Origin of the sequence: Sulfitobacter sp. JL08, from assembly GCF_003352045.1 — a bacterium.
GTDB lineage: Bacteria > Pseudomonadota > Alphaproteobacteria > Rhodobacterales > Rhodobacteraceae > JL08.
The window spans coordinates 2,959,393-3,016,210 of the sequence record NZ_CP025815.1 but is presented as its reverse complement, the minus strand read 5'-3'; the positions used below and the strand labels follow the sequence as shown (position 1 = coordinate 3,016,210).

The window sequence follows — 56,818 nt, the reverse complement described above, 5'->3', positions numbered from 1 at the left end:
GATCACGATGATCAGCAGGATATCAACGCGCGCCTTGGGGAACATCAAAAGGTAGCCGCCCATGACACCCGCAATCGCGCCCGAGGCCCCCACCACAGGCACTGTGGAGTCTGTGCCCGACAGTATATGAACAGCGCCCGCACCCAAGCCGCAGACAACGTAGAATATGAAGAACGGGATATGGCCCATTTCGTCTTCCATGTTGTCGCCGAAAATCCATAAGAACAGCATATTACCGGCAAGGTGCATCCAGCTGCCGTGCAGGAACATCGAACTGAACAGCGTCATGGTATTTTCACCTTGCGCGACAAGGCCCGGGATCATCGCCCAGTTGATGTAGAACGCGTTGATCGCGCGCGCATCGTTCAGCAGGCCCGCATAGCTTAGAAAAATGCCGATGTTCAGCACCATCAGGGCATAGGTCACAAAGGGCACGCGCCCCGATGGATTATGATCGCGGATCGGAAACATGCGCGCACGCTGGTCATAAACTGCGCGGCGGTCAAGCCTTTGTTCTGGCGCAGGGAAACGTGATCCCGACGATCACCGGGATCACGTTGCGCGCGTCTAGGCGGCGCCCCCCAGCAGGGCGGTATTGCCACCGGCGGCTGTGGTGTCGACGCACACATGCCGTTCAGCGCGCACGCGTGCCAGATCGGGCAGGCCGGTGATCAGCGGGATGATTGGCCCGTCGCGTTTCGCCAACGCCTGTTCAATGGCGCGCGCCGTTGTGTCATCGCCCCACCACAAAACGCCGGAAATGCCGTAGAGAAACGTCAATGCCTGTGGTGCAAGCCGCCCGGTGGCCTTGACGGCGATACCGCCCAGGGCGTTGATTGCAGCCGCCTGTTTTTCCGCGACCGCATCGCCTGGCCCCATGCACAGCAAAGGCGCGCGCGCCGACGTGCTAAGGCGGTTTGATTCGCCCGTCGGCCCCGGCAAGGTCAGTGTTTCAATTGCGCGGTTTGTTGGGGTCGGAATGGTTAACGCTCCGATATCCATATCCGTCGTCCACGCGCCATCGCCGTTTTGCACATCCGGTGCGCCAAAGCGTGGCAGATAGTTTGGCCCGCCCGCTTTGGGGCCGGTGCCGGACAGACCCTCGCCGCCAAAGGGCTGGCTGCCCACAATGGCGCCGATCTGGTTGCGGTTGATATAGACGTTGCCTGCATGGATACGGTCAGACACGTGCTGCACACGGTCGTCGATGCGGGTTTGCAGGCCAAAGGTCAGGCCGTATCCGGTGGCGTTGATATCGTTGATGATCCGGTCCAGATCACCGGACCTGAAGGTCGCCAGATGCAGCACCGGACCGAATATTTCACGTTCCAGATCAGAGATACCGCTGACCCGGATCAGCGTAGGGGCAACGAAGGTTCCGCCGTCCGGCGTGGCCATTTCCTTGATCACGCGCCTGTCTGCGCGGGCTTTGGCGATATGTTCAAGAATGCCAGCCTGCGCGGCGGCATCGATCACGGGGCCGCTGTCCGTGCTCAGATCCCACGGATTGTCCAGCGTAAGTTCATCCATCGCGCCGGTCAGCATTTCCAGAAAGCTTTCGGCAATGTCTTCCTGAACATAAAGGCAGCGCAGGGCGGAACAGCGCTGGCCTGCGGATTGAAACGCGCTTTCGATCACGGCGGTTACGGCCTGTTCGGGCAGGGCGGTGCTGTCGACGATCATAGCGTTCAACCCGCCGGTTTCCGCGATAAGCGGCGTGCCGGGGGCCAGATTTTCAGCCATGGCAGCGCGGATACGCAGGGCTGTGGCGGTTGATCCGGTAAACGCAACGCCGTTGATCCGCGGATCAGAGGTAAGCGCGGCGCCCACATCGCCCGCACCGGGCAGAAGTTGCAGCGCGCTGCGCGGTACGCCCGCATCGTGCATCAGTGAAACCGCAAAATGCGCGATCAACGGGGTTTGTTCCGCCGGTTTGGCCAGCACCGCATTGCCTGCCGCCAGTGCCGCGCCGATCTGGCCAGAAAAAATCGCCAGCGGAAAGTTCCACGGCGAAATGCAGGTGAAAAGACCCGCCGCGGGAGTGGTGGGGGCATTGGCGCCGTAATAGCGCAGGAAATCCACTGCTTCGCGCAGTTCGGCCACGCAATCGGGCAGGGACTTGCCCGCCTCGCGCGCCAGCAGGGCAAACAGCGCGCCAAAGTTTTCTTCGTAAAGATCGGCGGCGCGGGCAAGGATTGCGCCGCGTTCTGCCGGGTCCGCTGCCCAGGGCTGTGCCGATGACAGGGCCGTTTCGATGTCTTTCGTGCTGGCGGCGGCCACTGTGCCGGGGCTGTCGCCATGATCTGACGGGTTCAGGATATCACGCGGTTTTTGCGGCTGCGCGTCTGCTGCCAATAGTGGTGCCGCCTTCCATGTCTGCGTTTTGAACGGCGCGCGGGCGGATTCGATGGCCGCCAGTGTCGGTGTGTGGGTCAGATCAAAGCCCTTGGAATTCGGGCGTTCGGGTTGATAAAGATCGGGGCCGGTGGGCACCGGATAGTTTTGCGCCCCCAACTGGTCAAAGGGGTCTGCGGCGACCACTTCGGGGGGAACGTTTTCGTCGACGATCTGGTTGACGAAAGAACTGTTTGCACCGTTTTCCAGCAGGCGGCGCACGAGATAGGCCAGCAAATCGCTGTGTGCGCCAACGGGTGCGTAAATGCGGCAGCGCGTTTCGTAGGTTGACAGAACAATATCATGCAATGCTTCACCCATGCCATGTAACCGCTGGAATTCAAACGTTTCCTTGTCATCGGCCATGTGCAGGATCGCGGCAACGGTATGGGCATTATGGGTGGCGAATTGCGGATAAATCCGGTCTGTCATGCCCAGCAATTTGCGGGCATTGGCGATATAGGACACATCTGTGGCCGCTTTTTGCGTGAAAACCGGAAACCCGTCGACGCCTTCGACCTGGGCGCGTTTGATTTCGGTATCCCAATACGCGCCTTTGACCAGACGGACCATGATCTTGCGATTGGTGCGGGTGGCCATATCATAAAGACTGTCGATCACGGCACCGGCGCGTGGGCCATAGGCCTGCACCACGATGCCGAATCCGTCCCACCCCGACAGGGCGGAATCACTCAGCACCGCTTCGATCACGTCCAGCGACAGGGACAGGCGGTCGGCCTCCTCTGCATCGATGTTAAGGCCCATGCCCGCCGATTTTGCCAGCAGCGCAAGGGAACGCAGGCGCGGCACCAGTTCGGCTATAACGCGCGTTTCCTGTGCTATTTCATAGCGCGGATGCAGGGCGGACAGTTTGACCGAAATGCCCGGATTGCTACGGATGTCGGTGTGGGTACAGGCCGTGGCAATGGCGGAAATTGCGCGGCTGTAACTCAGGTGATAGCGCTTGGCATCGCGTTCGGTACGCGCGGCTTCGCCCAGCATGTCATAGCTGTAGGTATAGCCTTTGGCTTCCATTTTGACGGCGCGTTCCATGGCCGATGTGATGCTTTCACCCAGCACGAACTGACGGCCCATTTCCTTCATCGCGCGCCCGACTGCGGTGCGGATTACCGGTTCGCCCAGACGTTTGACAGCGGCGCGTAAGTGTCCGACAGGGCCGGGTTTTTCATCCTGAAGCACACGACCCGTCAGCATCAGCGCCCATGTGGATGCGTTGACCAGCGACGATGTGGAATGACCCAGATGCTTGCCCCAGTCCGACGGGGCGATCTTGTCTTCGATCAGGGCATCGATCGTATCGGCATCCGGAACGCGTAACAGCGCTTCGGCCAGACACATCAGCGCCACACCTTCTTCGGTGCTCAGCCCGTATTCGGCCAGAAAAACCTCCATCAAACCGGGGGCGGAATGGCTGCGGATGCTGCGCACCAGTCCGGCGGCCTGCGTGCAGATTTCACTGCGGTCGCCTTGGCTCAGCGCTGCGGTCTTGATCAGCGCGTCAAGCACGGGGCCTTGTGCGGTGTATGTCAGGGTGTCCAACGCCATACGGCGGGAGTGTTCGGGCGCGCGGTTCATTTCAGTCTCCAGAAGTTTGCGCTAGTATATCGCAGGGTTCGAGGGCAGATTGGCTTAAGATAGGGCATGGGGGCATATTTTGTCCCGAAAATGGGGGGCTTTGCAATGCAATTGGACTTGGTTGATCTGGACCGGTTTGACCGGGCGATTGTACAGGTCTTATCGGGCGACGGACGCATGTCGATCACCGATCTGGCAACACGAATCGGGTTGTCGAAATCACCGACGCAGGCGCGGCTGCGCCGGCTGGAAGACGCGGGTATTATCATCGGGTACCGGGCGCTGGTCGATCCGATCCGGCTGGGGCTGGATCACGTTGCCTTTGTCGAAGTGCGCCTGAGCGATACACGTGAGGCGGCGCTGTCGGCGTTCAACGCGGCAGTGGCAAAGCTGCCCGAGGTGGAGCAGGCCCACATGATCGCGGGAAATTTCGATTATCTGCTGAAGGTGCGCACACGGTCCATGGCAGATTACCGTGCGGTTCTGGGTGAAAAGATATCCACCTTGCCGCATGTGGCGGGGACATCGACCTATGTGGCGATGCAGGCCGTGAAGGAAAACGGAATGGGCGAAATTGCGTGACCGCCGCGCGGCTTTGTGAAGCCCGCGGGGTTGACGCAAGGCCACGCTGCGCCAATTCTGACGTCATGAAGATACTGCTGACGTCCGCCCTGCTGTTTTCGCCGGTACTGGCTCTGGCCTGTCCGCCGGTTCCCGATACGTCCGAGCGTATGGCGGAACTGGTGGCGCAGGCCAATGCCGCCGAAACGGAAATGGCCGGAAGCGATATCGGCCGTGAAATGTGGGAAATCTGGGCGGATGCGCCGGATCAGCAGGCGCAGGCCATTCTGGACCGCGGCATGTCCAAGCGATCGGGCTATGATTTTCTGGGGGCCATCGCCGATTTTGAAACCCTGATCGAGTACTGCCCCGATTACGCCGAAGGCTATAACCAACGTGCGTTCGCCTATTTCCTGAGCGGTGCCTATGAAAAGGCGCTGGTCGATCTGGACCGCACGTTGGAATTGCGCCCCGATCACGTGGCCGCGCGGGCAGGGCGCGCGCTGAGCCTGATGCAGCTGGGCCGTCTGGAGGAGGCGCGCACCGATTTGCGCGCCGCACTGGAACTGAACCCGTGGTTGTCCGAACGTGCGCTGCTGGCCCCCGGTGGCCCGCTGGAACCGCCCGGCGACGATATCTGATTTTGCAGTCCTTGCACCGCTTTACACCGCGTCTTTAGCCGCTATTGTCCGCGCGCTGGCCCACGTGGTGGAATGGTAGACACAAGAGACTTAAAATCTCTGGGCCGAAAGGCCGTGCCGGTTCGAGTCCGGCCGTGGGTACCAGCGGACGGACTCCCGATACTGTTCAGGCAGACAGGTGCGTTTCCAGCCGCTAGTCCAGCGGCGCGCAACGAATGTTGAAGCGGTCTGCCAAGCGATCAAGGACTTTGCGACAATGCGCTATGTCGGTGTCCGCGCTGGATTTCATCCGGATCAGCCCGGCCATACGGCGTGGAAACGGGTACCAGCGATCAAGATCGAGGCCGCAACGATCAAGCAGCATCATCGGAAGGGTATTCACGGCAATCACCTGATTCATATAGGCCTGCGCAGCCGAGGCGCCGACCCAGGCGTTTCGATCCATACGGAACAGCGCCTCGTGATCCAGCGTATAAAATCCCTTGCCTTTCAGGTCTTTGCGATAAAGCAGATGTGTCAGGAAAAAACCGGCGACGCTGGTCAGGAAATGAAACCCGTCGCGAGCGCTGATGTTCAGAACAGTGCTGCCGGGGGAAAGACAGCGGGCGTTGGTTTCCATGTCGGCAGTCCTGAAAAAGCTGCCGGTGCAATTGACAAAGATGCTATCGGGTTCGACCGGCAGGCGTTCACCGCTTTGCAATTCCATCACAGGTCCGTCAGGGCCGTCGGTCACGTCAACCAGATAGCCGGGATACGTCTCACTCAGCCCCGCAGCGATCCGGATCTGTTCGTCTTCCGATTGCAGGCCATACAGAAAAACCCCGTTTGCAGTATCGGGATCGGTTGAATAGGTGCGGCGGAAATACGAGATGAGTTCTTCTTCGTTGTCGCCATCAAAGTTCAGTGCCATGTCGCGAAACAGGCGCGAGACCAGCTGGCCCGATGTCCAGCGTTTCAGGCCTGTCGGAATGTATCGTGTGCGGTTCAGGAAATTCGTGCCGCGCCCGTTGATCAGCGATACTTTGCGCTTGGGATCATCAGCCAGCGCCGCCAATACAGTGTCCATGCCGGTCTTGCCCCCGCCGACAACATAGACCGCCGCGCCGGGGTGGGCGGCAAGAATATCACGCAGGTCCTGGGGCACGATCGAGATGACGGAACTGGCGGACAAATCCAAAGGTTCGGCCATCCGGTAATTCAGGCCGGACGCGTGTATTGCCAGCATCGCATGAACCGTTGTCGTTTGCGCGGGCGTGTCGTTGGGGTGAAAGGTAATGCGCGCACGATAACCATTGTCAGTTGTGCCCGCATCACAGGCAATCACCGTCTGTTCAAAGCCGGTTTCCAGATTGACCGCGTCCGCAACGGGGCCAAGGGCACCCGCCAGATGGCGTTGTACTTCATCGCGCCCCGCAAGGTAATCGCGCGGTTTTTGCCAGTTCCATTTGATATCACCCACGGTGAACATCGGGTGAGGCTGGTGCAGGCGCACATAATCGTAAGCCGTGTTCCACATTCCGCCGGCACCCTGTTTCTGGTCAAGCAGCAGAACACGCGCGTTTTTTGGCAAATAGGCGGTCGCGGCAAACAGCGCATTCAGCCCCGCAATGCCTGCGCCGATCACGACAAGATCATATGTCGTGACAGGCGCGTCCTGTCCTGTCGCGGGTTGGGTGGCCTTCTGATCAAGCATGTGCATTCCCCCAAAAGCCCGATCACGGTAGCATTGATTGTCTTGTTTGCAGACCCTAAACTTTTTATTCGGCGCGGCGTGGTCCTTCCTTTGCGGGCGCAAATGCCGGCAGGGAGCGTGCAGTTTGCAAAAGAACATCCTTTTCATCATGTACGACCAGCTGCGCCATGACTATCTGGGATGTGCCGGCCATCCCACGATCAGGACGCCGCATATGGATACGCTGGCTGCGCGCGGGGTGCGGTTTTCCAACGCATATGTGCAATCGCCGGTTTGCGGAGCATCGCGCATGTCGACCTATACGGGGCGCTATGTGCATTCGCACGGGGCGGCCTATAACGGGTTTCCTTTGCGTGTGGGGGAAATGACATTGGGCGATCACCTGCGCAGTGCCGGTCTGGGCTGCTGGCTGATCGGCAAGACCCATATGAAGGCCGATGCTGCTGGCATGGCGCGTCTGGGGCTGACGCCGGACAGTGTGATCGGCGCGCGGCAGGCCGAATGCGGGTTTGACGTGTGGGAGCGCGATGACGGGTTATGGGCCAGCGGCCCGCACGGCCCCTATGATGACAAACGCAGCCCCTATAACGAATATCTGAAACACCAGGGATATGCAGGCGATAATCCGTGGGCCGATTTTGCCAATGCCGGTGCGAACGGGGACGATCTGGCCAGTGGCTGGTTCATGCAGAACGCCGCCAGACCGGCCAACATCAGGGAACAGGACAGTGAAACGCCCTGGCTGACGCGGCGCGCGATGGCGTTTCTGGATCAGGCGCAGGGGCCGTGGTGCGCGCATGTTTCCTTTATCAAGCCGCACTGGCCTTACATCGTGCCGGCGCCCTATCACGATATGTACACGCCGCAGGATGTGGTGCCCGCGCTGCGCGATGCGCGGGAAAAGGATAATCCGCATCCGGTTTATGGCGCGTTCATGGACAGCCGTGTGGGCCAAAGCTTTTCCCGCGACGAGGTGCGCGATGTGGTGATTCCCGCCTATATGGGGCTGATTACGCAATGTGATGACCAGTTGGGCGTGTTACTGGCCCATCTGAAGGCGACCGGGCAGGACAAGGATACCGTGATCGTTCTGACATCGGATCATGGCGATTATCTGGGCGATCACTGGATGGGGGAAAAGGATCTGTTTCACGATCCGTCCGTGCGGGTACCGCTGATTATTTGCGATCCATCGCCTGCGGCGGACGCAACGCGCGGAACGACCTGTGATGCACTGGTGGAATCGATTGATCTGGCGGCAACGTTCATTGATGTCGCGGGGGCACAGGTGCCGCGCCATATCGTCGAAGGCCGATCATTGCGCCCGTTTCTGAACGGTGAAACTGTCACGCAATGGCGCGAACATGTGATCAGCGAATATGATTATTCCAAATCCCCGATGCGGGCCGCGTTGGGAGTTTCGATCCGCAATGCGCGTCTGTTCATGGTGGCGGACAAGCGGTGGAAACTGATCCATGCCGAAGGCGGCTTTCGCCCGATGCTGTTTGACCGCAAAGAGGATCCGCAGGAATTTGTCGATCTGGGGGCAAGCGATGCACATCGCGATGTGATCGCGCAGATGTACGCGCATCTTGCAAACTGGGCGCGCCGCCCGTCCCAGCGGGTGACGATCAGCGATGCACAGATCGAAGCGGGCACCGGCACCGGCGACGAGGTGGGCATTCTGCTGGGGGCGTTTTCGCCGGAAGATGTCGCGCCGGATGTGGCAGCTGTCTATCAGGGCAAAATCCCCGACTAGGTGCGGATGCCTGCAAAGCGTTGTTGCCAGTCTTCGCGATCTTCATCGCTGATCTTGGCGAACAGAACCTCGGGCACGTCGAACGCGTGACCCGCTTGCAGGGCGGCCAACGCGGCATCGACATCTTCAGGCCAATCAAAATTGTCCAGCTTCATCGACGCCAGGATCGACGCGCTGGCATCAGGGATGAACGGGGCGCTGAGAGCCGCGTAAATCGGGATCAGGCAAAGCGCGAGGCGCGTTTGCGCGGCGGCCTGTTCGGGATCGGTTTTGAATGTGCTCCACGGTGCTGCAGCTTGCAGGTATTCGTTGCCCAGTGACCAGATCGCGCGCAATTCCTGCGCCGATTTGCGCACTTCCATCGCTTCCAAAAAGGTTTCGTAAGCGCGGATGCGGGTTGTCAGATCGGCAATCAGAGTTGTTTCGGCAGGGCCATAGCTGCCACCCTGCGGCACGGCTTCGCCAAATTTGGAGCGGCAGAACTTTGTGATGCGGCTTACGAAATTGCCCAGCACATCGGCCAGATCCTTGTTCACCGACACCTGGAAATTTTCCCATGTGAATTCGCTGTCGGACGATTCCGGGGCGTGCGACAGCAACCACCAGCGCCAGTAATCGGCTGGCAGGATGTCCAGTGCCTGATCCATGAAGATGCCGCGCCCCTGCGAGGTGCTGAACTGGCCGCCATCATAGTTGAGGTAGTTGAACGACTTCAGATGATCGACCAGTTTCCATGGTTCGCCAGAGCCAAGGATCGTGGCCGGAAAGCTGAGCGTATGAAACGGCACGTTGTCCTTGCCCATGAACTGGGTATAGCGCACATCCGCGGCACCTTTGTCGGTGCGCCACCAGCGTTGCCAGTCGGCATCGGATTTTCCGTTGGCCTCGGCCCATTCGCCCGCGCAGGCGATGTATTCGATGGGCGCATCGAACCAGACATAGAATACCTTGCCCTCCATGCCGGGCCAGTCCTGATCGCCGCGTTTGACGGGAATGCCCCAATCCAGATCGCGGGTGATGCCGCGATCCTGCAAACCGTCGCCGTCATGCAGCCATTTTTTGGCGATCGAGGTTGTCAGCACGGGCCAGTCGGTTTTGCTGTCGATCCATTTGTCCAGGTCGTCCTTGAGCGCGGACTGGCAAAGATAAAGATGTTTGGTTTCGCGCACTTCAAGATCGGTCGAACCGGAAATGGCGCTGCGCGGATCGATCAGATCGGTCGGGTCCAGTTGTTTGGTACAGTTTTCACACTGGTCGCCGCGCGCCTTGTCGTAGCCGCAGTTGGGGCAGGTACCTTCGATATAGCGATCAGGCAGGAACCGCCCGTCGGTGATGGAATAGACCTGTTTCTCCGACACTTCGCGGATCAGACCATTGTCGGCAAGTTTGCCGGCGAAATGCTGGGTCAGGGCATGGTTCTGCGGGCTGGAAGAGCGCCCGAAATGATCAAAGCTGAGGCGGAAGCCGCGCGCGATTTCGGCCTGCACGGCGTGCATTTCGGCGCAATAATCCGCCACCGGTTTACCCGCCTTGGCCGCAGCCAGTTCGGCAGGGGTGCCGTGTTCGTCGGTGGCGCACAAAAACAGGACTTCGTTGCCGCGTCCGCGCTGGTAGCGGGCATAAAGATCAGCTGGCAACTGAGAGCCGATCAGGTTGCCCAGATGTTTGATCCCGTTGATGTAGGGAATCGCGGAGGTGATCAGGTGACGGGTCATGCAAGTGCCTTTGGTTCGAAACTTGCGCAGCTTTAGCCCAAGGGGATTGTCATGACCAGTCAGTCCGTTTGCGATGTATCAAGCGGTTTGCGGCTGCGCCCGAACAGCCGCCCGATGGTGAAGGATGTGCGCGGGGTCGCAACGAACGCGGTGCGATCCACCGGAGAGGCGCGCTGCCGCATCCGGAAAAAGCCGAAAACGACCAGAACCAGATGCCCGATTGAAACCATCGTGAACAGGGCACCGGGGCCAAAGGCCTCGATCAGGACCGATGCGAACAAAGGCGCGGCAATGGCTCCAAGGGCAAAGAAAAACATCAGCGCGGCCGAAAGTTCGACCCGTTCGGAATTGTCCGCGAAATCATGTGCGTGTGCAGCGGCCACCGAATAGATCGGAAATGTGGTCAGCCCGAACAGTCCGGCCGACAGCATGATCGCGGTGGTGCCATAGCCGCTGCTGGCCACGGTCACGGCGCAACTGATCATGGCGGCGACGGACAGCCAGATCAGCACCCAGCGCCGATCATATTTGTCGGCCAGCCATCCGACCGGAATTTGCGCCAGCGCGCCGCCCAGAACAAAGGCCGCCAGGAACCAGGCGATTTGCCCCACGCTAAGCCCGACCCCCTGTCCGTAAACCGGGCCAACCATGCGGAAGGACGCGCTGGACAGCGCCGACACAACCACCGCCGCCGCCGCCAGCGGAGACAGATGTATGGCCAGCATCGGGCGCAGCCGTGCCGCGCGGGGGGTTTCGGGCTGTTGGTTGGTGGTCAGCGTCAGCGGGATCAGGGCGGCGCAACAGATAATGGCCAGCAGGTTGTATGACACGTAACTGGCCGGAGCGAGCACCCCGATAATCAGTTGCGCGCCCAGTGATCCGGTGGTGTCGACCACACGGTAGATCCCCATCGCGCGTCCGCGCGTTTCATTGGTCACTTTGGCCTGTAACCATGCTTCGACGACGGTGTAACATCCGGCCACGCAAAAGCCCGACATGATGCGCATGACGACCCAGGCATAGGGGTTCACCACCAGCATGTGCGCCAGCAGGCCGATGGCGCCGATCGCGGTAAACGCGGCAAAGGCGCGGCTGTGGCCGACTGTGCCCAGAACCCGCGGCGCCCACCAGCAGCCTATAAAGAACCCGAAGAAATGCGCCGAGCCGAGCAACCCGATTTCTTCGGTTGAAAACCCCAGTTCCAGGCCCGAAAGCGCATCAAGCGGGCCAACGCCACCTGTCGAAAGCTGCAATAGAATGACCGACAGGAACAGAGCGGCGAAGGAAATGAGCATGCGCATAAGCCGTTAGCACCATTCTTTTGTTGCCCGCGCTTGTTCTTAATCGACGGTCTTGGGTCGTTTTTCGGGGTTCAGCCAATCTTTAACGCTGCGCCTGAATGCGGGCAACTATGTCAAGCTGTACCACGTCGCCGACAAGGTCCGCGTATCCGCTTGCCCCGAAATCCGATCGCCGCACCGCCCCTGTCAGACGGATGGTCAGAGTGCTCAGATCGTCGGGCGCGCTGCCCTGCATGCGAAACAGGCTGGCCTGAAAGCTGGCCGGGCGGGTGACGCCGCGCATGGTGATGTCGCCATCGATGCGCGCGCCATTGGACAGGCGGCCATCGGCCCCCAGATGGATGGCCGTTGCGACAAAGCGGATGGTTGGGAATTGTCCGGCATCCAGAACCGATGGCGCCTTGAGCGCGTCCGTGGCAAAGATCAGCCCGGTGCGTGCCTTTTCCACGCTGACCTGAACGTCAACTTTGGCGTCACGCAGGTTTTCGGGATCAATGACCAGATCGGCCTGACTGACGGGCATTGTGCCTTTTTGCTCGGCACCGTTCAGCACATAGATAAACCCCACCTGGGAAACTGTCTGGTCCAGCGCATAGCGTGTCGGGGCTGCGCTGGATGTGGCCGTGCCAAGCACCATGATCAGGATGGCGTGCAGCAGGATGCGGACCGAAAGAAATTGTTTCATACCGTACGTTACGATGTTCTGCGGGAATTGGACCTTTATTCTGCAGTGATCACAGCACTTTGATGCCAAGCCCGGGCGCTGCACCCTGTGTGCCCCCGCCGGACGCTGTGATCTGCCAGCTTTGCGGTGCTGCGGTGCGGGCGCGGCGCCGTTCCAGATGCCAGAGCGTTTGGGTCGCGCTGTGGCGCGGGGCCATGTGCCAGCGGCTTTCGACACCGGGTGCGCCGCCATCCCCCGGTGTCAGCAGCAGACCCAGAGGTGCACCCATTCCGGCCTGTGCACCGGCTTGTGCCGCCAGATGCATGCGCCGCACTGCGGTCAGACCCGGCGGGGCGGGCACATCCCCGACCACCAGCGGGGCAGCACCGCTGCGCAACGCTTCTTCCATGGTCCAAAGGGTGTCTTCGGCGCGCCGCGGGTGCACAAAGATCAGACGCCCGGGATTTACAAAAGGGTGGATGCCCGCCCCGTGCAGCCCGTTGGTGCCCCAATCGGGGGCGATCCACAAAACCGGCCCGCTGGTCTGCGCCGCGCACCATAGTGCAAAGCTGTGGCGGGCTGCGCCGCAGACCTCGTGCAGACGGGCAAGGCGCAAGGACAACTGCCCCAGCAGGGTCAGCGACGGCGGTGCCGTGTCCGGGGCGCGCGAAAGCAGGGTTTGATTCATGGGATCACATTAATATGTTCTTTGTTTGTTCTCAATCTAAAAACGGTGTGCGCCTTGCCCCTGCGGATCGGGCTGCTAGGGTGCGCGGCAGAAAATTCAGAAAGGTTTGCCATGAAGATGAAGCCGTTGGGCCGCACCGGTCTTGCCGTGTCGGAACTGTGTCTGGGATCAATGACCTGGGGCACGCAGAACACGGTTGGCGAAGGTCACGCCCAGATCGACCGCGCGCTGGAACGGGGGGTGAATTTCATCGACACGGCGGAAATGTACCCTGTGAACCCTGTCAGCAAGGAAACCGTTGGCCGCACCGAGGACATCATCGGACAATGGGTCGAACAATCGGGGCGGCGCGATCAGGTGATCCTCGCGACCAAACATTCGGGCGAGGGGTTGGGATATGTCCGCGATGGTGCGCCGATTTCATCCAAGACAATTCCCGACACAATCGCGGGATCTCTGAAGCGGCTGAAAACGGATTACATCGATCTTTACCAGTTTCACTGGCCCAATCGCGGATCCTACATGTTTCGCAAGAACTGGACCTATGATCCGTCCGGCCAGAACAAGGCCGAGACGCTGGCCCATATGGAGGATGCGCTGGGCGCGCTGCAGCGCGAGGTCGACAAGGGCACGATCCGCGCCTTTGGTCTGTCCAACGAAAGCGCCTGGGGCACGGCCCAATGGCTGCGCCTGTCCGAGGACAAGGGCCTGCCGCGCGTTGCCTCGATCCAGAATGAGTATTCGCTGCTGTGCCGGATGTATGACACCGATCTGGCGGAACTGAGCGTCAACGAGGATGTCGGCCTGCTGGCGTTTTCGCCTTTGGCGGCCGGATTGCTGAGCGGGAAATACCAGAACGGCGCAGTGCCGCAGGGATCGCGCATGTCGCTGAACGGTGATCTGGGTGGACGCAAGACAGACCGCGCCTTCGCGGCGGTGGATCTGTATCTTGGCATCGCGCAGAAACACGGGCTGGACCCGGTGCAGATGGCGTTGGCCTGGTGCGCCACACGCCCGTTCATGGCATCGGTGATTTTTGGTGCAACGACGATGGATCAACTGGATCTGGCGCTGGGGGCCGCGGATGTGACGCTGGACGATGAGGTGCTGGCAGAGATCGATGCGGCCCAACGCCAGTGTCCGATGCCGTATTGACGGCGGGATTTCCGTATTTCCGGCGAAAAGAAGTGGGGGGTTACGCCGAACGCAGGCGGCGTGCGCTTTGGCCGTAGCTTGACTTGAAGGCGCGTGAAAAGCTGGATTGCGAGGCAAAGCCGCATGCCAGCGCGATATCGTTCAACGGCTCTGATGTGGCGGTGACACGGCGGTAGGCTTCGGCCAGACGCAGGGACAGGAAATAGGATTTGGGGGTCGTTCCCAGCCGCGCCCGGAACTGAAGTTCAAGCGACCGTGTGCTGACGCCCAGACGGCGCGCGATCTGCGGGATCGGCAGCGGGCTATCCAGATTGTCTTCCATCAGGGCATTGGCGCGGGCCGTCAGGATGTTGTGGCGGGCCGAGATGCGGCGGCTTTGCGGGCGGCTGGCATCCCCGACGGGATCGTAAATGAACGATGTCGTGACCTTTTCGGCCAGCGCGGTGCCAAAGCGGCCCGCGATCAGGGACAGCATCAGATCAATGGTGGGGGCGGCACCGCCACTGGTCAGGCGGGCGCCATCGACGCAATAACGGCTGCGTTCGACATTGATCTGGGAAAAGCGTGCGGCAAATGTATCGTGGTCTTCCCAATGGGTGGTGGCGCGGTGCCCGTCAAGCACACCGGCCCCTGCCAGAAGCCAGGGACCGCCATCAATGCCGGCAAGGGTGCAGCCCGCACGGGCCAGCCGGCGCAAGCTGGCGCGCAGATTGGGTGTATCGTGACTGGCCAGATTGAACCCGGCGATGATCAGCAACAGATCGGGCGGCGTGGCCTGTGCTATGGGGTCGCCGGGCACTTGCAGGCCGCTGGTCAACAGGGCCGGATTGCCTGCGGCGGTGGCATATGTCCAGTTGAACAGCCGCTTGCGCGCCTGCCGGTTGGCGGCGCGCATCGGATCGACGGCGGCGGCAAAAGACAATGTGTTGCTGTCATCCAGAACCAGAACCGTAATGCGCAGCGGTTCGGGATTGGGAAGAAAGATATTTTGTGCGGAATTCATCAAGTGGGATTCGTATAATGCAAAGTTGACTTGCGCAAGTCACGTCAAGATTTGCGCAGATTCGAAAAAAGGAGCGCCCCATGCCACTGACCATGAACAAAGAAGTCTTTATCACTTGTGCCGTCACCGGTTCGGGTGGCACGCAAGACCGCAGCCCGCATGTGCCCCGATCCCCCCAGCAGATCGCCGAAAGTGCGATTGCAGCGGCCAAGGCCGGTGCTGCCGTGGTGCATTGTCATGTCCGTGACCCTGAAACCGGCAAACCCAGCCGCAGCCTTGACTATTACCGCGAGGTCACGGACCGCATTCGGGATGCCGAGGTGGACGTGGTGTTGAACCTGACGGCCGGCATGGGCGGGGATATCGTGTTTGGCGGTGTGGAAAAGCCGCTGCCAGCCGTCGCCGGAACCGATATGATCGGCGCAACCGAGCGCGTGGCCCATATCGCGGAATGCCTGCCCGAGATCTGCACGCTGGATTGCGGCACGATGAACTTTGCCGAAGCCGATTATGTGATGACCAACACGCCGGGAATGTTGACGGCGATGGGGCGGATGATGACCGAAATGGGCGTCAAGCCCGAGGTTGAAGCCTTTGACACCGGTCATTTGTGGTACGCCAAACAGCTTGTCGCCGATGGGGTTCTTGAACCGGATGTGCTGGTGCAGTTGTGCATGGGGGTGCCGTGGGGCGCGCCGGATGATCTGAACACGTTCATGGCGATGGTGAACAATGTGCCCGACACCTGGACGTTTTCGGCCTTTGGTCTGGGGCGCAACCAGATGGCATATGTCGCCGCGGCGATTCTGGCGGGCGGCAATGTGCGTGTCGGGCTGGAAGACAATCTGTGGCTGGAAAAAGGTGTGCTGGCGGAAAACTGGCAACTGGTGGAACGCGCCGGAACCATCATCGAAAACATGGGGGCGCGGGTGATCGGCCCGGCGGAAGTGCGTGAAAAGCTGGGGCTGGTGAAACGGGCCCCCAAGTGACGGTGATGCGATACGCTGCGGTATCGGCGCTGGTTCTGGGGCTGACAGGGTGCGCGCCAGCGCCCGATTTGGCAGGATTTCGCGATGTATCAGCGCCGATCGCCGCCACCACACGGTTCGAGCCGCAGCGGCTTGATGGCACGTGGTGGGTCCGTGCAGAATTTGCGCAGACCCCGACGGCTGCACGGCAGGTACGCTATGTCTGGAACGGGGATGGCAGTTTTGACATCGGTCCGCTGGACGGCGCGCTGGTGCGCCATGACGTGAGTGAAGGCGCACGCTGGGCGGCATCGGGCGGTGCGCCTGAAATCTGGCTGTTATGGGTTGATACAGGCTATCGCACGGCCGCGCTGGGCACGCCGGACGGATCGTTCGGCATGATCCTTGATCGCGGTGCCGCGGGCGGCATCGACAGGATCGCCGCCGCGCGGGATATTTTCGACTGGTTCGGATACGACTTAACAAGATTGCGGGAGACACAAAGATGAGCGTGGCAGCTATTATCGGGGGAGGCGTGATTGGCGGCGGCTGGGCCGCGCGGTTTCTGCTGAACGGGTGGGACGTGCGGGTGTTTGACCCGGACCCCGAGGCAGAGCGCAAGGTTGGCGAGGTTCTGGACAACGCGCGCCGTTCGCTTCCGGGCCTGAGTGATGCGGCGATGCCGCAAGAAGGCCGGTTGAGCTTTCACCGGAGCATGGCCGACACTGTAAAAGGCGCCGACTGGATACAGGAAAGCGTGCCCGAGCGGCTTGATATCAAGCACAAGGTTCTGGCCGAGTTGCAGGGCGCGTGTGATGAAAGCGCAGTGATCGGATCCTCTACATCGGGGTTCAAGCCATCTGAGTTGCAGCAGGGCGCGGTGCGCCCCGCGCAGATCATGGTGTGCCATCCGTTCAATCCGGTCTATCTGCTGCCGCTTATCGAAGTCGTCACCACGCCTGAAAATGACACCGGGATTGTTGAAAAAGCCAAGGCACTGCTGACGTCGGTCGGGCTTTATCCGTTGCATCTGCGCAAGGAAATCGATGCGCACGTGGCCGACCGTTTCCTTGAGGCGGTCTGGCGCGAGGCGTTGTGGCTGGTCAAGGACGGCATTGCCACAACCGAAGAAATTGATAATGCGATCCGCTATGGGTTTGGTATCCGCTGGGCGCAGATGGGCTTGTTTGAAACCTACCGAGTAGCGGGCGGCGAGGCGGGCATGAAACATTTCATGGCGCAGTTCGGCCCCGCGCTGAAATGGCCGTGGACCAAGCTGATGGATGTGCCGGAGTTTACCGACGAACTGGTTGATCTTATCGCGGGGCAATCGGACGAACAATCCGGTGCCCATTCGATCCGCGAGCTGGAGCGGATCCGCGACAACAATCTGGTCAGCATGATGCGGGCGCTCAAGGCGCAGGATTATGGTGCGGGCGCTTTGCTGAATGCGCATGACGCGGTGTTGTTGCAAGACAGCCCCGTACCGGCAACGCTGGAACAGATCACGGATTACGCCGTACCTTTGGTGATGCTGGCGCAGGCCGTTCCGATCGACTGGCTGGACTACAACGGCCATATGAACGAGGCGCGCTATCTTGAGGCGTTCAGCCGTGCGACAGACCATTTCATGAAGCTGATCGGGTGTGACGCGGATTACATCGCCAATGGCGGCAGTTTTTTCACGGCAGAAACCCATATCCGGCATCTGGGCGAGGCCGCACCCGGTGCGCGGATCGAAGTGACAACGCGGGTGATATCGGGCGAAGGCAAGAAAATGCACCTGTGGCACGAAATGACCCATGAAGGTGCAGTGCTGGCCACGGGGGAACAGATGTTGCTGCATGTCAGTCTGGAAACCCGAAAACCCGCGCCGATGCCGGATGCGATGCAGGCCATATTGGCCCGCATGGTGGCAGGGCAGGCCGACATGTCGCCGCCAGACGGGCTGGGCCGTGCCATCGGTGCCCCGAGATGAGGCGCGTTTTGATTACTGCCGGCGCGTCCGGCATCGGCCGCGCCATGGGCGAGGCGTTTGACGCCGCCGGATTTGACGTGTGGGTCACGGATGTGGACAAACAGGCGTTGACTGGCTGCCCTGAACGGTGGCGGACAACCCAAGTCGATGCCAGTGACGAAGATGCCATGGCCGCGCTTTTTGAGGATCTGGGGGCGCGTTGGGGCGGACTGGACGTCTTGTGTGCCAATGCCGGCATTGCCGGGCCGACCGCGCGGGTTGAAGACATCGCGCTGGAAGACTGGCGCAGATGTGTCAGTGTCAATCTGGAAGGTGCGTTTCTGGCGGCAAAGTACACCGCGCCAATGATGAAGGAAGCGAAAGCGGGCAGCATTGTCGTGACGTCATCCACTGCAGGACTATACGGATATCCCAACCGGGCGCCCTATGCGGCGGCGAAATGGGCCGTGATCGGGCTGATGAAAACACTTGCCATGGAACTGGGGCCATTTGGCATCCGTGCCAACGCAATCTGCCCCGGTTCGGTGGAAGGCCCGCGTATGGAAGGCGTATTGGAGCGCGAGGCGGCAGCCAAGGGCATGACGCGCGATCAGGTCTATGACGGCTATGCCAGCGGCACCGCGCTTGGCCGGTTTGTCGAAGCAAGTGACATTGCGAACATGGCGGTTTTTCTGGGGTCGGATGCGGCCAGGCTGGTATCGGGGCAGGTGATTGGCGTTGACGGATTTACGATTAATCCTGACCCGAAAGTGTAGATATTACAGCCGGTTGATCAGGTTTGTTGATATTTTGAATCAAGTGATATCTGCGCGCAGGTCGCGCAGATGTTGCGCCATGTTGCGCGCAGAGACAGATGCTTCGCGTACCAGCACATCGAAATGACCGGTGAAGGTGTCGATCCGGTCGCGATCGCGAAATGCAAGGTAATGCCCGCCCGCATATAGAACGCAAAGCAGCGGACCAAAGATCGTGACCGGTGCACTGTAAAGTTTCCGCGCGTCGAAAAGATAGATCCGCAAACGCGGGTACAACTGGTCGATCAGGCGATCAAACTGGTCCAGTTGCTCCAGACGCGTGTCGAGCGGCAGGCCGGTGTAATAGCCGGTGGCATGGGCAAAGCTGTGCAGTTCGTAGACCGGCATCGCAATTTCGTAATCGGACCGGGCCGAGCGCATCCATGCCAGCCGATCTGTTGATGCGCCAATGGCCTGGCGTGCGGTGCGACCCAGATGGGGGGTATATTCCCATTCCAGCAGCGCTTGGGTTTTCAGCATGTCGGGCAGGGCCGCGGGGACGTGGCGGATCTTGTAGCCTGCCGCCTCACGGTGCCAGTCGAAAATCTGCTGATCGACAAGGGCGCGGGGGGCCGCAGTAAGCGACAGATTGGCAGACATCAGATCGGCGGCGCTTTCAGGGCGGTCCGACAGGCTCAGCAACCAGTCGGCCGACACACCAAGGGCCGAGGCACAGGCCCCGACGACATGGGCGTTGGGCAGGCGGGCGCCTTGACCTTTCAACAGCTGCGAAATGGTGGACCTGTCGACGCCGATGGCGCGGGCCAGACTGCTTTGGGTGCTGCCATGATCGGACATCGCGCGCTTTAACCGGGTGCGAAACTGTTCTGAACGGTCGCGTTTGTCGATGTTTTCATGCATGTGGTGAAAAATATCACAGTTAGTTTGTTTTGTTAACTGTATTCGGAATGTTCACAGCCACGTGAAGTGTCGTATCGCTGTTACATTCCACTTAACTCGGACACATTAATGGACGCCACTCACCGCTTTGATCCTGTTCACAAACTGCCAGATGTACGGGCAGTCGAATGGCCCACCCTGTCCCTGATTCTGGGCGCCAGTGCCGTCTGGATACTGGCAACGACGCTGATCAGCGCGATTTCACTGCCGCTGGGCATCGTCGTGACGACGCTGGCGATTGCGCTGCTGTCATCGCTTAGTCACGAAGTGCTGCACGGGCATCCGTTCCGGAACCAGAAGTGGAACGAGGCGCTGGTTTTCATCCAGCCGAACCTGTTTGTCCCCTATGGCCGGTTTCGCGACACGCACCTTGCGCATCACCACGATGAAGATCTTACCGACCCTTATGATGATCCCGAGAGCAATTATTTCGATCCGGCGGTATGGGCGCGGCAACCACGTTTTGTGCGCTGGATCTACCGGTTCAACAATACGCTGCTGGGCCGTATGCTGATTGGCACGGCGTTGGGACAAATCAGTTTCATGTGCGCCGACTGGCGTTTGATCCGTGGCGGCGACCGGTCGGTTGCAACCGCATGGGCGCTGCATCTGGTCGGTGTTGTCTTGGTGGTGTGGTGGGTGATCGCGGTTTCCGCCATGCCGTTCTGGGCCTACCTGCTTGCGGCATATTGCGGTATGGCGCTGATCAAGATCCGGACCTTTCTGGAACATCGGGCACATGAAAAATGCCGCGCCCGAACTGTGATCATCGAAGATCGTGGAATTCTGGCATTTCTGTTTCTGAACAACAACTTTCACGTCGTTCATCATGCGCATCCCAAAGTGGCGTGGTACCGCCTTCCGGCGTTGTATGAAGCCCGCAAAGAGGCGTTTCAGGCGCGAAACGAAAGCTATGTCTACCGGTCATACCGTGATGTTTTCGCCCGTTATTTCCTGCGCACCAAGGATCCGGTTCCGCATCCTCTCTGGTGGCCAAAGTAAATCTGCGCCATAGCAGGGCATGAGCCTTTGGATCCCTGTCACACTGGCCGCCGCGTTTTTCCAGACGCTGCGGTTCATGCTGCAAAAACACCTAAGCCGCGTTGATCTGTCCCCGGCAGGGGCCACATTTGCGCGGTTTTTCTATTCTGCGCCGCTGGTTGCCGTTTTGCTGGCGCTATACCTGAACGCGTCAGGGCAAGCACTGCCAACGCTTGGGCTTGCCTTCTGGATCTATGGGGCGGCGGGCGGTGCGGCGCAAATTCTTGCCACCATTTGCGTTGTCATGCTGTTCAAGCAACGAAATTTTGCCGTGGGCATAACCTTTAAGAAAACCGAAGTGATCCAGACGGTTCTGGTAGGGTGGGTCATTCTGAGCGAAGGCGTGTCGATCTGGGGATTTGCCGCGATCCTGATCGGTTTGATCGGCGTGCTGTTGCTGTCTGACCCGCCGGGTGGTGACGGGGTGTGGCTGCGCAGAATTGCCAATCGCGCCGCCGGTATCGGTTTGGTGTCGGGCGTGTTCTTTGCGATCTCGGGGGTGTGTTATCGCGGTGCCTCGCTTGAGATTGCCAGTGCCGATCCGCTGTTGCGGGCGGGTGTGACGTTAAGCGCGGTGACGGCCATGCAAATGGTGGCAATGGCGATTTGGCTGCGCCTGCGCGAGGCGGGCGAAATCACGGCTGTCTGGCGCGTTCGCAAGGTGGCGGGCTGGATCGGGCTGACCTCGATGGCGGGATCAATGTGCTGGTTCACGGCGTTTACCCTGCAAACGGCGGCCTACGTCAATGCGCTGGGGCAGGTCGAACTGATTTTCAGTCTGCTCGCCTCGACCTTGTTTTTTCGTGAAACGATTTCAAGGCGGGAAATATTCGGCATCGCCATTCTGGCAATCAGTATCCTGATGCTGATTCTTGTCATCTGACCACGCCTGAGGCGTATCTAGTCCGGCATGGGGTGGCCGCGCAGGCGCAGGAACAGGCTCTCTTCGTCGTTATTGCGGAAATAGGGCACCGATGCGGGCGGGGCGGGGTCGGTTGCGCGTGCCCCGACCTCGCTCAGGACGACTTCGGTGATAAAGGGCAGATCAAAGCGGCGTACCTGCCCCAGTGGAATCCATTGCAGGTGCGATAGTTCATCCGATGCGGCGGAAAAATCATCCGGATCACTGGCCAGCGTATCGGCATCCACCAGAAAAAACCGTGCATCAAACCGGCGCGGCCGCCCCGGCGGGGTCAGCGCGCGGAACACAAACTGTAACGGGGTGGCATTTGGCAGGTGGCCGGTGGCGGCAAAGCCGGCCCAGTCTTGCGGCACTGTGCCGGACCAGCGCCCCGGCACACCCAGAACCTGCCCGGTTTCTTCCCAGAGTTCACGAATGGCGGCTGCGGCCAGGGCATATTCCAGCCCGGCTTCGGATTGATCGCGCAGTCGGGTCAGGCACAGATCCGACAGCGCGCCAGCCAGCGGTACCTGTGCATCGGTTGCATCGACCGCGCCGCCGGGAAAGACGAATTTGTTTGGCATGAACGCGGCTTTGGCCCCGCGCTGGCCCATCAGAATATGTGGATTGCTTTGGCGATCGCGTAAAAGGATGACAGTGGCAGCGTTTCGGATTGCCGATTTATCGATAGCCATATTGTCCCTTTTTACCTGCGCTTGTCAGGGTGCGGTGCGAAACCCGTACATGTTGCGCGCCCATTGAAACCCGACGATTGAGCCCTTCAGTCGTGGCAAAAGGTAAAGAGACAAAGCCACACAGCCAACCGCAAATATTGTGAACAGCGTCAACGGTTCCGGACGCCAGCGCACAAACGCAAAATGCAGCAGCGGTGCCATCAGGTGGCCGACAATCAGAATCGTCAGATAGGCGGGACCGTCATCTGCGCGGTGGTGATACAATTCCTGATTACAAACTGTACAGGTCTTGTTTACGGTCAGATACCCCTTGAGAAGCGCCCCACTGCCGCAATTCGGGCATTTGCGGCGCCACCCGCGGTAAATCGCAGGCCAAACGGCGTGATCCGTTTCCTGATCCGCTTCGGATCGGGCATCTACAGTGTCATGCATTTTGTTTTCCCTGGCTGGACGCAACCGTTTTTTGACTAGCTTCCTGCGCTTTCCGCACGGCAATTGCGAGGACGCATTTCGTCATTGCGGCGTTCCGTCGCAAAGCTTCATCTCTGGATTGTGCGGTTCGGCGGATGGTCAACTTTTTTTCGACGGAACCACCGCCGGTATACGTAAAAGAAACGTTCGCCCCGCAACAGGGCGCAACGGATCAGACAGATAACGGAGTTCATCGAACATGAAACGCACAGCATTCATCACAGGTATCATTCTGGCCGGGTTCAGCGTTACGGCGCTTGCATCGGTCGCCGTGGCCAAGGGGCAGCGCGGCCACCACATGACATTCTCGCAGATCGATACGGACGGGAACGGACAGATCACACGCGAGGAAATGCAATCGATTGTTGAAAACCGCTTTGCCGCGGCAGATGCGGATGCGGACGGGTTTCTGACGCGGGCAGAGCTTGAAAAGGCCGCGGCGGAACGGGCTAAAGAACGCGTCACCCAAATGATGGAGCGGATGGACACGGACCGTGACGGCAAGATTACGCTGGCCGAGATGAAACCGCGGCGGGATCCTTCACGGATGTTCGACCGCGTGGACAGCGACAGCGACGGGGTGATTTCACAGGCGGAATTCGATGCCTTTCATGCCCAACGCAAAGGCCGCCACTCGGACAAGCAGGATTGATCGGGCGCAGGGCGGCGCAAGCTGAACTTGTTTGCCGCCCTTGCCGTTGATAGCCCTGCGAGGATGGGAATGCCGCTGGATTCACGACAGGATGTGCCGGATGAGGCGTTGTTGGCATTATACGCCAATGGCGATGCCGATGCGGCTTTCGTTCTGACACAACGCCTGACGCCGCGGGTGTTCGGGCTTGCCGTTCGCATGCTTGGGGATGCCAGCGAGGCCGAGGATGTTGTGCAGGAGGCGATGTTGCGCCTGTGGCGCATCGCACCGGAATGGCGGCAGGGCGAAGCACAGGTTGCAACGTGGTTGTATCGTGTGGCCTTGAACCTTGCGACCGACCGTCTGCGGCTGCGCAAGCGGCAGGGGCCGCCGCTTGATGCTATCGATGACCCAGCCAGCCCCGAACCGGGTGCGCCGGAACGGTTGCAGGACAAGGCGCGCACCTTGGCCCTGCAAGCGGCGCTGGATGATCTGCCGGAGAGGCAAAAGCAAGCGGTCATCCTGCGCCATATCGAAGGTCTGGCCAACCCCGAAATCGGGCAGATCATGGGGATCACCACCGAAGCTGTGGAAAGCCTGACGGCACGGGGAAAACGGGCGCTGGGTGCGGCCCTGGCCGGACGCCGCGCAGAACTGGGATATGATGATGACTGATCAAAACGATATGAACGCAAGGCTGGAGTCCGAGTTTGCCGCGGCGCGTCGCAGCCGGCACGAACCTTCGCCGGATTTGATGGCGCGCGTGCTGTCCGATGCGCTGGCGCACCAGCCCAGACCGGCCATGGCGCGCGCCGCTGCGCCCGCGCGGGCCGGGTTTGGAACACGCATATTCGGGTTTCTGGGCGGCTGGGCGGCCATGGGCGGTCTGGCGACAGCCACGATTGTCGGATTCTGGATTGGCATCCGTCCACCCGACATGATTGAAACGCCGACCAATGCGCTTTTTTCACAGAACGATACGCTGGCGCTGGTTGATGCCGACCTGAGCGATTTCAGCTGGAATTTCGAGGATCCGAACCCATGACCGAAAAAAACGATCACAAATCAAAGTGGGGGTGGGGCCGGATTGTTCTGGTTGTGTCCCTTGCGCTGAACCTTGCTGTTGCCGGGGCCGTTGCAGGTATGGCGTTCCGGTTTGGTGGCGGTGAACACCGTGCGCATGGCCGGGATTTTGCCGCCCCCTTTATTCGTGCGCTGGATCATCGCGATCGCGCGGAACTGCGGGAAGAGTTGCGGCGTGCGGGCAAGGCCATACCGGACCGGCGGGCGCAAAGCGCGGCGCTATACACAGAGATCGGCGTTGCATTGCGCGCTGACCCCTTTGATGCCGGTCGGGTTGCCGCGCTGATGGCAGAGCGGCAGGCAGGGCTGGCGGCCCGCATGACAGCAGCGCAGGATATCTGGTTGCGCCATGTCACCGCGATGACAGCATCCGAACGGGTGGCCTATGCCGACAGGTTGGAAGACGCGGCCAGCCGTGGGTTTCACGGCCGGGATGACAATTAGGGATCAGGCGGCGGGCCTGCTCATCCTGACGCAGTTGCGCCCCTTGTCCTTGGCTTTGTAAAGGGCCTGATCGGCTGCATCCAGCAAACGCGCGACGGTGTCGGCCTGTACCATATCGGGAAGAAACGGCGCGGTGTCAGGGTCGCCCGCGATGGCGACGCCAATGCTGATGGTGACGTGCAGCGGCGGGACCAGCGATGCCGGCTGTATATCGGATGCAACGGGGTTTTTCATCACCGGCGTTTCCTGAACGGCGCTGCAAAGACGGCGCGCGGCGGTGCGGGCTGCTTTCAGGCCTGTATTGGGCATGACGATCAGAAATTCCTCTCCGCCAAAGCGGGCGACCAGATCGACGGCGCGCAAATTCCGGCGCAATCGCTGTGCCACATCTATTAGTACCGCATCGCCGACAGCGTGGCCGAACCGGTCATTGATCGATTTGAAATGGTCAAGATCCGCAATCATGACGGCAAATGGTTTGTCCGTACGCATCGCGGTTTCCATTATGCGGGCCAGATGTGGCAAGGCGTAACGGCGGTTGTAAAGACCTGTCAGCGGATCGGTCACGGCTGCCTGCGCGCCACTGCGCATGGTTTCACGCAATCGGTCCGATTGCCGCTTGCGCGACAATTGCGTGGTCAGGCGCAAGGCAAATTCGGCTGCATCAACGCCATCGGGCATCGCATCGTCTGCGCCCAGATCAAAGGCATCTGCCGCGGTGTGCTGGCACCCGGCGGCTGTGATGACGATGATCGCGGCATGCCGGGTGCTGGCGCGCGCGCGGATATCGGCCAGCAATCGCAATCCCGGATCGGGCTCGCTGTTCGTCAGCGCGATAACAAACACATCCGGCGTGTTCTGTTCATCCAGTGCGCCCATCGCGCTTTTGATGCTGTGCGCATGAACATCGTGCGCGACGCCTGCCGTGATCGTGCCGGCCAGGTGTTGCGCATCGGTCAGATCGGTTGCGACTAGGGCAATCCGGCCTGGACCTGAAAAGCCGTAGGCGTCTTCGCAAAAGCCCAAAGCGCGCGATGTGCCATCGCGCAGGCGCAATTCCTGCGTCGTGGCCTGCGCGCGCAGAAGTGAGCGGATACGCGCCAGCAGAAGACCATCCGCAACCGGTTTTGACAGGATGTCTTCTGCGCCCGCCCGAAGGGCTTGCAACCGGAAGGCCGGGCTGTCCTTTTCGGTGATCATCACAATGGGAACAGTGCTTAACGCGGCATTGGATTTCATCGACTTGCAGAATTCAAACGTCCCGTTCTGCGGCAGATCGCCGGACAGAATAACCAGATCGGGCGGTGATGCGTGAACACGGTCCACTGCCGCGTCCAAGGAAGGTGCCGATGCGACATCGTAAAAGGCGGCAGAGAACGTGACGGTCAACATGATCCGGTTGGTCGCCACGGCATCGACGATAAGGACCTTGGCCTGCATCTGGCTGCCTTTCCGGGCTTGCATTTCCTTGATGCGCAAGTTTTTAGTGACAGAGGTTAATAAAGCCTTTCGATTTCCAGGAAAAAGCGAGTCATATGTCGCTGTCGCAAGAAGCCGCTGAAACTGTTGCCTTGCAGGCCCTTGCGTGGCTGGCAGGAAACGAAGACCTGTTGCCGGTTTTTCTGGGATCAACAGGCGCATCTGAATCCGATTTGCGTTCGCGCATCTCATCGCCTGATTTCCTGTTGTCAGTGCTTGATTTCCTGATGATGGATGATGCCTGGGTGATCGCGTTTTGTGATGCATCCTCAATCCCTTACGAGCGCCCGATGCAGGCGCGCCATGCATTGCCCGGTGGGGCGCCCACCCATTGGACCTGACCCCTATGCAACCTGATCACCGACGTGCCGATGCCATCTGTTTTGACAAGGACGGCACGCTTTTCGATTTTGCGACCACGTGGAACGGGTGGGCCGGGCAGGTGATTGCAGACCTTGCCAAGGGCGACGCCGAAGTTGCGGCAAGAATTGCGCTGTCCTGCGGGTACGATCTGGAGGCAAGGCGGATCTTGCCGGGTAGTCCGATTGTTGCGGCGACAAATCGCGAAGTTGCAGAATCAATGGCGGCGGGTGTTCCGGACCGCGACATTGCCGAGATTGAAACCTATTTGACAATGTCCGCCTCTCACGCGCCGCTTGCCCCTGCCGTTCCCTTGGTACCGTTCCTTCAGGGGCTTGCCGGGCAGGGGGTGGCGCTGGGTGTGATGACCAATGATACCGAATTCGGTGCGCGCGCCCACCTGAGCAGTGCCGGCGTGCTGGACCTATTTGATTTTGTTGCTGGTTTTGACAGCGGGCACGGCGCGAAACCGTCACCTGATCCGCTGTTGGCCTTTTGTCTTGCGGTTGCCGCCACGCCGGAAAGATCGGTCATGGTCGGGGACAGCCGGCACGATCTGATTGCCGGACGCGCGGCGGGAATGCAGACTGTGGGTGTTCTAACAGGGATGGCCGAACTGGCCGATCTTGCCCCCTTTGCGGATGTGGTTTTGCCCGATATCGGCCATTTGCCGCTGTGGTTGACGTCCTGACGGGCCTGCTATGATCCCAAGCGACCCTTTTTAGGTAAAAACGACACCGCTTGTCGCAATCGGTAAGGCGTTCTGGCCCGTTCCCTCCACATGATGGATTGACCCATTCGGAGGAACCATCATGGCGGACGTGAAAGAGCGCAGGAAACGGGGCGGCGGACGTGCCGGGAACACGGCGCGGCGTGGCGGCGAGGTTGTGGACCAGATGCCATGGCGTCTGATCAGGAATACTGATCGTCCGACCGAACCGCTGGGAACGGAAGGCGTCAACGCCATTCACGAAGGCGCGATGCGCATTCTGGAAGAAATCGGCATCGAATTCCTTAATCACGAAGCGCTGGCCATCCTGAAAGAGGCCGGGTGTACGATCGACGGCGAAAACGTGCGTATGGGGCGCGATTTCGTGATGGAGATGGTCGGCAAGGCGCCATCGCAATTCACGCTGACACCCCGGAACAAGGCGCACGAAATCATTATCGGCGGCAACTACATGGCGTTTGGAAACGTATCCTCGCCGCCCAATTACTGGGATATGGAGATCGGCACCAAAGTGCCGGGCACGCGCGAGATGTGCCGCAATCTTCTGAAACTGACGCAGTATTTCAACTGTATCCACTTTGCCGGCGGTTATCCGGTAGAACCGGTGGATATCCATGCATCGGTGCGCCATCTGGATGTGCTTTATGACAAGCTGACGCTGACCGACAAGGTCATGCATGCCTATTCGCTGGGCACAGAGCGCGTTGAAGATGTGATGGAAATGGTGCGGATTTCCGGCGGCTGGACCCACGAGGAATTCGAAGCCAGCCCCAAGATGTACACCAACATCAATTCGACCTCGCCGCTCAAGCACGATATCCCGATGCTGGACGGCTGGATGCGCATGGCGCGCCGCAATCAGGGGCTGGTGGTCACGCCGTTCACGCTGGCTGGCGCAATGGCGCCTGTGACGATGTCGGGCGCGGTTGCGCAATCCCTGGCCGAAGCCCTGTGTGCGGTTGCCCTTGCGCAATACATCCGGCCCGGCGCGGCAACGGCAATTGGCACGTTCACATCAAATGTCGATATGAAATCCGGCGCGCCGGCGTTTGGCACGCCCGAATACATGCGCGCGACGCAAATGACCGGCCAGATGGCGCGGTTTTATGATCTGCCGATGCGCGCCAGCGGCGTTTGCGCAGCAAACGTGCCTGACGGGCAGGCGATGTGGGAAACATCGAATTCGCTGTGGTCCGCGGTGCAATCGGGCGCGAACATGGTCTACCATGCTGCGGGCTGGTTGGAAGGCGGGCTGATCGCAAGCCCCGAAAAATTCATCATGGATTGCGAAATTCTGCAAATGATCCAACGATACATGGAGCCTGCCATCACGGCGACAGGACCGGACGAAATCGCGTTTGATGCGATCAAGGACGTTGGCGCGGGCGGGCATTTCTTTGGAACGCCGCACACGCAGGAACGCTATGAAACCGCGTTTTATTCGCCCATTGTCAGCGACTGGAAGAACTATGAAGGCTGGGAAGCGGCCGGCGGCGTCTGGACACCGGAACGGGCGCATCACATGTTCAAGAATATCGTGAACAGTTTCGAAGAGCCGCCGATGGACCCGGCCATCCGTGACGAACTGGCCGCATTTGTCGAGCGGCGCAAGGCAGAAGGCGGTGCACCAACGGATTTCTGATCTGTTCGGTTAAGACTAGCACAAATGGCGGGCTGGTTCAGATGAACCGGCCCGTTTAACATGACCCTGTCAGAGCAAATCCGGAGGCAGGACATGAGCCCTAAAGAACAAGACCGCACCATCTTGCTGGATCGCGTGGCAATGGCGGTTCTGGGTACCGCTGCAGGTGTGTCTTTCTGGTTGCTGGTCGAGGTGCTGCCAGACACCGATGTGCACCCGCGTCTTTATCTGGCTGTGTTCGCCCTGGCGGCGGTGTTTTTCGGTGTGGCGCTGGCGCTGTGTGGGCCGGTTTCGATCCTGCGGGCGGTGGCCGCTGCGTTGGCGGTGGGTGTGCCGTCTGCTGCATTGCTCAGCCTTGCCGGATTGCGGTTCGCCGATGCAGCAGACATCGCGCGCAGCCCGCCTACGTTGATGATGTTCATCATCATGGTTTCTGTGGCGACACCGTTTCTGGCCGTGTGGTTGCAGGACAGAACGAGTTGGCGGCGCTATCCGGATCTGTTCGATGCAGCCTGGACGATCACGGTTAGATATCTGGCGGCGTGGCTGTTCGTGGGCGTGGCATGGCTGGTTCTGATGCTGTCAAACGCCTTGCTCGGGTTGGTCGGGGTGGATGTGATCGAGAACCTTTTGGATGTCGAACCTGTCCCTTATGCGTTTTCCGGCCTAGTTCTTGGGATTGCCCTTGCTGTCGTGCATGAACTGCGCAGCTATTTGTCGCCCTATCTGCTGTTGCGCCTTTTGCGGCTGCTTTTGCCGGTTGTCCTGCTGGTGGTACTGATTTTCATTGCCGCGCTGCCGCTGCGCGGACTGTCGAGCCTGTTCGGGGACTTTTCCGCAGCCGGGACACTGATGGGCGTAACCATCGGCGCGATTACACTGATTACCATAGCGCTGGACCGCGATAACGGATTGGCTGTGCACACCCCGCTGATGCGCTCTGCAACGCAGGTTCTGGCGCTGGCATTGCCGGTTCTGGGGGCGCTTGCGCTTTATGCGATTGTGCTGCGGGTGACGCAGTACGGCTGGACACCGGACCGTGTGTTTGCGGCGGTCTGCGCCACGTTTCTTTTGGCTTACGGGGTCTGTTATGCGGTGGTTGCGCTGGCACGGCGGCACTGGATGGACAGGATCAGACGTGTCAACGTAACACTGGCTTTGGTTCTGATCGCGATTGCCGCGCTGTGGATGACACCGCTGCTGCATGCCGAAAAAATTTCGACCGGCAGCCAGATTGCTCGCTACCAGTCGGGGCAGGCAATGGCCGCGCAATTGCCGCTTTGGGAAATGGACAAGGAGTGGGGCAAGGCAGGGCAGCGCGGACTGGCGCGACTGGAAGAGCTGGACAGCGATGGCGCGCTGGCGCCGATGATTGCGGCTGCCCGTGAGGCCGATAGCAAATATGCGCTGGAGAACCTTCAGAACGTCGCGTTGGGGCAGGCCCGCGTCGCGGATCTGATCAAAGTCATGCCGGTGAGGCCCGAGGGTGAAACCCTGCGCGCCAGCGATCTGGCGGCAGTACATGTGACGGTGGTCGAGCGATGGTATCAAGCCTGTTCGGCATCTCTGTCAGATCAGGCCCCTTCTTGTGTTCTGGTCATCGGTGAACTGGATGAGACGGGCGAGCGGCAGGGCATGTTTTTCGCGCAAGTCGAAGGGCAGAACGCATTTGTCGAACTGATTTCGCTGGGGCAGGGCGATCAGAGCTGGGCGCGCAATATGTATGACCTCGCCAACACACAAAGAGCGTTTATTCCCGACGGTACGGTGGCAAGAATATTGTCGGGCGATTTCCGCATCGGGCCCAGCCGTCAAAAGGCGCTTTTTGTAGGCGACATGGAACTTGTTCCCGACAATTGAATATATTGGGGGTTTCTTAACGCCCGCCGCGCCAAGGTGTCTTTGGGAAACGGGAGTGAGACACCATTATGCATGGCTTGATCAACAAGGCGATTGAACGCTTTGTGCGCGATACCTGTGGTGATCCGGACTGGGACCGGATCGTTGCCGCCGCCGGGCTTGAGTATTCCGGGTTCGAGGCGATGTTGCGCTATGACCCTGCGGTTACAGTGCAGGTTCTGGCTGCGGCATCAGAGGTTCTGGCCCGGCCGCCCGGCGACATTCTGGAAGATATCGGAACCTACCTTGTGTCCAACCCCAATGTTGAGGCGCTGCGCCGGTTGTTGCGGTTCGGCGGTGCCGATTTTGTAGAGTTTCTGCATTCTCTTGATGATTTGCCGGATCGGGCGCGCATGGCCGTTTCGGATCTGGATTTGCCGGACATCGAACTGCGTGAACATGCGGTCGGCCGGTTCAGCCTGATCTGCCGGTCGGAACAGCCGGGGTTCGGCCATGTTCTGGTTGGGGTGTTGCGCGCGATGGCGGATGATTACGGCGCACTGGTTCTTCTGGAACATCATGGCCGCCACGCCGGTACGGAAACCGTATCGATCGTTCTGATCGAGCATAAATTCGCACAGGGGCGCAATTTCTGTCTTGGGGCCGGCGCGTCATGACAGGCCCGGTTCAAACCCCGCCTGACCTTTATCATGTTCTGGATCAGCTGTGCCCGATGCATGCGGTTCTGGATGCAACGGGGCATATCCTGCATGTCGGGCCAACACTGCAAAAACTACGGCCCGGCACCCCGTTGCCCGGACAGCGATTTCTTGAGGTTTTTGAACTTCACAGGCCGCGCTCTGTCACCACCATGGCGCAGCTTCTGGCGATCGGCGGTGTGAAACTGCATCTGGCGTTTCGCACTACCCCTCGAACCGCGCTGAAGGGTTGTGTGACAAAGGGGCCTGTGCCGGAACAGGTGATCGTGACCCTGGGCTTTGGCATGTCGATCCACGAGGCGGTGGCCACCCATGCCCTGACCAGTGCGGATTTTGCCGTGACCGATCTTGCCGTTGAAATGCTTTATCTGGTCGAGGCGAAATCTGCCGCAATGGAAGCATCGCGCACCCTGAACCTGCGATTGCAAAGCGCCATGATGGCCGCCAAGGAACAATCCCTGACAGATACGTTGACCGGGCTGAAAAACCGCCGCGCGATGGATAACGCGCTTTGGCGGCTGATCGAGAACCGCGAACGGTTCGCGCTGATGCATCTTGATCTGGATTTTTTCAAAGCCGTCAACGACACAAGGGGCCATGCTGCGGGCGATCACGTTTTGCAGCATGTATCTGCCCAGATGCTGCAAGAAGTGCGCCAGACCGATATGGTGGCACGGGTCGGCGGGGACGAGTTTGTGTTGCTGTTCCCGGGGCTGACCGATCACGCAACTCTGGATGATCTGGCCCGGAGGATTATCGCGCGACTGGAACAGCCAGTGATTTTTGAGGGCAAGAGCTGCCATGTGTCTGCAAGCATCGGCACAGTTCTGTCCTCTGACTATACGAATCCCACGCCCGATCGCGTGCTGGCCGACGCCGATGTGGCGCTTTACGCCTCAAAACACGCCGGACGCGCCTGCCACAGGTTCTACACACCCGATTTGCGCAGCTGAGTGGGCGAAAGCCGTTCGCGTTGCGTGGAACGCTTGGATAGCTCTGGGGAGATGGGGGAAGGAAAATGGCAGCCCGTAGGGGAGTCGAACCCCTCTTTTCAGGTTGAAAACCTGACGTCCTAACCGATAGACGAACGGGCCACTAAGTGGTGATCGGGTGATTAGGCAATCCACCCGTCAGGCGCAAGCAGAAATTTGCGGTTTGGCGCAGTTTTTCTGTACAGTGGTTCAGGCGGGGGTGGCGTCTTCCAGACGTAGTTGCACGGTTTGGCGTCCGCGCCAGATGTTGATCTCAAGCCGGCCGGCCAGATGAAAGCGGGCACCGCCATGGGCATCAAGCGCAGCACCAAGGGGACTGTCATAGGCCCCAAAGCTGATCGCGTCGAGCGTGGCGCCAAGACCGTCGCCAAAGGTAAGCTTCAGGTGGCTGTCACCAACCCGTTTGGTGAACTTGATCTGCATATCGGGAAACACAAAGCGCGGGCCGGGTGCGCCTGCGCCATATGGTCCGGCGCGTTCGATTTGTTCGATCAGGTCGACAGTGGCTGCACCAGGCATCAAAACGCCATCCACGCGCAGATCAGCGGGGCCAGCGCGATCAGCGCCTTGTTTCTGCATCAACTGGGCCAGCCGTTCCATCGCAGGTTCCAGTTGATCCTGTGCCACTGTCAATCCGGCGGCCATCTTGTGGCCACCGCCCTTGATCAACAATCCTTCGCCCGCAAGCCGCTGGATCGCGGCACCCAGATCCACGCCCGTCACGGACCGCCCCGAGCCTTTGCCAATTCCGTTTTCCAGACCGATCACAACCGCTGGCCGGTTGCTGGCCTCTTTCAGGCGGGCGGCGACAATTCCAACTACGCCTGGATGCCAGCCTTCGCCGGCCGCCCAGACCAGCGGCGCATCAAGGCCACGTTCTTCTGCCTGTGCCATGGCGGCTGCGCGCACGGATGCTTCGATATCGCGCCGCTCGGTGTTCAGGGCATCCAGACGCTCGGCCAGGGCTGCGGCTTCGTGCGGATCGGCGGTGCCCAGCAGTCGCGCGCCCATATCGGCCTGCCCGATGCGCCCCCCCGCATTGACCCGCGGGCCCAGCAGGAACCCAAGGTGATAGGTGGCAGGGGCAGCGTCCAGCCGGGCAACATCGGACAGCGCGACCAGACCGGGGCGTTCCCTTCGTGCCATCACCTTCAGGCCCTGCACGACGAACGCGCGATTCGCTTCGATCAGGGGGGCCACGTCTGCGACCGTTGCCAGCGCAACAAGATCCAGCAGTCCCATCAGATCGGGGCCTTTGTGCCCGGCTTCGCGCAGTTGGCGCCCGGCCTCGACCAGCATCAAAAACACCACGCCCGCGGCGCACAGATATCCCAGATCACCGGTCTCGTCCTGCCGGTTTGGGTTTACGACGGCCAGCGCGAGGGGCAGGGTTTCGCCGCCAAGGTGGTGATCCAGCACAATCACGTCGGCGTCTTTGGCGGCTGCAATGGGGCCGTGGGACAGCGTGCCGCAATCCACGCAGATGATCAAATCGTGGGTCGCGGCCAGTTCGGCCATGGCGGCATCGTTCGGGCCATAGCCTTCGTCGATCCGGTCGGGCACGTATAAAGTGGCCGAAAGGCCCATCTGGCGCAGCCAGTCGATCAGCAGCGCCGCCGAACTGCCACCATCAACATCGTAATCGGCAAAGACCGCAATGCGCTGGCGCGCCTTTACGGCCTGCAGAAAGCGGGCCGCGGCGGTTTCCATATCTTTCAGTTTGCGCGGATCGGGCAAAAGATCGCGCAATTGCGGCGACAGGAACAGGGGCGCATCTTCGTCAGACACGCCGCGACGGGCCAGAACCTGACACAGGGCCTGCGGCAGGGTGGTGGACTGGGCCATGGCATCGGCGGCACGCTGAACCTCGATCTCGGGGCCGATCCATCGGCGTCCGGTCAACGATGTTTCAACGTCAAGAAATGCCACGAAAGCCCCCGTTCTTTGATCCGCACCCGTCGCCGGCCGGTTTTATCCCGCGCGAGCGAACGGTGATCAGCTGACTGGGGTGCGGTATTGCATGCGCCGCACTGAACCGGTTTTTGAGCGCATCAGCAGCGTTTCGGTGGTATACCAGCCGACCTCGCGCTTGATGCCGGGCAACAGCGTTCCGCCGGTGACACCGGTGGCGGCAAAGATCACATCCTGCGTGACCATTTCGTCGCGGCTGTAAACCCGGTCCAGATCGGTAATACCCGCCTTGGTAGCGCGTCCGCGTTCGTCATCGTTGCGAAACAGAAGCCGGCCAAACATCTGGCCGCCCATGCATTTCAGTGCGGCCGCGGCCAGCACGCCTTCGGGTGCGCCCCCGGCGCCCATATACATGTCAATTCCGGTCACGTCCGCTTCGGCGCAATGCATCACACCCGCCACATCGCCATCGGTGATCAGGCGGATGGCGGCGCCTGTGGCACGCACTTCGGCAATCATTTCGTCATGGCGCGGGCGTTCCAGAATGCAGACGGTAATATCGGACGCGGCGCAATTGCGCGCTTTGGCCAGCGCCGTAACCCGCTCTTGCGGTGTCATATCCAGCGAGACAACGCCTTCGGCATAGCCCGGGCCGATCGCCAGCTTGTCCATGTAAACATCCGGTGCGTGCAGCATCGAACCGCGCGGGCCCATTGCAATCACGGTCAGTGCATTTGGCATGTCCTTGGCGGTCAGGGTCGTGCCTTCCAGCGGGTCCAGCGCGATATCGACGCCGGGGCCATTGCCGGTGCCGACTTCCTCGCCGATATAAAGCATGGGTGCTTCGTCGCGTTCGCCTTCGCCGATCACGACCACGCCGGCGATATCCAGCAGGTTCAACTGTTCGCGCATCGCGTTGACGGCGGCCTGGTCGGCGGCCTTTTCATCGCCGTGCCCGACCAATCGGGCCGACGCAAGGGCTGCCGCCTCGGAGACGCGGGCCAGACCGAGTGACAGCATTCTGTCATGAAATTCAACAGGTGCGGTGCTCATCAAACTATCCTTGCTGTTCTTTTAACAAATTGCGCGCCGAGGCGCGGCCTGATCCATGGCACTAGACATTCTCGATCCGTAAAGCAACGGGGGTGCTGGCCAGAACGTCGGTGCCTTGCATCGCGGCCAGCGCCTCGTCCAGAGCGGAGCGAGTGGTTTTGTGGGTGACGATCAGAACGGGTGCGGTGTGTTCGGAATGGCCGTACTGTCGCATCCGGTCGATTGACACGCCGGCATTGCCAAGCACTGAAGCAACTTTGGCCAGCGCACCGGGTTTGTCCATCAGATCCATGCGCAGATAATAGGGTGCGGGCAGAACCGACCGCGCAGGAGTGGATTTCAGCAGTTGTGCGGCAGGTTGCCCAAAGGTCGGCAGGCGCACGCCGCGGGCGATATCGCAGACGTCGGACAGAACGGCGCTTGCCGTGGGGCCCATGCCGGCCCCGGCACCGCGCAACATGACCTGACCCACCTCGTCGCCTTCCAGAACGACCATATTGGTGCCGCCATCCAGTTGCCCCAGCGTTGAAGTATCGGGCACAAGGCACGGCATCATCCGCTGTTCCAGACCGCGCCCGGTTTTTTGCGCAACACCCAGCAATTTGATCTTGAACCCCATATCGGCGGCGTGGCGGATATCCTCGATGCTGACCCGTTCGATGCCTTCCAGTTCGATACCGTCAAAATCAACCTGCGTTCCAAACGCGATCGACGACAGGATCGCCAGTTTGTGCGCCGCATCAATGCCCCCGACATCCAGTTGGGGATCGGCCTCAAGATACCCCAAACCGTCCGCTTCGGCAAAAACCTCTTCATAGCTGAGGCCGGCGTTTTCCATCCGCGTCAGAATGTAATTACACGATCCGTTCATGACACCGATCACGCGGGTAATCTCGTTGCCGGCAAGGCCTTCGGTCAGCGCCTTGATCACGGGAATGCCGCCAGCGACCGCCGCTTCGAAGCGGATCAGGCGGCCGGCATCTTCGGCCATTTTGGCAAGTGACTGGCCGTGAATGGCCAACATCGCCTTGTTGGCGGTCACAACATCCTTGCCGGCAGCAATCGCAGCCTCGGTCGCGTTTCTTGCCGCGCCGTCAGTGCCGCCCATGAGTTCCACGAACACATCGACATCGTCGCGCCGTGCCAGCGCTACGGGGTCATCTTCCCATGCGTATCCAGACAGGTTCACGCCGCGATCCTTGGTCTTGTCCCGGGCGCTGACGGCAGTGATTATAATGTCTGTGCCGGTGCGTGCGGCCAGAAGGGCGGCCTTGGAGCGGATAATCTTGACGACACCTGTGCCGACAGTTCCAAGCCCTGCAAGCCCGAGCCGCAATTGTTGTGTCATGGGGCGTCCTTTGCCTGCGTCAGTTCAATCTAGGGCGATGTAGCGGGTTCCAGTGCGCCGTGCAACGCATTGGGGCAGGCAAAACCATTGCCTTGCCGGATTGCCTATTGGACATCGCGCTTGCGCAAGTCTTCTGCCCGCGCATTCAGCGCCGCAATACGTGCATCAAGCGCAGCGGCGGTTTCCTGAGCATCAGGCTTTGTGGGGGCCGCGCTTGCCAGTACGGGTTCGAGCGGTTGCAGTGTCGGATAATCCTGATCTTCCGCGCCGGGGGGGAGTGCGTCATCAAGATCGGGGAACGGCGCGCACGCCGATATCAGCAAGAACAAGATGCCAAAGCATGACAAACGCATGGTTTTGATCCCCATAACTGTCGCAGTGATGCCCTAGTCGGCATTTGGGTGCAAGCAGGGCTTTGATTTGAACAGATGTTCAGATAAAACCGATCCATGGCACGTACGGCGGGATCCCATTCTGATATTACAGGTCCGCGCGTGCGGGCCGAGGCGCAGCGTTTGTTTGCGCAGCACGGGTTCGCCGCCGTTTCGATGCGCCAGATTGCCAGTGCGGTCGGGGTGCAGGCCGGCGCGCTGTACAATTACACGACAGACAAGCAATCGCTGCTGTTCGATCTGCTGCGCAGCCACATGGAAGATTTGCTGGCGGCGCGCGAAACCGTTCCGCAGATGCCACCGCTGGACGCGCTGGAACAGTTCACGCGGTTCCATATCCGGTTTCATCTGGAACGCACCGATGCGGTTTTCATATCCTATATGGAACTGCGCAACCTGACGCCCGAGAATTTCGCGATTATCGAAGACTTGCGTGGCCAGTACGAGGACCAGTTGGAAATGATCCTGCGCCGGGGGGTCGAGGCGGGTGTATTTTCTGTGCCGGACCCCAAGATCGCCACGCTGGGCCTGATCGCAATGCTGACGGGCATCAACACGTGGTACCGCTCGCAAGGGCGGCTTTCGCTGGATCAGGTCGAAAAGATATACTGGGATATGGTGCGCAAGGCGGTTTCCGCCTGAAGGCAGATTTCGGGGCGGCGCTGCGCCGCCCCGGTTTCTTGGTCAGTGGGCCGGTTTGATGAACGTACCGTTGCGCAGTTCCTTCATCGCCTGTTGCAGTTCGTCCTGAGTGTTCATCACGATCGGGCCATGCCATGCAACAGGTTCGTCGATCGGTGCGCCCGAGATCAGCAGGAACCGCAGGCCGTCCGGTCCTGCCTGAACGGTCACTTCTTCACCGGTGCCAAACCGCACCAAAGTGCGGTTACCGCTGAGATCGCGGATATTCACTTCCTGACCTGCCACTTCCTTTTCCAACAGCACACCTGTGGGCTGGCTGGCATCGGCAAAGGCACCGGCCCCTTCGAAAATATAGGCGAAGGCACGGCGGTAAGTGTCTATCTTGAATGTCTTTTTTACGCCTGCAGGTACGAAGATATCCAGATATTGCGGGTCTGCCGCGATCCCGTCGACAGGGCCGGTCTTGCCCCAGTAGCTGCCGACGATCACTTTGACGCGGGTGCCGTCATCGTCGATCACTTCGGGGATTTCGGTGCCTTGCACGTCCTGATAGCGCGGTGCCGTCATTTTCATTGCCGAGGGCAGGTTACCCCACAGCTGGAACCCGTGCATCTGGCCGTTGGCATTACCGTGCGGCATTTCCTGATGCAGGATACCGGAGCCGGCGGTCATCCATTGCACATCGCCCGCACCAAGGGTGCCGGTGTTGCCCAGACTGTCGCCATGATCCACTGTACCGGACAGCACGTAGGTGATTGTTTCGATGCCGCGATGGGGATGCCACGGAAACCCCTTGATAAAATCCTCGGGGCGTTCGTTGCGGAAATCATCAAACAACAGGAACGGGTCAAGCTCTGACGGATCCTGAAAGCCGAAGGCGCGGTGCAGTTTCACGCCTGCGCCTTCCAGCGTCGGGATGGCTTGGCGTGTTTCAAGTGTGGGTCGAAGGGACATGATCGTCTCCATGATCTGCGTTCTGATGGTTTTCAGATAGGGTGGACAGGCTGCGCGGGCAATTTGCGTGCAGGAACGGCCTTTGTGCGAAAACGCACCGAAGGCACGGGATCAGCCGGTTTCGCCATCCCACCATTTCGAAGGCTTCTTGCGACCGCCGCGATTGCGATCCAGAAACAGCGCCAGTTTGCGCCAAGGGGACAGGGCCAGTTTCAGCCACAGACGGTGATGCCATTTGCGAAAGTCGCGGTTGAACGGGCACACCCGCATGCAAATTGCGCAATCGGTTGAAGTCTTGGCCCAGAACCCGAAACATTTTTCGGCATCCGATGTCCATTTTCGCACGCCCTTCAGCGCCGATACGTTGGAACCGCCCGTTTCCGGCGGGCCATAGGGCAGCGCCTTGACAGGGCAGGCATCGGCGCATTTGGTGCAAATGTCGCAGAATGCGCGCACGCCCAGAGGTGTGGCCGCATCATGGGTCAGCGGCAGGTTGGTGAAAATCTTGGAAAACCGCAGCCGCGGCCCGAATTGCGGCGTGATCACCAGCTGGTTTCGGGCATATTCGCCCAAGCCCGCCTTGACCGCATAAGGGATCACAAGGCCGGTATCATTCATCGATGCCACGGCTTCGTAGCCCAGATTGCGGATATAGGCGGCCAGTTGCAGGACAATCGCCGCCTCGTGGCTGTATTCGCGCCCGGTTGCCGCACCGGCCAGTGCCGAAGGATAGGTGGCAACCAGCGTTTCATCCATTTCATGACCCAGCACAATCACCGAGGTCAGACCTTCGGGCAGATCATTTGGGGCGGCCGACAAATCACGTGTGTCCACGCGCGATTGATAAAGCCACCGGTCGTCAAGATCGGTGATGCCGCAAAGATCAGCCCCGAAAAAACCGGCGATGCGTTTGATCTCGGCGCTCATCTTTGCGGGCTCATCAATCCCGACCTGATCCGGTGCGACCGGCGTGTCATAGCTGAACGGCGCCTGGAACCCTTCGCGCCGCCCCTGATCGGCGTGCCGGTCTGTCATGATGTCGGAAATCAGCCATGATGCGTTGCGCAATGCGAAATCGCGCTGGCTGAACCCGTCGCCACGCCGCGGTTTCGCCTCCATCCTGTAGGACGCAAAAAACGCATCGGTTTGTTTCGTGCGCACGCTGTCATCCCAGAACGCCCTCGTGAACACGTCGTTACGCTGTTCGAACCGTTCGAATTCTTGGGTCACGTCAATGCCGGCGGCGGCATCGCCTTCGCGCTGGACAGGCTGGTTCGAGGGGTAGGACATAGGCGGCAGGCTAGCTGTTCCCTTTGTTGGGTACAACGGTCGCAAATGGAAAAGACAGGGCGCGAATTAGCCCCCAGTTTCCGCCAAAAGCGAAAGGGATACGCATGAAAGTAGGGTTTATCGGGTTGGGAAATGTCGGGCACAAACTGTCTGGCAGCCTGTTGCGCAATGGGATTGATCTGGTTGTGCATGATCTTGATCCGGCGCAGGTGGAAAAGTTCGTCGCCAAAGGTGCGACAGCGGGCGGTTCGCCTGCGCAGATGATGCAGGCCTGTGATGCGGTGATCACCTGCCTGCCCAGCCCCGCGGCAAGTGCTGCTGTTGTGGAAGAAATGTTGCCCGATGTCGGACCTGGCAAGATCTGGATGGAAATGTCGACAACGGACGAATCTGAAATTCGTCGATTGGGGGCCGAAGTGATCGCCCGGGGCGGCACAGCGGTGGAGTGCCCGGTATCAGGCGGCTGCCATCGCGCGGACACCGGAAATATAAGCATTTTCGCAGGCTGCGACCGCGAGTCTTTCGAAAAGATGCTGCCGTTCCTGACGATTATGGGCCGCCGCGTGCTGCATACAGGCCCGTTGGGCAGTGCATCGGTGTTGAAGGTGATGACAAACTATCTGGCCACGGCCAACCTGCTGACCCTGTGCGAAGCGATGGTGACGATGAAAGCGGCAGAGCTGGACATGGCCACGACATACGAGGCGATCAAGATCAGTTCTGGAACGTCGTTCGTTCATGAAACCGAAAGCCAGTTGATCCTGTCGGGGTCGCGTGATGTGAATTTCACGATGGACCTTGTGCAAAAGGATATCGGGCTGTTCCAGAAAATCGCGGATGAACACAACGTTCCGCTGGAAATATCGCCGCTGATGATCGAAATCATGCGCGACGGCCAGAAACGCTATGGCGAGCGGGCGCAATCGGACCGGATCATCGAGCGGCTGGAAGAGGCAACGGGGTTGTCGGTTCTGGCTGACGGATTTCCGGCCGAATTGATCGACGATGAACCGGAAGAGGCCGGTTACGAAGTCAGACCGCCGGCCTGATTGCCCTGTTCCTTTCGTGCAAGGGCGGGTAAAGCCTGATGCGGTCAGGCATAAAGGACGGCGGAATGGACGATGAAATTCTGGCCAGTGTGCACGCATCCCCTGCGCGCCGCTGGATGGGCATTGTGATGATGGGCGTGCTGGGTTTCATGCTGATCTATATTGCGCTGGCCCGCCCGCCCGCCTTTCAGTGGCAGGTGTTCCTGCTTGTCGTGGGGGGGGCGGCGCTGTGGATGGGCGACAAGATGCGCCGCGCGACAGATCACGGTCTTGAACTGACGGAAACCGAGTTGCGCGACACCAATGGTACTGTGCTGGCCCGGGTTGATGATATTCAGTCTGTCGATCGCGGTTTTTTTGCCTTCAAACCGTCCCACGGGTTCCTGATCAAAACGAAACAACCCGGATCGCGCATCTGGCGGCCCGGGTTGTGGTGGCGCGTGGGGCGCCGTGTGGGTGTTGGTGGTGTCACGCCGGGGCGGGACTCGCGGTTTATGTCGGAAACGCTGGCCGCAATGCTGGCGATGCGTGATCTGTCAGACGGTTAATCCTGCCACAGAACCTGCGGAGCATAGCGGGGGCGGGTGAACACGAAATTCGAAATCGTGCGGTTTTCCAGCCCTGTATCGAACAACGGATCGAACTCAGCCACCGATTCGAAAACAATCACATTTTCCTGATCCGGCATCACCGGCAGTTTGTTATGCCAGTCATCCACATCTTCGTTGTCAAGCGCGCCAAATGATCCGCGTACCTTGGACCACTGAACTTCGTAGCTGTCGCTGTCTTCGTCGTATTTGAGAATGGTCAGACGGATCGACGGCCGGTTGCTGGACCGGGTCAGCATGTCGAACAGCGCGCGCGAGCTATCCAGAAAATCATTGTCGATCGGCGTTGTCTGGCGCGAAATCAGATCCGAAATCGTATAGGCCGCCTTTTGGCTGACGGTGTATTGCCGGTAGGCGTCAAAGATCGAAAACAACGACAGATATGCCCAGAACATGATCGGCAGGACAATGGTCGCTTCGATTGCGATGTTGCCGGTTTCATCCGAGGAAAAGCGGCGGGCGTGGCGTTTCAGCCAGAAAGAAAGCGTGTTCAATTTCCCGGCTCCTGTACAAAGGCCGACATGGCCGTCATCTGGGCCTGGCCTGCACCATTTGCACTTTGCGCAAAGTCGAAACCAAGGCCGGTTGTCGGGAAAAGCGGGTCAAATGTTACACAGGCGCGCAGTACCATCAGGTCATGTTCCTGACCTGTGATATAGGTGGGCGCGTTTTCCGGCAGCACAGGCTGTGATTTATCGTGACAATCCGCTGTCTGGCTTAGCGCGACGAAATTGCGCGGGTCAACGCGACGCATTTCAAGTTTCAGACTGGTGGCGCAATCGGGGATAAAGCCGGCACGTTCGCAGATCATGTCTTTCAGATCGTCGTGATCGGGCACCTGACCCGTGTTCAAACGGACCAGCCGCACGGTCATGTCCAGGCCACGATCCAACCACATCTGGCGCATCGAATAGATACCCAGTTCAACCGATGTCAGGAACACGGTGAACAACAGGGGCACCATGATCACGAATTCAATCGCGAGCTGGCCGCCTTCGTCCTTGCGAAACCGGCGCAGAAATCTGGACATTGCGCGGGTCATTGGGTCAGCCTCAGCTGTGTGATCTGCTGCGCGATGGATTTGAACGCGTTCGAGATTTCAAGGCCGTCCACGTCAAAGAAGTGGCTGGGCGAACTGGCGCAGTCCTTAAGGACCGAAACCCCGCCGGACGGCGCTTCGAAGCCGATGGTGTAGACAACAATCTGCTCTGTTTTTGCGGCGTCGCAAATGGCCTTGGTCCGGTTGTCTTTGGTGCCCGAACCAACAGTGTCATATACCCCATAGCGCCACTGGCTGCGGGCCTCGCTGTCGTTCATCCACGGGTAATAGTTCTTTTCCGTGTTGTAGCGGATCGAGGTGTAGGCCCACAGTTCCGGATAGGACAAGTTGACAGCTGTGCCGCTTTCATTGTCGTCTTGATTTGGCACCTCGTAGCAGAAATATTCGTTTTCGATGCCGTCACCGTCAAGATCGTTGGGATAGCCGCGCAGGCCTTCCTTGCCGCCATCCCAGTGGCCGTTGCCTTTGGGATGATCGCGCCATAGGTTGTTGTTGACCCAGTAGAACAGGCCATCGTTGCCATCGCCGTTGCGTTTGTTCCAGATCGAGTATTCTTCGGTCTGTTCATTCCAGTACACATCGGATTCACCAGAGCGGTGATCGTCTTCGATGTAATATTGGCTGGTGTTCTGCCCGTCGGTCATCAACACCACAACTTTCAGCGTTTCCAGATCGTCATAGGCAAAGGGGCGCAGGCTAAAGCGTGAGGGTACCTCGCCGTGCCCGATCATTTTATTCACAACCGGTCGCATGGCCGGATCCAAAAGGGCCGTGCCCCATTTCATCCCCAGATCGATCGATGTGTTGCCGCGGGCAGACAGGTCGTCGATATAGTCTTTCAGTTTCTGGCGATCATCGGTCAGCATCAGGATTTCGCGTGAATCCCGGTCTTCGCAAACCGGGCGGGACACCAGATTGACCGGATCGTCATCACGTCCGTCATTACTACTCCAGGGGTCGAAATGCATGGTGCGCTGGAACGGCGCCGTTGTCGAAACAGCCCTGTCGTTGAAGTCAGAACCGCTGAAGTTGATGCAGTTCGAATAGGGGTTGGTTCCCTGTGCGTTGAATTCTGCAATCATTTCGTTGGGCAACGACACCTGGGTAGCGTAGGGGATGATCGAGATCGACAGCCTGTCGTCGCGGCTGTTGTCAAGCATCTGGTCAATGAATTCCTTGGCCGCGATCTTGAGATTGTAGAGGCGGCTGTTGCTATTCATCGAACCGGAAACGTCAAGAACCAGCGAAATTTCCACGTTGTTGATGACTTCTTCGGCCTGACCGGACGCGACCACCGGCAGCGTTCTGGTGATGCCGCGATAGTAATCCCACGGCATGTAAAGGAATGGCGTTTAGGTCCGCGCTGTTGCTTTGACGATGCGGAAATAGGTGGTAGGAAGAGCCGGGCCCGGAGTGACCTGCACACCTTCCAGATATTGCGACATGCCGGCCTTGGCAAAATAATCCTCGACCACTTCATCAGCGGGAAGAGTTTGTTCCAGATCGGCGGCGGCCAGAATTGCGCGGTCCAGCGTGGATTGCACCTTCGTGCGCACCATTTCGTTGTGCATAAGGTTGACGCCAAAGCCGCCAATGGCAACGATCAGCAGCAGCATGTAAACGGCGAAAATCGTGATAACGCCGTCCTCGTCGCGGCAGAACCGCGTGATGATCCGGCGCATCTTGCGATTGAACGGCCTGTCGGAGCTGCCAGATACAGCATCCGTCACAGAGCCTTTCTGGCTCAGGGTATTGTTTTCCATCACTGTCACCTTTTTCAACTCACCAAACAAAGTCGCAAACCATCTAAACCCATTCCTTCGATCATCTTAGTGGCAGACAAAAGTGTCCAAAGTTGGGCGGTTTTCCGATAAAATCCGAAGATTTGGGCGCCTGAGATGTGATGATTCAGACAGCAGGGATGTATTGTTTCTGCATGGGAAAAGATGCGCCACAATTTTGCCGCAATCTGGCTGTGCGGCCCAGTTTTTCTTAAAATGCATAAAAAATTGGCACTTTTATATGGGTTCGTCTTAGGGTGTGGGGAAGATAAGCAATGACAGGGCGAGTCGCGTTCTGCACCCAACGGGAGAGAATAATGAATGACATGAGTGCCAAGACAGAGCCGAGTTTTCGCGAGAGCGTTGACCTGATGTTCAACCGTGCGGTTGCGCTGATGGACCTGCCGCCCGGCCTTGAAGAAAAAATCAGGGTGTGTAACGCGACCTATACCGTACGTTTTGGCGTGCGCTTGCGCGGCCAGATACAGACGTTCACCGGCTACCGGTCGGTCCATTCCGAACACATGGAACCGGTCAAGGGTGGCATCCGCTATGCCATCGGTGTCAATCAGGACGAAGTCGAAGCGCTTGCGGCGCTGATGACCTATAAATGTGCGCTGGTAGAAGCGCCTTTTGGCGGTTCAAAGGGCGGGCTGCGGATCAATCCGCGCGAATATGACGAACATGAACTGGAACTGATCACGCGGCGGTTTGCCTATGAACTGGCGAAACGCGATCTGATCCATCCCAGCCAGAACGTGCCGGCCCCGGATATGGGCACCGGGGAACGGGAAATGGCGTGGATCGCCGACCAGTACAAGCGCATGAACACGACCGATATCAATTCGGCCGCGTGCGTGACGGGCAAACCGCTGAACGCCGGCGGGATTTCCGGCCGGGTCGAGGCAACAGGGCGGGGCGTGCAATATGCGTTGCAGGAGTTTTTCCGCCACCCCGAAGACATCAAGGCCGCCAAGCTGAGCGGGACGCTGGACGGCAAACGCGTGATCGTTCAGGGCCTGGGTAACGTGGGCTACCATGCGGCCAAGTTCCTGTCCGAAGAAGACGGCAGCGTGATCACGGGCATCATCGAACGCGATGGTGCGTTGTTCAATCCAAAGGGGCTGGATGTGGAATCCGTCCACCGCTGGATCGCCAAGCATGGCGGCGTTACAGGCTATCCCGATGCCGCCCACACCGCAGAAGGCGCGGCCGTACTGGAAGAAGACTGCGACATCCTTATTCCCGCCGCACTGGAAGGGGTAATCAATCTTTCCAATGCTGACAGGATCAAGGCGAACCTGATCATCGAAGCGGCCAACGGGCCCGTCACGGCGGGCGCGGACGATATCCTGCGCGAAAAAGGCGTTGTGATCATTCCGGATATGTATGCCAACGCCGGCGGTGTGACCGTTTCGTATTTCGAATGGGTCAAGAACCTGAGCCATATCCGGTTTGGCCGGATGCAGCGCCGTCAGGAAGAAAGCCGCCACCAACTGGTTGTGGACGAATTGGAACGCCTGTCGGCAGACAAGCAGCTGGGTTGGACGTTGTCGCCGGATTTCAAAACCAAATATCTGCGCGGCGCCGGAGAGCTTGAACTGGTCCGCTCGGGTCTGGATGACACGATGCGCATTGCCTACCAGTCCATGCGCGAGGTCTGGCATTCCCGCGAGGACGTGGATGATCTGCGCACCGCCGCCTATCTGGTGGCGATCACCAAGGTGGCAGCCAGCTACCGCGCGAAAGGGCTGTAGGCCCAAAAAAACTTTGCGGCCTGCGCATTGCGCGCGCAGGTCGCAACCGCTTTTCATGTTCCGGAATGGGCGGGAAACAGCCTATTCCGGCAAAAATCTTGCTTTACCTTAAGTCATGCGACTGAATGCCATCATTCTTTTAAGTTGTTTGAGTGAGGTGAAACATGTCGCAGATCCCTGACCCCGACGCACAAGAAAATACCCATGTACCCGCGCCGTTGATAACGTCGAAACACTATTTCGGCGTGGCCCTTGTGGCCGGGGCTTTTGCCTTTGCCGGATACCTTTTCGCGCAAAACCAGAATGAACCACAGGTGCGCCCCGCGCCGCCCGCACCCGAAGAAGCCGATCCGGTCAGACAAAAGCTCGCCTGGTCCGCGCCGCGTCCGCGCACACCGGTGCGCGCGGCGCAGGATGATGAAGCATCCGAAGGCAGTTTCAGCGTCGAAGCGCCCGAAGTCGTGGAATTGGGATGGGGGTGGAGCCAGGCCCGTGGCGAACCTGTACCCACAGTGTGCGTCGTGTTTGAGCCGGTGCACCGCAGCGCGCAATCATCCGACATCACAATCAAGGAAGTGCGCGACAGCTATTCGTTGTCCAAGGCAATGAGCGTGTCGGCCTCGGTGTCTGTCAAGGCCATCGGATACGAGGCCAGCGGCAAGGCGTCATTTGCAAAAAATTCAAGCGTCTCATCCACATCGGTCAGTTTTCTGGTCAATGCCGAAGTGCTGAATTCGGCGACCTTTGCGGCGCCTCCGGCGTCGAGCGGCGGGCGCGCCGTACGACTGACCGAGGCTGCGGCGGCGATGGCAAAGCGTGATATCCAGCGGTTTCAGGAAACCTGCGGCGAAGGATACGTTTCATCGACCGTGGGTGGCGCGCGGGCCTATCTGCTGGCCACGACCGAAACCACCAGCAAAACACAGCGTGAAAGCATGAAAGCGTCTGTCAAAGGGTCGGGCTGGGGCGTCAAGGTAAATGCGGCAGCCAGCGGAAGTTCCGAATCCGGCACCGAAAACCTGACGCGCACACTGACGTTCATGCAGCAGGGCGGGGCGGCCGATCTGGACGCGGATGATCCGAAATCCGAAGCCCGCACCAAGTTGCCAAAGGATGCCAAGGCCGCAATCGACCGCATCGAGGATCTGGCCTATGCCGCTGCACAGGCCGGAAAAATCTTTGAAATCAGTATCACCCCTTATCAGGTGCTCGAGAATTTTCCGCGTGGCGCGGACATTCTGCCGCAAGAGGTCGAGCATGATGAACTGGTGGCGTTGTGGTCTTCCTATACCCAGCTTTACGCCGATATCTTTGATGTGCTTGAAACGCCGGACGCGTATCTGATGCCGCTGGTCGGATGTGATGAGGAAAAGGCCTGTAGCCGGTCGTTTGGCGCGATTGGCCCGGACGGTGTCAGGTTGCTGGAAGACATGCAGGATATGGCGTTGGTTGCGCTGGACAGGATCGAATCCGAAGCCGAAAAATGTCTGGCGGACGAAGAAGACTGCCGGTTTGACGCTACACTGGTGCGATCCCCCTATGCGGTACGGGCCAGCATGCCGTTGCCCGTACCGGTGCCTGCACCAGAGCCTGTCAAATCAACGGACGAGAGCACGCAACAGGTTGCCAAGGCTGAAACCGCAGGAGCCGAGGGTGCGCCCACATTAGATGATCACAAGGCCATGCACCTGCGTGAACCATCGACAGGGCGGTGCGCGTTCGGGGCGCTGACACCGGAATGTATTTCGAACGCCGCAATCCGTGGATGGGCCGCGCGGTCGGGCATGGCGACCCGGGTTGTGCCCGACCGGGCCGTAGTAAGGGCGAAGCTGGCGGCGTGCAGCGAAAAGCCGGATGATTTTATCCTGCTGGGTGATCCGGGAGAGCCCGACGCCCCGACGGTCTGGTTCCCGGCCAGCATCACACTGAACGCGAACGGCAGCGTGACCTGCTGAGCAGGGCGCAGACGCAGCGCCTTTTGCGCCCGCTGATCAAACGAAAAACCGCGGCCCGACCGGTGCGCCATGCGGTCCCGGTTGCCGGGACGGCGGCTGTTTCTTGCAACTCGGTCGTGCACAGACATATCCGTGTCGCAAAGCGGTTCGGGTTACACGGACCCTATTGATAGACCGGACAGCGGCGGGTTATGGTCACATCTGTCCAGTAGGGAGTCTGACATGCGGTTTTCTGGGTTGCGCGTGCTGCGCGAGGGTTTGACCGGCAACAAGGGTTGGACCCCGCACTGGCGCGATCCCGAACCCAAGGCGGAATATGACGCCGTGATCATCGGCGGTGGCGGGCATGGACTGTCGACCGCCTATTATCTGGCCAAGAACCACGGCATGACGAATATTGCGGTGCTGGAAAAGGGTTACATCGGCAGTGGCAATATCGGGCGGAACACGACAATCGTGCGGGCCAATTACTTTCTGCCGGGCAATTCGGAATTCTACAGTCATTCGCTGAAATTGTGGGAAGGTCTGGAACAGGACCTGAACTATAACGTGATGCATTCCCAGCGCGGTTTGATCAACCTGTTCCATTCCGACGGCCAGCGCGATGCCTTTGCGCGGCGGGGCAATGCAATGATCAATCAGGGGGATGATGCGGTTCTGCTGGATCGCGAAGGCGTGCGCAAATATCTGCCCTATCTGGATTTCGACAACACGCGGTTTCCGATTTTTGGCGGATTGCTGCATCCGCGGGGTGGTTCTGCACGGCATGATGCGGTGGCGTGGGGCTATGCGCGCGGCGCGGATCAGCGCGGTGTGGACCTGCTGCAGAATTGCGAAGTGATCGGCATCGATATCGAAAACGGCAAGGTGCGCGGCGTGCAGACAACGCGCGGGGCCATCCGTGCCAAAAAGGTGGGAATCGTCGTGGCGGGCCGGTCCGGTCAGGTGGCGGCGATGGCGGGCATGCGTCTGCCGATCGAAAGCCATGTCTTGCAGGCGTTTGTCACCGAAGGGTTAAAGCCCTGCATTGACCACGTCGTCAGCTTTGGCATGGGCCATTTCTATATTTCGCAGTCGGACAAGGGCGGTTTGGTCTTTGGCGGCGATCTGGATTTTTATGCAACCTATGCACAGCGCGGCAACCTGCCGATGATGGAACACGTGATGGAGGCGGGCATGACGCTGATGCCGATGATCGGCAAGGCCAAGGTGCTGCGCAGCTGGGGCGGGATCATGGATATGACACCGGACGGATCCCCCATCATCGATAAGACCGATACCGAAGGTTTGTTTATCGATTGCGGCTGGTGTTACGGCGGCTTCAAGGCGGTGCCGGGGTCGGGGTTCAGCTTTGCGCATCTGATGGCCACCGGTACGCCGCATCAAACCGCCGCCAAGTTCCGGCTGGACCGGTTCCGCACCGGGCGGGGCCTGATGGATGAAGAGGGCACCGGCTCTCAGCATAATTTGCACTGAGGGGGCCGAGATGTCGGGATTTCCGAATTTATTGCAAAAAGAAAGTGCAGGCAGCGCCCTGCGGGAGGCGGTGAGATGAGAATTCAATGCCCGCTCTGCGGGGAGCGCGACATGCGCGAGTTCTATTATCAGGGTGCGGCGGTTGCGCTGTCGCGCCCCGCGCCGGATGCGGGCGCGGATGCCTGGAACGATTATGTGCATGATCGTGAAAACCCGGCGGGTGAAACGCAGGATTTATGGCATCACACCAGCGGCTGTTCGGCGTGGCTGGTGGTGACACGATCCACGCTGACGCACGAGATATTCAAGACGGAACTGGCATCGAACGTGACAAGGGCCAAAGCATGAGGGTTGACGGCAAAGGCCTGATCGACCGGTCCAGACCGGTTTCGTTTTCGTTCGATGGCAAGACCTATTCGGGGTTCGGGGGGGATACGCTGGCCTCGGCGCTGCTGGCCAATGATATCACTTTAGTCGCACGATCATTCAAATATCACCGTCCGCGCGGTATTTTGACGGCGGGCAGCGAAGAACCCAATGCGCTGATGACGATCGGCAGCGGTGCGGCGCGCGAACCCAATGTGCGCGCCACCGTGCAGGAGATCTATCCGGGCCTTGAGGCGCGCAGCCAGAACAACTGGCCATCGCTGGATTTTGATCTGATGAGCATCAACGATCTGGCGGCGCCGTTTCTGGGCGCCGGGTTTTATTACAAGACCTTTATGTGGCCACGGGCGTTCTGGGAAAAGCTGTATGAACCCGTGATCCGGCGCGCGGCGGGGCTGGGGGCGCTTTCGGGCGAAAACAACCCTGACAAATACGAACGGGCCTATGCGTTCTGCGATCTGCTGGTGATCGGCGCGGGGCCCACCGGCCTCATGGCGGCGCTGGTTGCGGCGCGGGCCGGGGCGGATGTTATTCTGGCCGATGAAGATGCGCGCATGGGCGGACGGCTGAACGCTGAAACCTATGCGATTGACGGCATGGCAGGGCCGGACTGGGTGCAAGAGGTTGTGGCCGAACTGGCGGGGATGGACAATGTGCGCCTGATGCCGCGTACCACGGTCACAGGCGTCTACGATCAGGGCACATATGCCGCGCTGGAGCGGGTGAGCCATCATATCGCGAACCGTGCACCGGGCGCGCCGCTTGAGACGTTCTGGCGCATTGCTGCGAAGCAGTCGGTTCTGGCGGCGGGCGCGCTGGAACGCCCGGTTGCGTTTCAGAACAATGACCGACCCGGGATCATGACCGCAGGGGCGGTGCGGGCCTATCTGAACCGCTGGGGGGTCAGCCCCGGCCGGTCGGTGACGGTGTTCGGCAACAATGACGATGCCCATCGCACGGCACAGGATCTGGTGGCGGCCGGGGTGCATGTCGCGGCTCTGATCGACAGCCGTACGGATGTGGCGCAGACAGGTGATTATCCGGTGTTCGCGGGGGCGCAGGTGTGCGGATCGGGCGGACGCAAGGCGCTGGAAAGCATTACCGTGCGCAGCGCGCGCGGTGAGGAAAAGATAACCACCGATTGCCTGGCCATGTCGGGCGGGTGGAACCCTTCGGTGCACCTGACATGTCATATGAACGGGCGGCCGACCTGGCGCGACGACATTGCCGCATTCGTGCCCACGCCGGGCGCGGTCCCCGGTATGGTGACGGCAGGCGCCTGCAACGGTGACTTTTCAACTGTCGCCTGCCTTGAGGCGGGTGTTGCCGCCGCGAAAACCGCACTGGAGGCGCTGGGCCTGAAAGCCGCGAAAATCGAAGTGCCGGTGGCCGATGATACGCCTTATGCGCTGTCGCCACTGTGGGCCGTTCCGGGAAAAGGGCGGGCCTGGCTGGATTTCCAGAACGATGTCAGCGTGAAGGACGTGAAACAGGCCGCGACCGAGAATTTCAGATCGGTCGAGCATATGAAACGCTATACCACGCAAGGCATGGCGACAGATCAGGGCAAGAATTCCAACGTCGCCGCATTGGCGGTTCTGGCCGATGCCACCGGGCGCGGTATTCCCAAAACCGGCACGACAACGTTTCGCCCGCCCTATGCCCCGGTGGCGATTGCTGCGATGGGGGCAGGGGCGCAGGGCAAAGGGTTTGCGCCGCAGCGCTTTACCACCAGCCACGCGGCCTGCGTTGAACACGGTGCGCCGATGATCGAGGTCGGGATGTGGTATCGCCCGAGCTATTTTCCAGCCCCGGGGGAAACCACATGGCGTCAGTCCTGTGACCGCGAGGTGAATGCGGTGCGCGAAACTGTCGGTGTGTGTGATGTCTCCACCCTGGGCAAGATTGACATTCAGGGGCCGGATGCCGCCGCGTTTCTGGATTTCGTCTACACCAACACATTTTCAACGCTCAAGCTCGGGCGCACGCGATACGGTTTGATGCTGCGCGAAGACGGCTATGTGATGGATGACGGCACGACCGCGCGATTGGGCGAAAATCACTATGTCATGACCACCACCACCGCCGCCGCAGGGCAGGTGATGCGGCATCTGGATTTCGTGCATCAGGCGCTGTGCCCCGAACTGGACGTTTCGTTCATTTCCGTCACGGAACAATGGGCGCAGTTTGCCATTGCCGGCCCCAAATCGCGGGCCTTGCTGAACGACATGCTGGATGAGCAGATCACGGATGAAAACTGGCCGTTCATGGCCTGCGGGTCGGTATCCTTGTTCGGTGTTCAGGGGCGGTTGTTCCGGATCTCGTTTTCCGGCGAACATGCCTATGAACTGGCGGTTCCGGCGCGCTATGGCGACAGCCTTTTCAGGTTGTTGGTCGCACGCGCCGAAGCGCTGGGCGGATGTGCCTACGGGATGGAAGCGCTGAATGTGTTGCGGATCGAAAAAGGGTTTATCACCCACGCGGAAATCCACGGTCGCACCACCGCGTTCGACATCGGGATGGAGCGTATGGTGTCGGCCAAAAAGGATTGCATCGGCAAAACCATGTCGCAGCGTGAGGGATTGATCGAAGACTCCCGCGAACGTCTGGTCGGCCTGAAACCGGTTGGGTCGGTAAAGCAGCTGACGGCGGGGGCGCATTTGTTCAACAAATCTGATGATGCGGTAAGGGTGAACGATCAGGGCTACGTGACCTCGGTGGCGTTTTCCCCGACATTGCAGTCCTTTCTGGGGCTGGGCTTTCTGAAAAACGGACCGGACCGGCACGGAGAGATAGTGCGCATGGTGGACCATCTGCGCGGTATCGAAACCCTGTGCGAAGTGTGCCACCCGGTGTTTTTTGATCCTGAAGGAGGCAAGGTGCGTGGCTAAACTGATTGCAAAAAGCTCCGCAGGCGGGATGACACCGGTCAAAATCGGATCGGTAGAACTTGAAGAAGTGGATGCGGGCTATCTGACCTCGTTTTCACCCTATGCGGGACAAGACAAGGCGTTTTCAGATGCGCTCAAGGCGGCGCACGGGGCGGCGATGCCCGGCCCCAATCGCGCCACAGGCAAGGGCGGCGCGCGGGTGATCTGGTTCGGGGCCTGCCATGTATTGCTGATGGGGCCGCCCCCTGATGCGGCACTGGCCAAGCTGGCGGCGATGACCGATCAATCGGATGCGTGGACTGTGATGCAATTGAAGGGGCAGGGCGTGGCCGATGTACTGGCGCGGCTGGTGCCGGTCGATCTGCGGGCGTCACATTTCAAACGCGGCCATACCGCGCGCACCGATCTGATGCACATGTCGGCGTCGATCACGTGCACGGGCGCTGACACGATGCTGATCATGGTGTTTCGCTCTATGGCGCATACTTTAGTTCACGATCTGAAAACCGCTATGGAAGGCGTGGCCGCGCGCGGTTAGTCTGGCATGAAACGCCCCTGATTCCGGAGACTGCCAATGACATTCCCAAAACTGCTGCCTTATGTTCTGTCCGTTTCGGTGCTTGCGACGGGCGCACTGGCCCAAAGCGAAAAAGAACTGGATTGCGGCTATCAGGCGGATGTTGCCGGTGCGGTTCAGCAGGCACGGCTTGACGGTGTTTCCGAACGCAAGGTGCGCAAAGCCATCGAAGACACCAATCCGGCATGGCCGGATCGTTACAGCAATGCCATTCCGGTATTTGCCGGGCAGATTTACCAGATCAAGAAACGCGATCTGCGCAACATTGATCTGCGCGCGGAATGGCTGAATACCTGCCTGAACAACTGATGGGCTGTCGCCTTCCTGTGCGACTTTATGGTATGAAACCGCATGAGCCTGCCTTCTGGATTTATTGACGAGTTGCGCAGCCGCGCCAGCCTGAGCCAGGTTGTCGGGCGCAAGGTGGTGTGGGACACACGCAAATCCAACGCAGCCAAGGGCGATATGTGGGCGCCATGCCCGTTCCATCAGGAAAAATCCGCCAGCTTTCATGTCGATGATCGCAAGGGGTTTTATTATTGCTTTGGCTGCCATGCCAAGGGCGATGCCATATCCTTTGTCCGTGAAACTGAAAATGTCGGGTTCATGGACGCTGTCGAGATTCTGGCGCGCGAAGCGGGTATGACGATGCCGGCGCGCGATCCCAAAGCGCAGGAAAAATCGGATCATCGCACGGTTCTGGCCAATGTGATGGAACAGGCGGTGCAGTTTTACCGGTTGCAACTGAAAACCGGTGCCGCCACCGAGGCGCGCGCCTATCTGGAACGGCGTGGGCTGGCCCAGGACGTGCAGGACCGGTTCGAAATCGGGTTTGCGCCGCAGGGATGGCAGGCCTTGTGGGATCATCTGACCGGCAAAGGCGTGGACCCCGATCTGATTTTTGGCGCGGGGCTGGCCAAACCGTCGACAAGGGGCGGCAAACCCTATGACACGTTTCGCGGGCGGATCATGTTTCCGATCCGCGATCCGCGCGGGCGTTGTATTGCGTTCGGCGGGCGCGCGATGGATCCCGATGACAATGCGAAATACCTGAATTCACCGGAAACCGATCTGTTTGACAAAGGGCGCAGCCTTTACAATCACGGCCCCGCGCGCGAGGCGGCCGGCAAAGGCGCGCCGCTGATCGTGGCCGAAGGGTACATGGACGTGATTGCGCTTGCGACGGGCGGTTTTGATGCCTGTGTTGCGCCTTTGGGGACGGCGATTACCGAAACCCAGCTGCAATTGCTGTGGCGGATCGCGCCGGAACCGATCATCGCGCTGGATGGCGATACGGCGGGTTTACGTGCGGCCATGCGGTTGATCGACCTGGCGCTGCCGTTGTTGGAAGCCGGGCAATCGTTGCGTTTTGCCATCCTGCCCGACGGGCAGGACCCCGATGATCTGATCCGTGCGCAGGGTCCTGCCGCTGTTCAGAAACTGATCGATAACGCCATGCCGATGGTGCAATTGCTGTGGCAGCGCGAAACCGAAAACGGCAACTTTGACAGTCCCGAACGCAAGGCGGCATTGGACAAGGCGCTGCGCGACAAGATCAAGCTGATCCGTGATCCGTCCATTCGCAACCATTACGGTCAGGCGATGAAAGACCTGCGCTGGCAGTTGTTTCGCCCCAAGCGTGCGCCACAGCGCAACAGCGGGGCGCGCGTCAACGGGAAATGGCAGGCTGCCCCCGAACCGGCAACGCCAACCGCCAAGGCTTCGATGCTTGCGGCGGCAGGGGACGGGGTTGAAACGCAATTGCGCGAAGCGATCATTCTGGCCACATGTTTGTGTACGCCGCAAATCATTCCCGAATTCGAAGCCGGATTGGAAAATCTGGAATGTCGCGATGCACAGTTGCGCCGTCTGCGGGATTTGGTGCTGCGCCACGCCGACCTTGCGCCAGAGCTGTTTCAAAAAGAAATTCGCGCTGAAATGGGGGCAGAGGCCCTTGAAAACCTGCTGACGGCGCGCCATGTCGCCATTACGCCGTGCATTCGCAATCCGGGTGATCCCGATCTGGCGCGGATGACCATCGCCGAAGCGTTGGCAAAGCTGGTGGCGCATAAGGGGCTGCTGGCGGAAATCGAAGACGCCACCGAAGACCTGTCCGGTGTGGCAGACGAGGCTTTGACCTGGCGGTTGGGGCAGGCCGCACAAGCCAGAAACAGCGCCGAACGCAGCGAGCATGAAGACGCGACCGAATATGAAACGGGCCCGAACGGTGCCCTGATGAACCGGACTGAACGGAGTGCTTTTGATGCACTCATGGAGAAAATTTCATTCGCCAAACCCGGACGTTGAGGCGTTTTGGTAGGGAATGTCTAAAGAAAACAGGGTAAACGGATAAACGAATCATCTAAAATAGGGTGATTCGGAGAATCGAATCACCGGAGCCCCTCGCAGGAGTACCACATGGCCGCCAAAGACAACGACGACCGTAAACCTGACGACCAAGACGCCGAAGTTTCCCTGGATATGAGCCAGGCCGCCGTCAAAAAGATGATCGGCGACGCGCGTGAACGCGGCTACATCACCTATGACCAGCTTAATCAGGTTTTGCCCCCTGATCAGGTCAGTTCCGAACAGATCGAAGACGTGATGTCGATGTTGTCCGAAATGGGCATCAACATCATCGAGGATGAAGAGGCCGAAGAGGAAGAGGCCAAAGGCTCGACCGATCTGGCGACAACAGACAACGCGCGCGAAGTGACGCTGGCGGCATCGACCGCAGAGAAACTGGACCGCACGGATGATCCCGTGCGCATGTACCTGCGCGAAATGGGGTCCGTCGAACTGCTGAGCCGTGAAGGCGAGATCGCAATCGCCAAACGGATCGAGGCCGGC

At 59.7% G+C, this 56,818-nt stretch carries 54 protein-coding genes and 2 tRNA genes (2 of these 56 running past the window's edge); 33 read left to right on the top strand and 23 right to left on the bottom strand.

Annotated features, from left to right (window positions below):
• Positions 1-471, bottom strand: partial view of a rhomboid family intramembrane serine protease gene (locus tag C1J05_RS14850; RefSeq protein ID WP_114870930.1) — the 5' portion only. It extends 273 nt beyond the left edge of the window; only the first 471 of its 744 coding nucleotides appear in the window; the start codon lies at positions 469-471; the stop codon falls past the left edge of the window.
• A 96-nt stretch (positions 472-567) separates the two neighbouring features.
• The gene (putA, locus tag C1J05_RS14845) at positions 568-3,960 is read right to left on the bottom strand and encodes a bifunctional proline dehydrogenase/L-glutamate gamma-semialdehyde dehydrogenase PutA (protein ID WP_441351692.1); all 3,393 of its coding nucleotides are present in this window, start codon (positions 3,958-3,960) and stop codon (positions 568-570) included.
• 135 nt (positions 3,961-4,095) lie between these two features.
• Here putA and C1J05_RS14840 point away from each other — a divergent pair, with 135 nt between their 5' ends.
• The 3 genes from C1J05_RS14840 (at position 4,096) to C1J05_RS14830 (ending at position 5,336) form a co-directional block, all read left to right on the top strand.
• On the top strand, positions 4,096-4,572 hold the full coding sequence (locus C1J05_RS14840) for an Lrp/AsnC family transcriptional regulator (RefSeq protein WP_114872348.1): 477 nt from the start codon (positions 4,096-4,098) through the stop codon (positions 4,570-4,572).
• Between the two features lie 65 nt (positions 4,573-4,637).
• Positions 4,638-5,192: a tetratricopeptide repeat protein gene (locus tag C1J05_RS14835; RefSeq protein ID WP_114872347.1), complete on the top strand. Its 555-nt coding sequence runs from the start codon at positions 4,638-4,640 to the stop codon at positions 5,190-5,192.
• A gap of 58 nt (positions 5,193-5,250) precedes the next feature.
• Positions 5,251-5,336: transfer RNA gene (locus C1J05_RS14830), tRNA-Leu, on the top strand.
• A gap of 49 nt (positions 5,337-5,385) precedes the next feature.
• On the opposite strand, the gene C1J05_RS14825 is transcribed toward C1J05_RS14830, so the two are convergent.
• A complete protein-coding gene (locus C1J05_RS14825; RefSeq protein WP_162798096.1) occupies positions 5,386-6,885 on the bottom strand; it encodes an NAD(P)-binding protein in 1,500 nt (499 codons plus the stop codon).
• A 148-nt stretch (positions 6,886-7,033) separates the two neighbouring features.
• Here C1J05_RS14825 and C1J05_RS14820 point away from each other — a divergent pair, with 148 nt between their 5' ends.
• Positions 7,034-8,644 (top strand): sulfatase-like hydrolase/transferase, encoded by a 1,611-nt coding sequence (locus C1J05_RS14820; protein ID WP_114870927.1) that lies wholly within the window; start codon positions 7,034-7,036, stop codon positions 8,642-8,644.
• Here C1J05_RS14820 and metG read toward each other — a convergent pair.
• From metG to C1J05_RS14800, 4 genes are all read right to left on the bottom strand, one after another.
• Positions 8,641-10,359, bottom strand: coding sequence for a methionine--tRNA ligase (gene metG, locus C1J05_RS14815; protein ID WP_114870926.1), 1,719 nt, complete (start codon positions 10,357-10,359; stop codon positions 8,641-8,643). The two genes, C1J05_RS14820 and metG, sit on opposite strands and share 4 nt — an antisense overlap.
• Before the next feature lie 59 nt (positions 10,360-10,418).
• Positions 10,419-11,660, bottom strand: coding sequence for an MFS transporter (locus C1J05_RS14810; RefSeq protein WP_114870925.1), 1,242 nt, complete (start codon positions 11,658-11,660; stop codon positions 10,419-10,421).
• A gap of 82 nt (positions 11,661-11,742) precedes the next feature.
• The gene (locus tag C1J05_RS14805; protein WP_114870924.1) at positions 11,743-12,345 is read right to left on the bottom strand and encodes a YceI family protein; all 603 of its coding nucleotides are present in this window, start codon (positions 12,343-12,345) and stop codon (positions 11,743-11,745) included.
• Between the two features lie 49 nt (positions 12,346-12,394).
• On the bottom strand, positions 12,395-13,012 hold the full coding sequence (locus tag C1J05_RS14800; protein WP_114870923.1) for an ImuA family protein: 618 nt from the start codon (positions 13,010-13,012) through the stop codon (positions 12,395-12,397).
• Positions 13,013-13,123: 111 nt separating this feature from the next.
• Between C1J05_RS14800 and C1J05_RS14795 the strand changes: the two genes are divergently transcribed.
• Positions 13,124-14,167, top strand: coding sequence for an aldo/keto reductase (locus tag C1J05_RS14795; RefSeq protein WP_114872346.1), 1,044 nt, complete (start codon positions 13,124-13,126; stop codon positions 14,165-14,167).
• A gap of 40 nt (positions 14,168-14,207) precedes the next feature.
• Here C1J05_RS14795 and C1J05_RS14790 read toward each other — a convergent pair whose 3' ends face one another.
• Positions 14,208-15,170: a GlxA family transcriptional regulator gene (locus tag C1J05_RS14790; RefSeq protein ID WP_114870922.1), complete on the bottom strand. Its 963-nt coding sequence runs from the start codon at positions 15,168-15,170 to the stop codon at positions 14,208-14,210.
• A gap of 80 nt (positions 15,171-15,250) precedes the next feature.
• On the opposite strand from C1J05_RS14790, the gene C1J05_RS14785 reads away from it, so the two are divergent.
• From C1J05_RS14785 to C1J05_RS14770, 4 genes are read left to right on the top strand one after another with little or no spacing between them, the layout of a single operon-like run.
• Entirely contained in the window at positions 15,251-16,159 is a 909-nt protein-coding gene (locus C1J05_RS14785) for a 3-keto-5-aminohexanoate cleavage protein (protein ID WP_114870921.1), read from the top strand.
• 5 nt (positions 16,160-16,164) lie between these two features.
• Entirely contained in the window at positions 16,165-16,647 is a 483-nt protein-coding gene (locus tag C1J05_RS14780) for a lipocalin (protein WP_162798095.1), read from the top strand.
• Complete coding sequence (locus C1J05_RS14775) at positions 16,644-18,116, top strand: carnitine 3-dehydrogenase (protein WP_114870919.1); 1,473 nt, start codon at positions 16,644-16,646, stop codon at positions 18,114-18,116. The genes C1J05_RS14780 and C1J05_RS14775 overlap by 4 nt, the downstream gene beginning before the upstream one ends.
• Complete coding sequence (locus C1J05_RS14770) at positions 18,113-18,871, top strand: SDR family oxidoreductase (RefSeq protein ID WP_114870918.1); 759 nt, start codon at positions 18,113-18,115, stop codon at positions 18,869-18,871. Before C1J05_RS14775 ends, C1J05_RS14770 begins: the two co-directional genes overlap by 4 nt.
• Positions 18,872-18,910: 39 nt before the next feature.
• Here C1J05_RS14770 and C1J05_RS14765 read toward each other — a convergent pair whose 3' ends face one another.
• Positions 18,911-19,771: a helix-turn-helix domain-containing protein gene (locus tag C1J05_RS14765; protein ID WP_114870917.1), complete on the bottom strand. Its 861-nt coding sequence runs from the start codon at positions 19,769-19,771 to the stop codon at positions 18,911-18,913.
• A gap of 108 nt (positions 19,772-19,879) precedes the next feature.
• Here C1J05_RS14765 and C1J05_RS14760 point away from each other — a divergent pair, with 108 nt between their 5' ends.
• Positions 19,880-20,812, top strand: a complete 933-nt coding sequence (locus tag C1J05_RS14760) for a fatty acid desaturase (RefSeq protein ID WP_114870916.1) — start codon at positions 19,880-19,882, stop codon at positions 20,810-20,812.
• Between the two features lie 19 nt (positions 20,813-20,831).
• Positions 20,832-21,734, top strand: coding sequence for a DMT family transporter (locus C1J05_RS14755; RefSeq protein ID WP_114870915.1), 903 nt, complete (start codon positions 20,832-20,834; stop codon positions 21,732-21,734).
• A 17-nt stretch (positions 21,735-21,751) separates the two neighbouring features.
• Here C1J05_RS14755 and C1J05_RS14750 read toward each other — a convergent pair whose 3' ends face one another.
• A complete protein-coding gene (locus C1J05_RS14750; RefSeq protein WP_114870914.1) occupies positions 21,752-22,447 on the bottom strand; it encodes an NUDIX hydrolase in 696 nt (231 codons plus the stop codon).
• A gap of 24 nt (positions 22,448-22,471) precedes the next feature.
• Positions 22,472-22,879: a DUF983 domain-containing protein gene (locus tag C1J05_RS14745; RefSeq protein WP_114870913.1), complete on the bottom strand. Its 408-nt coding sequence runs from the start codon at positions 22,877-22,879 to the stop codon at positions 22,472-22,474.
• 238 nt (positions 22,880-23,117) lie between these two features.
• On the opposite strand from C1J05_RS14745, the gene C1J05_RS14740 reads away from it, so the two are divergent.
• The 4 genes from C1J05_RS14740 to C1J05_RS14725 all read left to right on the top strand — a co-directional run bounded on the left by C1J05_RS14740 (position 23,118) and on the right by C1J05_RS14725 (position 25,076).
• On the top strand, positions 23,118-23,570 hold the full coding sequence (locus C1J05_RS14740; RefSeq protein WP_114870912.1) for an EF-hand domain-containing protein: 453 nt from the start codon (positions 23,118-23,120) through the stop codon (positions 23,568-23,570).
• 63 nt (positions 23,571-23,633) lie between these two features.
• Positions 23,634-24,224 carry an RNA polymerase sigma factor gene (locus C1J05_RS14735; RefSeq protein ID WP_114870911.1) on the top strand — a complete coding sequence of 197 codons (591 nt, stop codon included), beginning with the start codon at positions 23,634-23,636 and terminating at the stop codon, positions 24,222-24,224.
• On the top strand, positions 24,211-24,594 hold the full coding sequence (locus C1J05_RS14730) for a hypothetical protein (protein ID WP_162798094.1): 384 nt from the start codon (positions 24,211-24,213) through the stop codon (positions 24,592-24,594). Before C1J05_RS14735 ends, C1J05_RS14730 begins: the two co-directional genes overlap by 14 nt.
• Positions 24,591-25,076: a periplasmic heavy metal sensor gene (locus tag C1J05_RS14725; protein WP_114870909.1), complete on the top strand. Its 486-nt coding sequence runs from the start codon at positions 24,591-24,593 to the stop codon at positions 25,074-25,076. The genes C1J05_RS14730 and C1J05_RS14725 overlap by 4 nt, the downstream gene beginning before the upstream one ends.
• 3 nt (positions 25,077-25,079) lie before the next feature.
• Here C1J05_RS14725 and C1J05_RS14720 read toward each other — a convergent pair whose 3' ends face one another.
• Complete coding sequence (locus C1J05_RS14720; RefSeq protein WP_162798093.1) at positions 25,080-26,540, bottom strand: diguanylate cyclase; 1,461 nt, start codon at positions 26,538-26,540, stop codon at positions 25,080-25,082.
• A gap of 71 nt (positions 26,541-26,611) precedes the next feature.
• Between C1J05_RS14720 and C1J05_RS14715 the strand changes: the two genes are divergently transcribed.
• From C1J05_RS14715 to C1J05_RS14690, 6 genes are all read left to right on the top strand, one after another.
• The gene (locus C1J05_RS14715) at positions 26,612-26,896 is read left to right on the top strand and encodes a DUF3572 domain-containing protein (RefSeq protein ID WP_114872345.1); all 285 of its coding nucleotides are present in this window, start codon (positions 26,612-26,614) and stop codon (positions 26,894-26,896) included.
• A gap of 5 nt (positions 26,897-26,901) precedes the next feature.
• Positions 26,902-27,606: an HAD family hydrolase gene (locus C1J05_RS14710; RefSeq protein WP_114870907.1), complete on the top strand. Its 705-nt coding sequence runs from the start codon at positions 26,902-26,904 to the stop codon at positions 27,604-27,606.
• 121 nt (positions 27,607-27,727) lie between these two features.
• On the top strand, positions 27,728-29,287 hold the full coding sequence (locus tag C1J05_RS14705) for a trimethylamine methyltransferase family protein (RefSeq protein WP_114870906.1): 1,560 nt from the start codon (positions 27,728-27,730) through the stop codon (positions 29,285-29,287).
• 93 nt (positions 29,288-29,380) lie between these two features.
• The gene (locus C1J05_RS14700) at positions 29,381-31,147 is read left to right on the top strand and encodes a DUF4153 domain-containing protein (RefSeq protein WP_162798092.1); all 1,767 of its coding nucleotides are present in this window, start codon (positions 29,381-29,383) and stop codon (positions 31,145-31,147) included.
• A gap of 68 nt (positions 31,148-31,215) precedes the next feature.
• Complete coding sequence (locus tag C1J05_RS14695) at positions 31,216-31,803, top strand: heme NO-binding domain-containing protein (RefSeq protein ID WP_114870904.1); 588 nt, start codon at positions 31,216-31,218, stop codon at positions 31,801-31,803.
• On the top strand, positions 31,800-32,798 hold the full coding sequence (locus tag C1J05_RS14690) for a diguanylate cyclase domain-containing protein (protein ID WP_254684612.1): 999 nt from the start codon (positions 31,800-31,802) through the stop codon (positions 32,796-32,798). Before C1J05_RS14695 ends, C1J05_RS14690 begins: the two co-directional genes overlap by 4 nt.
• Before the next feature lie 66 nt (positions 32,799-32,864).
• Here the strand turns inward: C1J05_RS14690 and C1J05_RS14685 are convergent.
• From C1J05_RS14685 to C1J05_RS14665, 5 genes are all read right to left on the bottom strand, one after another.
• A tRNA-Glu gene (locus C1J05_RS14685) sits at positions 32,865-32,939 on the bottom strand.
• A gap of 87 nt (positions 32,940-33,026) precedes the next feature.
• Positions 33,027-34,766 (bottom strand): single-stranded-DNA-specific exonuclease RecJ, encoded by a 1,740-nt coding sequence (gene recJ / locus C1J05_RS14680; protein ID WP_114870903.1) that lies wholly within the window; start codon positions 34,764-34,766, stop codon positions 33,027-33,029.
• A 66-nt stretch (positions 34,767-34,832) separates the two neighbouring features.
• On the bottom strand, positions 34,833-35,801 hold the full coding sequence (gene glpX / locus C1J05_RS14675; protein ID WP_114870902.1) for a class II fructose-bisphosphatase: 969 nt from the start codon (positions 35,799-35,801) through the stop codon (positions 34,833-34,835).
• Positions 35,802-35,862: 61 nt separating this feature from the next.
• Positions 35,863-37,149 (bottom strand): homoserine dehydrogenase, encoded by a 1,287-nt coding sequence (locus C1J05_RS14670; protein ID WP_114870901.1) that lies wholly within the window; start codon positions 37,147-37,149, stop codon positions 35,863-35,865.
• Positions 37,150-37,253: 104 nt separating this feature from the next.
• Positions 37,254-37,502, bottom strand: a complete 249-nt coding sequence (locus tag C1J05_RS14665; RefSeq protein WP_205388961.1) for a hypothetical protein — start codon at positions 37,500-37,502, stop codon at positions 37,254-37,256.
• Between the two features lie 96 nt (positions 37,503-37,598).
• Here C1J05_RS14665 and C1J05_RS14660 point away from each other — a divergent pair, with 96 nt between their 5' ends.
• Entirely contained in the window at positions 37,599-38,183 is a 585-nt protein-coding gene (locus C1J05_RS14660; protein WP_114870899.1) for a TetR/AcrR family transcriptional regulator, read from the top strand.
• Between the two features lie 42 nt (positions 38,184-38,225).
• On the opposite strand, the gene C1J05_RS14655 is transcribed toward C1J05_RS14660, so the two are convergent.
• Both C1J05_RS14655 and C1J05_RS14650 read right to left on the bottom strand, forming a co-directional pair.
• Complete coding sequence (locus tag C1J05_RS14655; RefSeq protein WP_114872343.1) at positions 38,226-39,137, bottom strand: pirin family protein; 912 nt, start codon at positions 39,135-39,137, stop codon at positions 38,226-38,228.
• Between the two features lie 111 nt (positions 39,138-39,248).
• A complete protein-coding gene (locus C1J05_RS14650) occupies positions 39,249-40,427 on the bottom strand; it encodes a 4Fe-4S double cluster binding domain-containing protein (RefSeq protein ID WP_114870898.1) in 1,179 nt (392 codons plus the stop codon).
• Between the two features lie 104 nt (positions 40,428-40,531).
• Here C1J05_RS14650 and C1J05_RS14645 point away from each other — a divergent pair, with 104 nt between their 5' ends.
• Together C1J05_RS14645 and C1J05_RS14640 are read left to right on the top strand one after the other, a co-directional pair.
• Positions 40,532-41,476 (top strand): NAD(P)-dependent oxidoreductase, encoded by a 945-nt coding sequence (locus C1J05_RS14645; protein ID WP_114870897.1) that lies wholly within the window; start codon positions 40,532-40,534, stop codon positions 41,474-41,476.
• A gap of 65 nt (positions 41,477-41,541) precedes the next feature.
• Entirely contained in the window at positions 41,542-42,024 is a 483-nt protein-coding gene (locus C1J05_RS14640; protein WP_114872342.1) for a hypothetical protein, read from the top strand.
• On the opposite strand, the gene C1J05_RS14635 is transcribed toward C1J05_RS14640, so the two are convergent.
• Genes C1J05_RS14635 through C1J05_RS14620 form a run of 4 tightly spaced genes read right to left on the bottom strand, consistent with a single transcriptional unit; the run spans position 42,021 to position 44,907 of the window.
• A complete protein-coding gene (locus tag C1J05_RS14635) occupies positions 42,021-42,578 on the bottom strand; it encodes a TadE/TadG family type IV pilus assembly protein (RefSeq protein ID WP_254684611.1) in 558 nt (185 codons plus the stop codon). The two genes, C1J05_RS14640 and C1J05_RS14635, sit on opposite strands and share 4 nt — an antisense overlap.
• Positions 42,575-43,114: a TadE/TadG family type IV pilus assembly protein gene (locus C1J05_RS14630; protein WP_254684610.1), complete on the bottom strand. Its 540-nt coding sequence runs from the start codon at positions 43,112-43,114 to the stop codon at positions 42,575-42,577. Before C1J05_RS14630 ends, C1J05_RS14635 begins: the two co-directional genes overlap by 4 nt.
• 8 nt (positions 43,115-43,122) lie before the next feature.
• Positions 43,123-44,481 (bottom strand): VWA domain-containing protein, encoded by a 1,359-nt coding sequence (locus C1J05_RS14625; protein ID WP_114870895.1) that lies wholly within the window; start codon positions 44,479-44,481, stop codon positions 43,123-43,125.
• Between the two features lie 15 nt (positions 44,482-44,496).
• Complete coding sequence (locus tag C1J05_RS14620; RefSeq protein WP_114870894.1) at positions 44,497-44,907, bottom strand: TadE/TadG family type IV pilus assembly protein; 411 nt, start codon at positions 44,905-44,907, stop codon at positions 44,497-44,499.
• 344 nt (positions 44,908-45,251) lie between these two features.
• Here C1J05_RS14620 and C1J05_RS14615 point away from each other — a divergent pair, with 344 nt between their 5' ends.
• The 9 genes from C1J05_RS14615 to rpoD form a co-directional block, all read left to right on the top strand.
• Positions 45,252-46,682: a Glu/Leu/Phe/Val family dehydrogenase gene (locus tag C1J05_RS14615; RefSeq protein ID WP_114872340.1), complete on the top strand. Its 1,431-nt coding sequence runs from the start codon at positions 45,252-45,254 to the stop codon at positions 46,680-46,682.
• Between the two features lie 164 nt (positions 46,683-46,846).
• Entirely contained in the window at positions 46,847-48,637 is a 1,791-nt protein-coding gene (locus C1J05_RS14610) for a hypothetical protein (RefSeq protein WP_114870893.1), read from the top strand.
• A 222-nt stretch (positions 48,638-48,859) separates the two neighbouring features.
• Positions 48,860-50,113: a sarcosine oxidase subunit beta family protein gene (locus tag C1J05_RS14605; RefSeq protein WP_114870892.1), complete on the top strand. Its 1,254-nt coding sequence runs from the start codon at positions 48,860-48,862 to the stop codon at positions 50,111-50,113.
• Between the two features lie 75 nt (positions 50,114-50,188).
• Positions 50,189-50,461: a sarcosine oxidase subunit delta gene (locus C1J05_RS14600; protein ID WP_114870891.1), complete on the top strand. Its 273-nt coding sequence runs from the start codon at positions 50,189-50,191 to the stop codon at positions 50,459-50,461.
• On the top strand, positions 50,458-53,391 hold the full coding sequence (locus C1J05_RS14595) for a sarcosine oxidase subunit alpha family protein (RefSeq protein ID WP_114870890.1): 2,934 nt from the start codon (positions 50,458-50,460) through the stop codon (positions 53,389-53,391). The genes C1J05_RS14600 and C1J05_RS14595 overlap by 4 nt, the downstream gene beginning before the upstream one ends.
• Positions 53,384-53,929, top strand: coding sequence for a sarcosine oxidase subunit gamma (locus C1J05_RS14590; protein ID WP_254684609.1), 546 nt, complete (start codon positions 53,384-53,386; stop codon positions 53,927-53,929). The genes C1J05_RS14595 and C1J05_RS14590 overlap by 8 nt, the downstream gene beginning before the upstream one ends.
• A gap of 36 nt (positions 53,930-53,965) precedes the next feature.
• Entirely contained in the window at positions 53,966-54,277 is a 312-nt protein-coding gene (locus C1J05_RS14585) for a hypothetical protein (protein ID WP_254684608.1), read from the top strand.
• 42 nt (positions 54,278-54,319) lie between these two features.
• Entirely contained in the window at positions 54,320-56,275 is a 1,956-nt protein-coding gene (dnaG, locus tag C1J05_RS14580) for a DNA primase (RefSeq protein WP_114870889.1), read from the top strand.
• A 111-nt stretch (positions 56,276-56,386) separates the two neighbouring features.
• Positions 56,387-56,818 carry the start of an RNA polymerase sigma factor RpoD gene (rpoD, locus tag C1J05_RS14575; protein WP_114870888.1) on the top strand. It continues 1,548 nt past the right edge of the window, so only the first 432 of its 1,980 coding nucleotides appear in the window; it begins with the start codon at positions 56,387-56,389; the stop codon falls past the right edge of the window.

Coding starts and splice junctions, on each gene's coding strand:
- putA (WP_441351692.1), bottom strand. CDS start 3,960: ATGGCGTTGGACACCCTGACATACACCGCACAAGGCCCCGTGCTTGAC.
- C1J05_RS14840 (WP_114872348.1), top strand. CDS start 4,096: ATGCAATTGGACTTGGTTGATCTGGACCGGTTTGACCGGGCGATTGTA.
- C1J05_RS14835 (WP_114872347.1), top strand. CDS start 4,638: ATGAAGATACTGCTGACGTCCGCCCTGCTGTTTTCGCCGGTACTGGCT.
- C1J05_RS14825 (WP_162798096.1), bottom strand. CDS start 6,885: ATGCTTGATCAGAAGGCCACCCAACCCGCGACAGGACAGGACGCGCCT.
- C1J05_RS14820 (WP_114870927.1), top strand. CDS start 7,034: ATGTACGACCAGCTGCGCCATGACTATCTGGGATGTGCCGGCCATCCC.
- metG (WP_114870926.1), bottom strand. CDS start 10,359: ATGACCCGTCACCTGATCACCTCCGCGATTCCCTACATCAACGGGATC.
- C1J05_RS14810 (WP_114870925.1), bottom strand. CDS start 11,660: ATGCGCATGCTCATTTCCTTCGCCGCTCTGTTCCTGTCGGTCATTCTA.
- C1J05_RS14805 (WP_114870924.1), bottom strand. CDS start 12,345: ATGAAACAATTTCTTTCGGTCCGCATCCTGCTGCACGCCATCCTGATC.
- C1J05_RS14800 (WP_114870923.1), bottom strand. CDS start 13,012: ATGAATCAAACCCTGCTTTCGCGCGCCCCGGACACGGCACCGCCGTCG.
- C1J05_RS14795 (WP_114872346.1), top strand. CDS start 13,124: ATGAAGATGAAGCCGTTGGGCCGCACCGGTCTTGCCGTGTCGGAACTG.
- C1J05_RS14790 (WP_114870922.1), bottom strand. CDS start 15,170: ATGAATTCCGCACAAAATATCTTTCTTCCCAATCCCGAACCGCTGCGC.
- C1J05_RS14785 (WP_114870921.1), top strand. CDS start 15,251: ATGCCACTGACCATGAACAAAGAAGTCTTTATCACTTGTGCCGTCACC.
- C1J05_RS14780 (WP_162798095.1), top strand. CDS start 16,165: ATGCGATACGCTGCGGTATCGGCGCTGGTTCTGGGGCTGACAGGGTGC.
- C1J05_RS14775 (WP_114870919.1), top strand. CDS start 16,644: ATGAGCGTGGCAGCTATTATCGGGGGAGGCGTGATTGGCGGCGGCTGG.
- C1J05_RS14770 (WP_114870918.1), top strand. CDS start 18,113: ATGAGGCGCGTTTTGATTACTGCCGGCGCGTCCGGCATCGGCCGCGCC.
- C1J05_RS14765 (WP_114870917.1), bottom strand. CDS start 19,771: ATGCATGAAAACATCGACAAACGCGACCGTTCAGAACAGTTTCGCACC.
- C1J05_RS14760 (WP_114870916.1), top strand. CDS start 19,880: ATGGACGCCACTCACCGCTTTGATCCTGTTCACAAACTGCCAGATGTA.
- C1J05_RS14755 (WP_114870915.1), top strand. CDS start 20,832: ATGAGCCTTTGGATCCCTGTCACACTGGCCGCCGCGTTTTTCCAGACG.
- C1J05_RS14750 (WP_114870914.1), bottom strand. CDS start 22,447: ATGGCTATCGATAAATCGGCAATCCGAAACGCTGCCACTGTCATCCTT.
- C1J05_RS14745 (WP_114870913.1), bottom strand. CDS start 22,879: ATGCATGACACTGTAGATGCCCGATCCGAAGCGGATCAGGAAACGGAT.
- C1J05_RS14740 (WP_114870912.1), top strand. CDS start 23,118: ATGAAACGCACAGCATTCATCACAGGTATCATTCTGGCCGGGTTCAGC.
- C1J05_RS14735 (WP_114870911.1), top strand. CDS start 23,634: ATGGGAATGCCGCTGGATTCACGACAGGATGTGCCGGATGAGGCGTTG.
- C1J05_RS14730 (WP_162798094.1), top strand. CDS start 24,211: ATGATGATGACTGATCAAAACGATATGAACGCAAGGCTGGAGTCCGAG.
- C1J05_RS14725 (WP_114870909.1), top strand. CDS start 24,591: ATGACCGAAAAAAACGATCACAAATCAAAGTGGGGGTGGGGCCGGATT.
- C1J05_RS14720 (WP_162798093.1), bottom strand. CDS start 26,540: ATGCAAGCCCGGAAAGGCAGCCAGATGCAGGCCAAGGTCCTTATCGTC.
- C1J05_RS14715 (WP_114872345.1), top strand. CDS start 26,612: ATGTCGCTGTCGCAAGAAGCCGCTGAAACTGTTGCCTTGCAGGCCCTT.
- C1J05_RS14710 (WP_114870907.1), top strand. CDS start 26,902: ATGCAACCTGATCACCGACGTGCCGATGCCATCTGTTTTGACAAGGAC.
- C1J05_RS14705 (WP_114870906.1), top strand. CDS start 27,728: ATGGCGGACGTGAAAGAGCGCAGGAAACGGGGCGGCGGACGTGCCGGG.
- C1J05_RS14700 (WP_162798092.1), top strand. CDS start 29,381: ATGAGCCCTAAAGAACAAGACCGCACCATCTTGCTGGATCGCGTGGCA.
- C1J05_RS14695 (WP_114870904.1), top strand. CDS start 31,216: ATGCATGGCTTGATCAACAAGGCGATTGAACGCTTTGTGCGCGATACC.
- C1J05_RS14690 (WP_254684612.1), top strand. CDS start 31,800: ATGACAGGCCCGGTTCAAACCCCGCCTGACCTTTATCATGTTCTGGAT.
- glpX (WP_114870902.1), bottom strand. CDS start 35,801: ATGAGCACCGCACCTGTTGAATTTCATGACAGAATGCTGTCACTCGGT.
- C1J05_RS14670 (WP_114870901.1), bottom strand. CDS start 37,149: ATGACACAACAATTGCGGCTCGGGCTTGCAGGGCTTGGAACTGTCGGC.
- C1J05_RS14665 (WP_205388961.1), bottom strand. CDS start 37,502: ATGCGTTTGTCATGCTTTGGCATCTTGTTCTTGCTGATATCGGCGTGC.
- C1J05_RS14660 (WP_114870899.1), top strand. CDS start 37,599: ATGGCACGTACGGCGGGATCCCATTCTGATATTACAGGTCCGCGCGTG.
- C1J05_RS14655 (WP_114872343.1), bottom strand. CDS start 39,137: ATGTCCCTTCGACCCACACTTGAAACACGCCAAGCCATCCCGACGCTG.
- C1J05_RS14650 (WP_114870898.1), bottom strand. CDS start 40,427: ATGTCCTACCCCTCGAACCAGCCTGTCCAGCGCGAAGGCGATGCCGCC.
- C1J05_RS14645 (WP_114870897.1), top strand. CDS start 40,532: ATGAAAGTAGGGTTTATCGGGTTGGGAAATGTCGGGCACAAACTGTCT.
- C1J05_RS14640 (WP_114872342.1), top strand. CDS start 41,542: ATGGACGATGAAATTCTGGCCAGTGTGCACGCATCCCCTGCGCGCCGC.
- C1J05_RS14630 (WP_254684610.1), bottom strand. CDS start 43,114: ATGTCCAGATTTCTGCGCCGGTTTCGCAAGGACGAAGGCGGCCAGCTC.
- C1J05_RS14625 (WP_114870895.1), bottom strand. CDS start 44,481: ATGCCGTGGGATTACTATCGCGGCATCACCAGAACGCTGCCGGTGGTC.
- C1J05_RS14620 (WP_114870894.1), bottom strand. CDS start 44,907: ATGGAAAACAATACCCTGAGCCAGAAAGGCTCTGTGACGGATGCTGTA.
- C1J05_RS14615 (WP_114872340.1), top strand. CDS start 45,252: ATGAGTGCCAAGACAGAGCCGAGTTTTCGCGAGAGCGTTGACCTGATG.
- C1J05_RS14610 (WP_114870893.1), top strand. CDS start 46,847: ATGTCGCAGATCCCTGACCCCGACGCACAAGAAAATACCCATGTACCC.
- C1J05_RS14605 (WP_114870892.1), top strand. CDS start 48,860: ATGCGGTTTTCTGGGTTGCGCGTGCTGCGCGAGGGTTTGACCGGCAAC.
- C1J05_RS14600 (WP_114870891.1), top strand. CDS start 50,189: ATGAGAATTCAATGCCCGCTCTGCGGGGAGCGCGACATGCGCGAGTTC.
- C1J05_RS14595 (WP_114870890.1), top strand. CDS start 50,458: ATGAGGGTTGACGGCAAAGGCCTGATCGACCGGTCCAGACCGGTTTCG.
- C1J05_RS14585 (WP_254684608.1), top strand. CDS start 53,966: ATGACATTCCCAAAACTGCTGCCTTATGTTCTGTCCGTTTCGGTGCTT.
- dnaG (WP_114870889.1), top strand. CDS start 54,320: ATGAGCCTGCCTTCTGGATTTATTGACGAGTTGCGCAGCCGCGCCAGC.